Origin of the sequence: Scopulibacillus cellulosilyticus (assembly GCF_042665295.1) — a bacterium.
Lineage (GTDB): Bacteria > Bacillota > Bacilli > Bacillales > Sporolactobacillaceae > Scopulibacillus_A > Scopulibacillus_A cellulosilyticus.
In genome coordinates this window covers 1-57,671 of the sequence record NZ_JBHTCO010000018.1, presented here as the reverse complement: position 1 = coordinate 57,671, position 57,671 = coordinate 1, and the positions used below count along the sequence as shown (strand labels likewise).

General features: G+C 36.9%; 58 protein-coding genes, 1 tRNA gene and 1 pseudogene (1 of these 60 running past the window's edge). 40 read left to right on the top strand and 20 right to left on the bottom strand.

Features of this window, described 5'->3' with window-relative positions; translation table 11 throughout:
* On the top strand, positions 1-238 hold the 3' portion of the coding sequence (locus ACFQRG_RS14290; RefSeq protein WP_380967162.1) for a competence protein CoiA. The gene continues 1,001 nt to the left of window position 1, outside the view; only the last 238 of its 1,239 coding nucleotides appear in the window; its start codon lies beyond the left edge, outside the window; it ends in the stop codon at positions 236-238.
* Between the two features lie 130 nt (positions 239-368).
* Positions 369-2,186, top strand: coding sequence for an oligoendopeptidase F (pepF, locus tag ACFQRG_RS14285; protein WP_380967160.1), 1,818 nt, complete (start codon positions 369-371; stop codon positions 2,184-2,186).
* Between the two features lie 467 nt (positions 2,187-2,653).
* Here pepF and ACFQRG_RS14280 read toward each other — a convergent pair whose 3' ends face one another.
* The 4 genes from ACFQRG_RS14280 to ACFQRG_RS14265 form a co-directional block, all read right to left on the bottom strand.
* A complete protein-coding gene (locus ACFQRG_RS14280) occupies positions 2,654-3,553 on the bottom strand; it encodes a ClpXP adapter SpxH family protein (RefSeq protein ID WP_380967158.1) in 900 nt (299 codons plus the stop codon).
* Positions 3,554-3,571: 18 nt separating this feature from the next.
* Positions 3,572-3,964, bottom strand: coding sequence for a globin domain-containing protein (locus tag ACFQRG_RS14275; protein WP_380967156.1), 393 nt, complete (start codon positions 3,962-3,964; stop codon positions 3,572-3,574).
* A 239-nt stretch (positions 3,965-4,203) separates the two neighbouring features.
* Entirely contained in the window at positions 4,204-4,905 is a 702-nt protein-coding gene (locus ACFQRG_RS14270; RefSeq protein WP_380967154.1) for a lytic transglycosylase domain-containing protein, read from the bottom strand.
* Positions 4,902-5,489, bottom strand: coding sequence for a CYTH domain-containing protein (locus tag ACFQRG_RS14265; RefSeq protein WP_380967152.1), 588 nt, complete (start codon positions 5,487-5,489; stop codon positions 4,902-4,904). The genes ACFQRG_RS14270 and ACFQRG_RS14265 overlap by 4 nt, the downstream gene beginning before the upstream one ends.
* A 162-nt stretch (positions 5,490-5,651) precedes the next feature.
* Here ACFQRG_RS14265 and yjbM point away from each other — a divergent pair, with 162 nt between their 5' ends.
* The 3 genes from yjbM (at position 5,652) to ACFQRG_RS14250 (ending at position 8,206) form a co-directional block, all read left to right on the top strand.
* The gene (gene yjbM, locus ACFQRG_RS14260; RefSeq protein WP_380967150.1) at positions 5,652-6,269 is read left to right on the top strand and encodes a GTP diphosphokinase; all 618 of its coding nucleotides are present in this window, start codon (positions 5,652-5,654) and stop codon (positions 6,267-6,269) included.
* A gap of 158 nt (positions 6,270-6,427) precedes the next feature.
* Entirely contained in the window at positions 6,428-7,225 is a 798-nt protein-coding gene (locus ACFQRG_RS14255; protein WP_380967148.1) for an NAD kinase, read from the top strand.
* Between the two features lie 66 nt (positions 7,226-7,291).
* Positions 7,292-8,206 carry an RluA family pseudouridine synthase gene (locus tag ACFQRG_RS14250; protein WP_380967146.1) on the top strand — a complete coding sequence of 305 codons (915 nt, stop codon included), beginning with the start codon at positions 7,292-7,294 and terminating at the stop codon, positions 8,204-8,206.
* On the opposite strand, the gene prpE is transcribed toward ACFQRG_RS14250, so the two are convergent.
* Entirely contained in the window at positions 8,187-8,927 is a 741-nt protein-coding gene (gene prpE, locus ACFQRG_RS14245) for a bis(5'-nucleosyl)-tetraphosphatase PrpE (protein ID WP_380967144.1), read from the bottom strand. The two genes, ACFQRG_RS14250 and prpE, sit on opposite strands and share 20 nt — an antisense overlap.
* A 310-nt stretch (positions 8,928-9,237) precedes the next feature.
* Between prpE and ACFQRG_RS14240 the strand changes: the two genes are divergently transcribed.
* Together ACFQRG_RS14240 and ACFQRG_RS14235 are read left to right on the top strand one after the other, a co-directional pair.
* The gene (locus ACFQRG_RS14240; RefSeq protein ID WP_380967142.1) at positions 9,238-10,677 is read left to right on the top strand and encodes a LutB/LldF family L-lactate oxidation iron-sulfur protein; all 1,440 of its coding nucleotides are present in this window, start codon (positions 9,238-9,240) and stop codon (positions 10,675-10,677) included.
* Complete coding sequence (locus ACFQRG_RS14235; RefSeq protein ID WP_380967140.1) at positions 10,674-11,369, top strand: LutC/YkgG family protein; 696 nt, start codon at positions 10,674-10,676, stop codon at positions 11,367-11,369. The genes ACFQRG_RS14240 and ACFQRG_RS14235 overlap by 4 nt, the downstream gene beginning before the upstream one ends.
* A gap of 78 nt (positions 11,370-11,447) precedes the next feature.
* Here the strand turns inward: ACFQRG_RS14235 and ACFQRG_RS14230 are convergent, their stop codons facing one another.
* On the bottom strand, positions 11,448-12,623 hold the full coding sequence (locus tag ACFQRG_RS14230) for an FtsW/RodA/SpoVE family cell cycle protein (RefSeq protein WP_380967138.1): 1,176 nt from the start codon (positions 12,621-12,623) through the stop codon (positions 11,448-11,450).
* Positions 12,624-12,939: 316 nt separating this feature from the next.
* Between ACFQRG_RS14230 and ACFQRG_RS14225 the strand changes: the two genes are divergently transcribed.
* Positions 12,940-14,775 (top strand): monovalent cation:proton antiporter family protein, encoded by a 1,836-nt coding sequence (locus tag ACFQRG_RS14225; protein WP_380967136.1) that lies wholly within the window; start codon positions 12,940-12,942, stop codon positions 14,773-14,775.
* A gap of 180 nt (positions 14,776-14,955) precedes the next feature.
* Positions 14,956-15,732: an enoyl-ACP reductase FabI gene (fabI, locus tag ACFQRG_RS14220; protein ID WP_380967134.1), complete on the top strand. Its 777-nt coding sequence runs from the start codon at positions 14,956-14,958 to the stop codon at positions 15,730-15,732.
* 61 nt (positions 15,733-15,793) lie between these two features.
* Here the strand turns inward: fabI and ACFQRG_RS14215 are convergent, their stop codons facing one another.
* Positions 15,794-15,946, bottom strand: a complete 153-nt coding sequence (locus ACFQRG_RS14215) for a hypothetical protein (RefSeq protein WP_380967132.1) — start codon at positions 15,944-15,946, stop codon at positions 15,794-15,796.
* Positions 15,947-16,053: 107 nt separating this feature from the next.
* On the bottom strand, positions 16,054-16,896 hold the full coding sequence (locus ACFQRG_RS14210; protein WP_380967130.1) for a hypothetical protein: 843 nt from the start codon (positions 16,894-16,896) through the stop codon (positions 16,054-16,056).
* Positions 16,897-17,030: 134 nt separating this feature from the next.
* On the opposite strand from ACFQRG_RS14210, the gene ACFQRG_RS14205 reads away from it, so the two are divergent.
* The 3 genes from ACFQRG_RS14205 (at position 17,031) to ACFQRG_RS14195 (ending at position 19,799) form a co-directional block, all read left to right on the top strand.
* Positions 17,031-18,215 carry a BMQ_0737 family morphogenetic spore coat protein gene (locus tag ACFQRG_RS14205; protein ID WP_380967128.1) on the top strand — a complete coding sequence of 395 codons (1,185 nt, stop codon included), beginning with the start codon at positions 17,031-17,033 and terminating at the stop codon, positions 18,213-18,215.
* Between the two features lie 107 nt (positions 18,216-18,322).
* Positions 18,323-19,303, top strand: a complete 981-nt coding sequence (locus ACFQRG_RS14200; protein WP_380967126.1) for a GumC domain-containing protein — start codon at positions 18,323-18,325, stop codon at positions 19,301-19,303.
* 94 nt (positions 19,304-19,397) lie between these two features.
* Positions 19,398-19,799 carry a hypothetical protein gene (locus ACFQRG_RS14195; protein ID WP_380967124.1) on the top strand — a complete coding sequence of 134 codons (402 nt, stop codon included), beginning with the start codon at positions 19,398-19,400 and terminating at the stop codon, positions 19,797-19,799.
* Positions 19,800-20,152: 353 nt separating this feature from the next.
* Here ACFQRG_RS14195 and ACFQRG_RS14190 read toward each other — a convergent pair whose 3' ends face one another.
* From ACFQRG_RS14190 to ACFQRG_RS14175, 4 genes are all read right to left on the bottom strand, one after another.
* Positions 20,153-20,839 (bottom strand): DUF421 domain-containing protein, encoded by a 687-nt coding sequence (locus tag ACFQRG_RS14190; protein WP_380967122.1) that lies wholly within the window; start codon positions 20,837-20,839, stop codon positions 20,153-20,155.
* Between the two features lie 160 nt (positions 20,840-20,999).
* A complete protein-coding gene (locus ACFQRG_RS14185) occupies positions 21,000-21,422 on the bottom strand; it encodes a GNAT family N-acetyltransferase (RefSeq protein WP_380967121.1) in 423 nt (140 codons plus the stop codon).
* Positions 21,422-21,937: a YjcG family protein gene (locus ACFQRG_RS14180; protein ID WP_380967119.1), complete on the bottom strand. Its 516-nt coding sequence runs from the start codon at positions 21,935-21,937 to the stop codon at positions 21,422-21,424. The genes ACFQRG_RS14185 and ACFQRG_RS14180 overlap by 1 nt, the downstream gene beginning before the upstream one ends.
* An 86-nt stretch (positions 21,938-22,023) precedes the next feature.
* Complete coding sequence (locus ACFQRG_RS14175; RefSeq protein ID WP_380967117.1) at positions 22,024-22,761, bottom strand: alpha/beta hydrolase; 738 nt, start codon at positions 22,759-22,761, stop codon at positions 22,024-22,026.
* Between the two features lie 210 nt (positions 22,762-22,971).
* Between ACFQRG_RS14175 and ACFQRG_RS14170 the strand changes: the two genes are divergently transcribed.
* The 3 genes from ACFQRG_RS14170 (at position 22,972) to ACFQRG_RS14160 (ending at position 25,350) form a co-directional block, all read left to right on the top strand.
* Positions 22,972-23,526 (top strand): phosphatidylglycerophosphatase A family protein, encoded by a 555-nt coding sequence (locus ACFQRG_RS14170; RefSeq protein WP_380967115.1) that lies wholly within the window; start codon positions 22,972-22,974, stop codon positions 23,524-23,526.
* Positions 23,527-23,744: 218 nt separating this feature from the next.
* Positions 23,745-24,902, top strand: a complete 1,158-nt coding sequence (locus ACFQRG_RS14165; RefSeq protein WP_380967112.1) for an IS200/IS605 family accessory protein TnpB-related protein — start codon at positions 23,745-23,747, stop codon at positions 24,900-24,902.
* 372 nt (positions 24,903-25,274) lie between these two features.
* A tRNA-Val gene (locus tag ACFQRG_RS14160) sits at positions 25,275-25,350 on the top strand.
* Positions 25,351-25,563: 213 nt separating this feature from the next.
* Here ACFQRG_RS14160 and ACFQRG_RS14155 read toward each other — a convergent pair.
* Positions 25,564-26,277, bottom strand: coding sequence for a tyrosine-type recombinase/integrase (locus ACFQRG_RS14155; RefSeq protein ID WP_380967110.1), 714 nt, complete (start codon positions 26,275-26,277; stop codon positions 25,564-25,566).
* 185 nt (positions 26,278-26,462) lie between these two features.
* On the opposite strand from ACFQRG_RS14155, the gene ACFQRG_RS14150 reads away from it, so the two are divergent.
* From ACFQRG_RS14150 to ACFQRG_RS14130, 5 genes and pseudogenes are all read left to right on the top strand, one after another.
* Positions 26,463-26,621, top strand: a complete 159-nt coding sequence (locus tag ACFQRG_RS14150) for a hypothetical protein (RefSeq protein ID WP_380967108.1) — start codon at positions 26,463-26,465, stop codon at positions 26,619-26,621.
* A 136-nt stretch (positions 26,622-26,757) separates the two neighbouring features.
* On the top strand, positions 26,758-27,387 hold the full coding sequence (locus ACFQRG_RS14145; RefSeq protein WP_380967105.1) for a type II TA system antitoxin MqsA family protein: 630 nt from the start codon (positions 26,758-26,760) through the stop codon (positions 27,385-27,387).
* Positions 27,387-27,773, top strand: a complete 387-nt coding sequence (locus ACFQRG_RS14140; RefSeq protein WP_380967170.1) for a Panacea domain-containing protein — start codon at positions 27,387-27,389, stop codon at positions 27,771-27,773. The genes ACFQRG_RS14145 and ACFQRG_RS14140 overlap by 1 nt, the downstream gene beginning before the upstream one ends.
* A gap of 1,364 nt (positions 27,774-29,137) precedes the next feature.
* Positions 29,138-29,615, top strand: a pseudogene (gene tnpA / locus ACFQRG_RS14135) (IS200/IS605 family transposase).
* Between the two features lie 306 nt (positions 29,616-29,921).
* Entirely contained in the window at positions 29,922-30,032 is a 111-nt protein-coding gene (locus ACFQRG_RS14130; protein ID WP_380967103.1) for a YkyB family protein, read from the top strand.
* A gap of 233 nt (positions 30,033-30,265) precedes the next feature.
* On the opposite strand, the gene ACFQRG_RS14125 is transcribed toward ACFQRG_RS14130, so the two are convergent.
* A complete protein-coding gene (locus ACFQRG_RS14125; protein WP_380967101.1) occupies positions 30,266-31,114 on the bottom strand; it encodes a TrmB family transcriptional regulator in 849 nt (282 codons plus the stop codon).
* Positions 31,115-31,615: 501 nt separating this feature from the next.
* Between ACFQRG_RS14125 and ACFQRG_RS14120 the strand changes: the two genes are divergently transcribed.
* The 10 genes from ACFQRG_RS14120 (at position 31,616) to ACFQRG_RS14075 (ending at position 41,434) form a co-directional block, all read left to right on the top strand.
* On the top strand, positions 31,616-33,106 hold the full coding sequence (locus ACFQRG_RS14120; protein WP_380967098.1) for a hypothetical protein: 1,491 nt from the start codon (positions 31,616-31,618) through the stop codon (positions 33,104-33,106).
* A gap of 18 nt (positions 33,107-33,124) precedes the next feature.
* On the top strand, positions 33,125-34,399 hold the full coding sequence (locus tag ACFQRG_RS14115) for an ATP-grasp domain-containing protein (protein ID WP_380967096.1): 1,275 nt from the start codon (positions 33,125-33,127) through the stop codon (positions 34,397-34,399).
* Positions 34,400-35,203, top strand: coding sequence for a 2OG-Fe(II)-dependent halogenase WelO5 family protein (locus tag ACFQRG_RS14110; RefSeq protein WP_380967093.1), 804 nt, complete (start codon positions 34,400-34,402; stop codon positions 35,201-35,203).
* 31 nt (positions 35,204-35,234) lie between these two features.
* The gene (locus ACFQRG_RS14105; protein WP_380967091.1) at positions 35,235-35,723 is read left to right on the top strand and encodes a YbaK/EbsC family protein; all 489 of its coding nucleotides are present in this window, start codon (positions 35,235-35,237) and stop codon (positions 35,721-35,723) included.
* A gap of 34 nt (positions 35,724-35,757) precedes the next feature.
* Positions 35,758-36,537 (top strand): sulfite exporter TauE/SafE family protein, encoded by a 780-nt coding sequence (locus ACFQRG_RS14100; protein WP_380967089.1) that lies wholly within the window; start codon positions 35,758-35,760, stop codon positions 36,535-36,537.
* Positions 36,538-36,571: 34 nt separating this feature from the next.
* Positions 36,572-37,351 (top strand): class II glutamine amidotransferase, encoded by a 780-nt coding sequence (locus tag ACFQRG_RS14095; protein ID WP_380967087.1) that lies wholly within the window; start codon positions 36,572-36,574, stop codon positions 37,349-37,351.
* A gap of 31 nt (positions 37,352-37,382) precedes the next feature.
* Complete coding sequence (locus tag ACFQRG_RS14090; RefSeq protein WP_380967085.1) at positions 37,383-38,261, top strand: NAD(P)-dependent oxidoreductase; 879 nt, start codon at positions 37,383-37,385, stop codon at positions 38,259-38,261.
* 238 nt (positions 38,262-38,499) lie between these two features.
* Positions 38,500-39,483 carry an aspartate--ammonia ligase gene (gene asnA / locus ACFQRG_RS14085; RefSeq protein ID WP_380967083.1) on the top strand — a complete coding sequence of 328 codons (984 nt, stop codon included), beginning with the start codon at positions 38,500-38,502 and terminating at the stop codon, positions 39,481-39,483.
* A 1,340-nt stretch (positions 39,484-40,823) separates the two neighbouring features.
* A complete protein-coding gene (locus tag ACFQRG_RS14080) occupies positions 40,824-41,252 on the top strand; it encodes a hypothetical protein (protein ID WP_380967081.1) in 429 nt (142 codons plus the stop codon).
* On the top strand, positions 41,210-41,434 hold the full coding sequence (locus tag ACFQRG_RS14075) for a hypothetical protein (protein WP_380967078.1): 225 nt from the start codon (positions 41,210-41,212) through the stop codon (positions 41,432-41,434). Before ACFQRG_RS14080 ends, ACFQRG_RS14075 begins: the two co-directional genes overlap by 43 nt.
* A 564-nt stretch (positions 41,435-41,998) precedes the next feature.
* On the opposite strand, the gene ACFQRG_RS14070 is transcribed toward ACFQRG_RS14075, so the two are convergent.
* The 5 genes from ACFQRG_RS14070 to ACFQRG_RS14050 all read right to left on the bottom strand — a co-directional run bounded on the left by ACFQRG_RS14070 (position 41,999) and on the right by ACFQRG_RS14050 (position 45,160).
* The gene (locus ACFQRG_RS14070) at positions 41,999-42,616 is read right to left on the bottom strand and encodes a 4'-phosphopantetheinyl transferase family protein (RefSeq protein WP_380967168.1); all 618 of its coding nucleotides are present in this window, start codon (positions 42,614-42,616) and stop codon (positions 41,999-42,001) included.
* Positions 42,617-42,703: 87 nt separating this feature from the next.
* The gene (locus ACFQRG_RS14065; RefSeq protein WP_380967076.1) at positions 42,704-43,696 is read right to left on the bottom strand and encodes a S66 family peptidase; all 993 of its coding nucleotides are present in this window, start codon (positions 43,694-43,696) and stop codon (positions 42,704-42,706) included.
* 360 nt (positions 43,697-44,056) lie between these two features.
* Positions 44,057-44,746 (bottom strand): Mu transposase domain-containing protein, encoded by a 690-nt coding sequence (locus ACFQRG_RS14060; RefSeq protein ID WP_380967074.1) that lies wholly within the window; start codon positions 44,744-44,746, stop codon positions 44,057-44,059.
* Entirely contained in the window at positions 44,695-45,033 is a 339-nt protein-coding gene (locus ACFQRG_RS14055; protein WP_380967072.1) for a hypothetical protein, read from the bottom strand. Before ACFQRG_RS14055 ends, ACFQRG_RS14060 begins: the two co-directional genes overlap by 52 nt.
* Positions 45,002-45,160, bottom strand: a complete 159-nt coding sequence (locus ACFQRG_RS14050; protein WP_380967070.1) for a hypothetical protein — start codon at positions 45,158-45,160, stop codon at positions 45,002-45,004. The genes ACFQRG_RS14055 and ACFQRG_RS14050 overlap by 32 nt, the downstream gene beginning before the upstream one ends.
* Before the next feature lie 737 nt (positions 45,161-45,897).
* On the opposite strand from ACFQRG_RS14050, the gene ACFQRG_RS14045 reads away from it, so the two are divergent.
* The 9 genes from ACFQRG_RS14045 to ACFQRG_RS14005 all read left to right on the top strand — a co-directional run bounded on the left by ACFQRG_RS14045 (position 45,898) and on the right by ACFQRG_RS14005 (position 55,432).
* Positions 45,898-46,620, top strand: coding sequence for a GntR family transcriptional regulator (locus tag ACFQRG_RS14045; protein WP_380967067.1), 723 nt, complete (start codon positions 45,898-45,900; stop codon positions 46,618-46,620).
* 217 nt (positions 46,621-46,837) lie between these two features.
* Entirely contained in the window at positions 46,838-47,545 is a 708-nt protein-coding gene (locus tag ACFQRG_RS14040; protein ID WP_380967065.1) for a GntR family transcriptional regulator, read from the top strand.
* A gap of 30 nt (positions 47,546-47,575) precedes the next feature.
* Positions 47,576-48,427 (top strand): sugar phosphate isomerase/epimerase family protein, encoded by an 852-nt coding sequence (locus ACFQRG_RS14035; RefSeq protein WP_380967063.1) that lies wholly within the window; start codon positions 47,576-47,578, stop codon positions 48,425-48,427.
* A 35-nt stretch (positions 48,428-48,462) separates the two neighbouring features.
* Positions 48,463-49,248, top strand: coding sequence for a fructoselysine 6-kinase (frlD, locus tag ACFQRG_RS14030; protein ID WP_380967060.1), 786 nt, complete (start codon positions 48,463-48,465; stop codon positions 49,246-49,248).
* Positions 49,249-49,322: 74 nt separating this feature from the next.
* Positions 49,323-50,186 carry an amidohydrolase family protein gene (locus ACFQRG_RS14025; RefSeq protein ID WP_380967057.1) on the top strand — a complete coding sequence of 288 codons (864 nt, stop codon included), beginning with the start codon at positions 49,323-49,325 and terminating at the stop codon, positions 50,184-50,186.
* Positions 50,187-50,615 (top strand): secondary thiamine-phosphate synthase enzyme YjbQ, encoded by a 429-nt coding sequence (locus tag ACFQRG_RS14020; protein WP_380967056.1) that lies wholly within the window; start codon positions 50,187-50,189, stop codon positions 50,613-50,615.
* 508 nt (positions 50,616-51,123) lie between these two features.
* The gene (locus tag ACFQRG_RS14015; protein WP_380967053.1) at positions 51,124-52,287 is read left to right on the top strand and encodes a saccharopine dehydrogenase family protein; all 1,164 of its coding nucleotides are present in this window, start codon (positions 51,124-51,126) and stop codon (positions 52,285-52,287) included.
* A gap of 272 nt (positions 52,288-52,559) precedes the next feature.
* Positions 52,560-53,948 (top strand): amino acid permease, encoded by a 1,389-nt coding sequence (locus ACFQRG_RS14010; protein WP_380967166.1) that lies wholly within the window; start codon positions 52,560-52,562, stop codon positions 53,946-53,948.
* Between the two features lie 272 nt (positions 53,949-54,220).
* Positions 54,221-55,432 (top strand): MFS transporter, encoded by a 1,212-nt coding sequence (locus ACFQRG_RS14005; RefSeq protein WP_380967050.1) that lies wholly within the window; start codon positions 54,221-54,223, stop codon positions 55,430-55,432.
* Positions 55,433-55,706: 274 nt separating this feature from the next.
* On the opposite strand, the gene ACFQRG_RS14000 is transcribed toward ACFQRG_RS14005, so the two are convergent.
* Positions 55,707-55,952, bottom strand: a complete 246-nt coding sequence (locus ACFQRG_RS14000) for a hypothetical protein (RefSeq protein WP_380967048.1) — start codon at positions 55,950-55,952, stop codon at positions 55,707-55,709.
* Between the two features lie 484 nt (positions 55,953-56,436).
* Here ACFQRG_RS14000 and ACFQRG_RS13995 point away from each other — a divergent pair, with 484 nt between their 5' ends.
* On the top strand, positions 56,437-57,600 hold the full coding sequence (locus tag ACFQRG_RS13995; RefSeq protein WP_380967046.1) for a GerAB/ArcD/ProY family transporter: 1,164 nt from the start codon (positions 56,437-56,439) through the stop codon (positions 57,598-57,600).
* The last annotated feature ends 71 nt before the right edge of the window (positions 57,601-57,671 follow it).

The window sequence follows — 57,671 nt, the reverse complement described above, 5'->3', positions numbered from 1 at the left end:
ATTTTACTGCCGGCCTTTATTAGTGGGACAACCTTCCCTGGAACTTGTTATCGAAACTTATTTGAAACAATTGTCCAAATTAAATGTTATTGAAGTCTGTCACGAAAATACTTATCGGGTTTTATTAGATGAAAGGTGGGATCAGACTTCTTTACAGCTTTTGCTTGACGAGGATCACAAAAAGCTGGATGAATTGGAGTGGCAGTTTAATCAATATGAGATTATGAAAGATTTCTAAAATAAATAATCACCGCCGTAAGACGAAATCATTGTATGAAAATATTCATTTAAAATACAATATAGATTGAAGGAATAATTTAGCTTTCATGGAACTAATTTAAGTACAGATATTTTATGGAGGTGTTTTGATGTCTGATAAAACAAAATCTAAATCTTTACCAACCAGAGAACAAGTTCCCGAGGAAGAAAAATGGGACCTTGAGGCGATATATCCTTCAACCCAAGAGTGGGAAAAGTCATTTGAACATGTGAAGAGCTTGATTCCTGAAGTAGAAGCATTTAAAGGTAAGCTTGGCGAATCGGCGAATACGTTGTTTGAAGCTTTACAAAAGCAAGATGAGCTGACTATGGAGTTAAGCAAGCTTTTTGCCTATGCTCATATGAAGTCTGACGAGAATACGGCAAATTCTACATATCAAGCGCTCAATGACCGGGCAAGCAGCCTGGCAACTCTCGTAGGCGCAAAATTAGCTTTTATAGTTCCGGAAATTCTTGAGATAGATGAGAATAAACTCAAATCATATCTTAATGAAAATGAAGATTTGAAGTTGTATGATCATGCGCTTGAGGAAATTACCCGGATGCGTCCGCATGTTCTTGATGAAGATAAAGAGGCCATGCTTGCTCAAGCAAGTGAAGCCTTAGGAACAGCTTCAAATACGTTTGGCATGTTGAATAATGCAGACTTGACTTTCCCGGAAATTAAAGATGAAGACGGGGAAGAGGTTGAAGTTACGCACGGACGTTATTCTAAGTTCTTAGAAAGTGACGACCGCCGGGTTCGTGAAGACGCTTTTCATGCTATGCATGATACTTATGCTTCATTTAAAAATACATTTGCCAGCACGCTTAGCGGTCAGGTGAAAAAGAATAATTTCTTTGCAAAAATTCGCCATTATGATTCGGCCAGGCAAGCGGCGCTTTCAAACAATAATATCCCTGAAGAGGTCTATGATAATCTGGTCAAGACAGTCAATGACAACTTGCATTTACTTCACCGTTATATAAAATTGAGAAAAAAGGCGCTTAAGCTTGATGAACTTCACATGTATGATCTTTATACACCGCTTGTGAAGAATGTTAAGATGGAAGTTCCTTATGAGGAAGCTAAAGAAATTGTCTTAAAAGGACTGGCTCCTCTTGGTGAAGATTATATCAACACGATTAAAGAAGGGTATAAGAGCCGCTGGATTGACGTCCGTGAAACAAAGAGCAAGCGAAGCGGCGCGTACTCATCGGGTACTTACGGCACACATCCATATGTTTTATTGAACTGGCAGGATAATATTAACAATGTATTCACGCTGGCGCACGAGCTTGGACATTCGATGCACAGTTACTATACTCGCAGCAATCAGCCGTATCCTTATGGCGATTATTCAATCTTTGTAGCTGAAGTTGCTTCAACGTGCAATGAAGCTTTATTAAATCATTATCTTCTTAATGAAACTGATGATAAAAAGAAAAAGCTGTATTTGCTTAATAATCAATTGGAAGGCTTCAGAGGAACTGTCTTCAGGCAAACCATGTTTGCGGAATTTGAACAAACCATTCATGAAAAAGCGGCAAACGGGGAAGCTTTAACACCAGAATTATTGACCAATGTCTACTATGACTTAAATAAAAGGTATTTTGGCGATGATGTCGTTGTTGATAAGGATATTGGCATTGAATGGGCACGTATCCCGCATTTCTATTATAATTTTTATGTTTATCAATATGCGACAGGCTACAGTGCTGCAGCCGCATTGTCGAAGCAAATCCTTGAAGAGGGAGAATCTGCTGTTGAACGCTATAAAAACTACTTAAAAGCGGGAAGCTCCGACTACCCGATTGAAGTATTGAAAAAAGCCGGCGTTGATATGGCAACTCCAGAACCAATCAAACAAGCGATGTCAGTCTTTGAATCGGTTCTTACTGATATGGAAAATTTATTATTTGAATAAAAGGGGATGTTCAAAAAGTCCGGGAAAAATAGCTGTCGAATTTCCGCGTCAGCTGGCTCCTCCGCTCCTCACGTATTAAAAGCATACGCTCCGGTGCTCGGAGGCGGCGCTTCCTTGAACTTCTCGGCTCTTTTTGTCCTCCTTTTTGAACTCTTTTAAAACAAAAAGTCACCTGAAAAAAATTCAGGTGACTTTTTGTCATTCATGCTTTATTTTTGCTGGTGATTAAACGAATGGTTAAAAATAAAGAACCGAAAAAAATAGCACCGGATAATGTTAGAGGTTTCAAGTGCATCAAACCAAGTAAATAAAAACAAAAACAAGCCACTGTCAGTATGCATGAAAGTAAGATCATCCAGCTTTTCAAGACCTTCACCCCGCGTTTAATACATATTTATGGCAGCAGCTTGTTTTTATGTTAAAAAAATAGATTTTCGATTTTCAACTTCTGGACAAAAGGAATCCCTTTAGATGGATTCCTCTGACTGTTGAATATACCGCCAAAACGTTCCCAGTGGAAATGAGACACGTTCGACAATTTGTTTTAATTGAAGTTTCTTCATTTCTCTTTCAATTTCTTTATCGTTCATATCATATACAATCGACAATTCCTTAGTCGCAACCATTTTGAAAATCTGCATGAATTCCTTTATAGGCGGAAGATCATTTGCTTTAGGCTTATCACCCAGCAAATCAGATAAAATTTGCACGTATACGTCATAAGGGTAGACTCCGGGCACTTTAATGCCTTCGGTATCAGCATCCACACTGAAAAAAACGAGCGTCGGCAATGTCTTAACTTCCATTTCACATGTGATTCTCCGGTCACATTGAAGCGCTTTAATCGGTGTTTGTGAACAGATATCCTTTGTAAATTCCTGAATATCCAAGCCTGTTTCAATAGCGCAATCAATAAGAACATTTTTATCATTCGTATTAACTTTTTCCAAGAAAATCTTATCTCTTAATCTCCGCAAAAATCGTCTTCCGGCAGCTTTTCCTTGAAGTTCTGCAGCTTTTACCGCAATAGAAACATTATATAAGGATGGCAAGCTATTCGGTAATTTATCACAATTGACCGGATTATTAATACTTGTTGTTTTCTTGTTATCATTTGCCATCCGATGATATGAATGCCTTTGACGGTCCATAACATTGGAAGAAGAAATGACGTGACGAATGGTTAAATATTGGCGGTATTCAATCATAAGTTTTTTAATGATTGGTTCTATCCCCAAACATTCAGGGCATAGCGGATCAGTAAAAGAATACAATTCAATTGGTTTATATTGGTTTTCGGAATTAGTATGACATATATATTCACCTGATGATCCTTCACACATAGATTTTTTATTGTAGTGTTTCATGATCATCACCTCTCTACTCTAGCTGTTTTCATCCATTTGATTGACCATATTGTGTGCTGTTAGGGCCAACCTTTGGAAAATGGCTTCTCGCCAGTCTTTATTAAATTCAATTTCTTCCATGGCCTCTTTCATGCAGCTTACCCATGCCCGTTCCTGCTTTGGACCGATAGGAAAGCGTAAGTGTCTGGCTCGAAGCCTTGGGTGACCATGCTCCTCAGTATATAAAGGCGGGCCTCCAAGAAATTGAGTTAAAAACTGCGTTTGTTTTCGGGCGGTTTCTGTTAAGTCATCAGGAAAAATAGGTGCTAAATCCGGATGTTTAGCTACTCTAGCATAAAATGATGACACCAATTTTTCAATTGTTTCGGCTCCGCCGACTGCTTCATATGGTGACTGACTTTGATATTTCATCATTGTTCTCCATTACCTGTTATTTTATGAATTCTTAAAGGTTTTTATATACACTTCTAATTAAGTTGGTCAAAAGTATAAATAAAATTAGGTTATACTAATGCCAAAGTTAAGCTTCTATTTTATTTTAGCAAGTCATCATGATATTCGGCAAATATTCAACACCGGAGAATAGTTTTATTCGGTTTTTAGACAAAAATAAAAAAGCCTGTCATATATTAACAGGCTTTTCAAGTACATCATATTTCATGATAATATGTTGCCAGGACATTTTTAACATAATTTTGGGTTTCTTTAAATGGCGGAATGCCGCCGAATTTTTGGACATTTCCAGGTCCGGCATTATAAGCGGCTAAAGCAAGGGAAGGGTCGTTGTTAAATTGGTCAAGCAAATGGCGTAAATATTTGGCACCGCCTTCAATATTTTGTTTAGGATCATAAGGATCACTGACGCCAAGCGCTCTGGCTGTGTCCGGCATTAACTGCATAAGACCTTGTGCGCCCGCCGGACTTGTACAATATGTATTTCCGCCAGACTCATGTTTGATAACAGATTGAAGCAGCTTAGGATCAACATTGTATTTTTTAGCCGCTTCATTTATATAGGCATTTATACCATTGTGTTCTTTTGCAGAGGGGCGAAAGTGTTCATTTGTTGGCTGTATGCGCTTTACGTTTTCTGAATGGTTACTTTGGTTTGTTACTTTAGTTTCCGGCTTTAGAGGTGAAGGTTGGTTCAACTTATGCATTAATAATTCGTTAGGCTGATATGCCGGACTTAAATTTAAATTTTCGGATACAGACGCCATTAAGGCTGCCTCAAGCAACTCGGCAAACATATTTTGGGATGAAAGCTGCATGCAGTCATTTTCATTAGATTGCATACCACTTAATGTGTTAACCTGCATGAAGGGCTGTATCCATTGCAGATCATTGATCATTTTGTATCCTCCATACTTTTTTTAGTCTCAAAGAAACGCCTGATTTTGTTTTTCGTTTCCCGACTAGGAATATGAAATTGTGATAGAAGCTGATTGAAGATTTCCTTGCCTGATTTGGCATCGGTTGCTTCATATTCTAATTCATAGTCATCTTTATCAAAGTAGTAGCTATGATCAAGTACAAGTTCGCCATTTTTAAATGATATTTGTGCACGATCGGTTGTCAGTGAACCAAGGTATTGCAACTTAGTTTCTTTAATGCCTGAATGGGTTAAGATATTTTGAATATCCCCTTTAGGCAGTTGACCGGTTTCGATCATATTATTGGCTTCTGAATGGCTTAAATATTGATGCGTTTCCAATAGTCCTTCTTGATGGGGTTGTTTTAACGTTAAAACCTGTTTTTTGTTTTTCTCGCGGATTCTAAGGGCAGCGCCTTTTGATTTCAAATCAAACTTTTGTGTATCAAAATAATGATTGACTTGGCGAAGAAAAACGTTGTCGAGCTGAAAATGATCGCGAAGCTGCTCAAATTCAGTTTTTGTCAATATATTTTTAAATTCAATTTCGATTTCTTGATTCATCGTTACTATACACCAGCTTCAATTGGTAGTTTTAATAGAATTATGACATAATGGTAATGGAGTCACAACACTTGTTTTAAAAGGTTATTTTTAATTTTTGACTCTGAGTATTGAGTTAGTGATTAAATAAGGAAAGTATTTAATCTTAGGTGGTGGTTGCAAATGGATTGGGATTTATTTTTAACACCTTATAAGCAAGCGGTAGATGAATTGAAAATTAAATTGCGGGGATACCGTGAACAATATGAAAGGGTATCAGAGCATTCACCGATTGAGTTTGTTACGGGACGGGTCAAGCCGATACCGAGTATTTTAGATAAAGCGAGAAGAAAAAATATTCCTTTGAATCAGCTTCAAACACAAATGCAGGATCTTGCGGGTATCAGAGTGACATGCCAATTTGTCGAAGACATAAAAACTGTTATTGAATTAATAAGAAATCGAAGTGATATAACAGTTGTCGAAGAAAGAGATTACATAGCGGATAAAAAAGAAAGCGGCTACAGATCTTATCACCTTGTTGTCAATTATCCTGTTCATACAATCAGCGGTGAACAGATGACTTTAGTTGAAATTCAAGTGCGAACAATGGCTATGAACTTTTGGGCCACAATTGAGCATTCGTTAAATTATAAATATGAAGGACGTATTCCAAAAGAGATCAAGGATCGGCTGCAGCGCGCGGCTGAAGCGGCATTTCATCTGGATGGAGAAATGTCGCAAATCAGGGGAGAAATTCAGGAAGCACATCGGCATTTTATGGAGAAAAAAATTGATTAAAATAATAGAAAGAATAATGGGAAATAAAAAACAGGGTACTCCTTCGCCGACGCTTACTCAAAGAAGTATTGCCACTTCTCGTCGCAGCACGCAGTAAATTCGAGAAGCATTGCTTGTTGCTTTCGTTTTAAATATGAACTAAAAAATGGGATGATGTTATGAAATTTTCAATACGGTCAAAAGGTGATGAAACTTCAAATAAATTAAAGCACCAAATAAAACGTTATTTAAATGGTTTTAATCTTATCTATGATGAAGATGAACCCGATATTGTCATATCCGTCGGCGGTGATGGGACATTGCTGCATGCGTTTCATCAGTATGTTCATCGTTTAAATGATACGGCTTTTGTTGGTGTGCACACAGGCCATTTAGGTTTTTACGCCGACTGGACACCTGATGAAATTGAGAAGCTTGTGATACATCTTGCCAAAACACCCTTTCAAGTTGTTGAATACCCGCTGCTTGAAGTGACAATCAGGTTTAATCACGATGAGGAAGAGAAGCGCTATTTAGCTTTAAATGAATGTACTGTGAAAAATATGGAAGGGTCGTCTCTTGTTATTGACGTCGTTATAAAGGGTGAGAAGTTTGAAACATTTAGAGGCGATGGATTATGTATTTCAACACCATCGGGCAGTACAGCATACAATAAGGCGCTATCTGGAGCGATTATTCACCCCTCACTTTCGGCCATACAATTAGCAGAAATGGCATCGATTAATAACCGCGTATTCCGGACGGTCGGTTCGCCGTTAGTGCTTCCTCAGCACCATACATGTAATTTAAAGCCGGTTAATGATGTCAATTTCGACATTACAATTGACCATTTGTTCCTTATCCATAAAGATGTCAAATCGATACAGTGCCGGGTTGCCGATGAAAAAGTGCGGTTTGCCAGATTTCGCCCATTTCCGTTTTGGAAACGAGTAAAAGAATCGTTTATCATGGATTAAGAAAAACTTGTATTAAATTGAACTCGCCTTTTGGCGAGTTTAAAATTTTGAAAGGATTATTAAAGAATGAAGCAGCCTTTTTCAATTAAAGAAAAAATTGGCCCGGAGCATGATGGTGTATTGCTCAGGGATTACCTTTTAAAAGAGCAGCAATTGTCAAGAAGGGCTTTAAAAGCCATTAAGTTCAACGAAGGTTTTTTGTATGTAAATGACGAACCGAAAACTGTTCGTTATCAGTTGAAAGCAGGGGATATTGTTAAAATCATGTTTCCTCCGGAGGGTATTAGCCCGTCACTCCTTCCAGAGCCGATCCCGCTTAACATCATCTACGAGGACGAGCATGCACTTGTTATTAATAAGCCGCCTGATATCCCTGTCATTCCTTCACAAAAATATTCCACAGGGACAATTGCGAACGGTGTCCTATTTCATTTAGAGCAGCAAAATCTGGCTTATACGGTTCATACAGTGAACCGTTTGGACCGGGATACATCCGGTTTGCTCTTAATTGCTAAACACCGGCATGCCCATGACTTTTTTGTGAAAATGCAAAAAGAGCACCATATTCATCGCCGCTATTTGGCGGTTGTTCATGGCACTTTGGACAAAGATAACGACGTGATTGATGCGCCAATTGGCCGTAAAGAAGGAAGCATTATTGAGCGTTGTGTCCGGCCCGACGGCAAACCGGCCAGGACACATTACAAAATGATTAAAACTTTTTCTGACTTTACTTTAGTTGCAATTAGACTTGAAACGGGGCGGACACATCAAATCCGTGTTCATTTTTCTCATATCGGTCATCCGCTTTTAGGTGATGATTTATACGGCGGATCTACTGACAGAATACAACGGCAAGCTTTGCACAGCTTTGAATTGCGTTTTATTCATCCTTTTACCCATCAAGAACAATGTTTTCATGCCATGCCTCCAACCGATATTAGATCACTTGTTGGAGATATTAATCTCCAAAATCTTTAAATTTATCTTCCATCAAAGGCTGCTCTGATGGAACTGATACAGTCTCCATTTCCGGATAACGCAATGCGGTTAATTTCCCGCCGAAAACGCAGCCGGTGTCAATATTGACGGTATGGTTTTTCCATCTCGGTTCCTTTACCGGCGTGTGTCCATAGACCACCCACGTTTTACCTTTATAATGACGCGCCCAGTCAAGACGGATTGGGCGCCCCTGTTCATCAAAATCTCCTGTTGTGTCCCCATATAAGACGAATGATTTGATACGTTTATTGACATGTCCAATATCTTTTTCTCTAATACCGGCATGGGCAACTACGAGCTTGCCTTCGTCAAGCTGCAAATATAATGGCGCATCGTCATACATTGACATAAAATCATGATAGATTTTCCGTCTTTCCTTTTGATCTAAGGCCTCTAATTCAGCGACGGTCGTTTCCAACCCGTGCTTAACCTGAACAGGTCTTCCGAGCATATAACGATATAATTTATTACAATGGTTCCCAGGGACGTAAAGCGCTAATTGATTTTTGAAAAGCCTGTAGACGATTTCGATCGTTTTAACAGATTCCGGCCCCCTGTCAGTTAAATCCCCGACAAAAACTAATTGGCGATTTTCATCGTGAACATAAAGGCCATTTTCCTCGTAATAACCCAGTTTTTTAAATAATGTTTGCAGTTCACCGCAGCACCCGTGTATATCACCAATGATATCGTAAGCCATTTCATCCATCCTTAAATTTTATTCATTTATATTATAACGTGAGCAATAATTAAATAAACCTATTAAGATTGGAATGTTACTGCGCGTTGGAAAGCCCTAAAGCCAGGAAGCACCTGCCTAAAAATATGCCGCGGCTTTGCAACGGAAATTGGCGTACATCTTGAATAAGCGTCGGCGCAGCTAAGAGACCTAGACCTGAGGATTCATTCGTACAGAGAAGGAGAAGGGATGGAATATACCGAATGTTTAAATAAAAGGCTGTTCAAAAAAGAAATAGTCTCAATTATCATCGCAAAAGGGGACAATAGAAATGCCTATGAAAATTGGAAATCGGCCATTTTTTGAAAGGGTCGATCATGAGATGAAGGATTCGTTTATGCGCCAGGCGGTGTCTAAAGCTCAAGATAATATGCGGGTACAAAGGGATCAGGTAACAGTTCATGATAATGACTTGGGTGATTGGGAAGAATGGCGCAGGGCGGGTGAAGAGATACGGCAGCATACACTGGAAAATCTTGATTTTTATCTTCGCGAATTAAGTGACAATGTGGCAAAGCGGGGTGGACATGTCTTTTTTGCAAAAACTGCTGAAGATGCAAGACAGTATATTCGTGATGTTGCAAAAGAAAAAGAGGCGAAATACATTGTAAAATCAAAATCAATGGTTACGGAAGAAATTAATTTAAATGAGGCGCTTGAAGAGGCAGGATGTCAGGTACTCGAGACTGACTTGGGAGAATATATTTTGCAAATAGATGATAATGACCCGCCTTCTCATATCGTCGCTCCTTCTCTTCATAAGAATAAAGAGCAAATTCGTGATACATTTCGGGATAGAAAGGGATATCAAGGCTCGGAAAATCCGGAAGAAATCACTTCATTTGTCAGAGAGCTCCTAAGAAAAGAATTTCTAAAAGCGGATATAGGCATTACCGGGTGTAACTTTGCTGTTAGCGAATCAGGGACAGTGACGCTTGTTACAAATGAAGGCAATGCCAATATGGTGACGACACTGCCGAAGACGCAAATCAGCGTCATGGGAATGGAAAGAATAGTTCCTACCTGGGAAGATTTAGACGTTATTATTACATTATTGGCACGTGCCGCAACCGGACAGAAAATATCTACCTATTTCACAGCGTTAACACCTGGTGTTGAAAAGGAAAGTGTTGATGGACCAAAGGATTTTCATCTTGTTATTGTGGACGGCGGGCGCTCTAAAGCACTCGGTACTGAATTTCAATCAGCTTTGCATTGTCTCCGTTGTGCGGCCTGTGTGAATGTTTGTCCTGTTTACCGGCATATCGGCGGACATGCTTACGGTTCCATTTATCAAGGACCAATTGGTGCGGTGCTTTCCCCGATTCTGGGAGGGGATGATGAATATAGCGAATTGCCGTTTGCTTCAAGTCTTTGCGCCGCCTGCAGCGAAGTATGCCCTGTCAGAATTCCGCTGCATGAATTGCTAATTAAACACAGACAACGTATTTCAGCAGATCAAAGTAAAACAAAAACAAGTGAAAGGATTGCAATGAAAGGATTTGCGGTTGGCGCTAAATCACCATTTCTTTTCAAAACAATTTCAAAAGGTGCACCAATCGTTGCCAAGCCGCTGATTAAAAACGGTAAAATTTCAAAGGGTCCCGGGCCGATCAGATCTTGGACAGAGATTCGGGATTTTCCAGTGCCAGGTAAAGATAGCTTTCGGAAATGGTTTCGTGAACATAAAAAGAAGGGGAGCAGCCAATGAGCAAAGGAACAATTAAAAATCGTGATTCATTTTTGGAAAATATCGCTGAAAGGCTTGGCCGCAGTACACTGGAAACTGTTGACCGCTCGCCAAGGCAATATCATCCTGAGCGGCGGGTGTACCAAGGCTGCAATCATGATGATTTATTATCTATTTTTAAAAAGGCCAGTGCTTCAGTTCATACAGAAGTTTTTGAAACAGATGTATCTACGCTGAATAAAACGATACAAGATGTTGTTAATCATTTTGGGGGAGGTCCGGTTGTTACATGGGATGATCCCCGTTTTAAGGAATACGGAGTGAATCTGGATTCAAATGATATTCATGTGTGGGATCTGTCTCATGGTAAGGAAAATATTGATAAAGCGGAACAAGCCAATGTCGGGATAACTTTTAGTGATGTAACACTAGCTGAGTCCGGTACCGTCATACTTTTTAATGACAAATATAAAGCACGTGCTGTCAGTCTTTTACCGAGAAATTTTATTGCTATTGTACCAAAAAGCAGCATTGTTCCGCGAATGACTCAGGCGGCTTGCAGCATTCATGAAAGGATCAAAGCCGGGAAAGATATTGCAACATGCATCAACTTTATATCCGGTCCAAGCAACAGCGGCGATATTGAAATGAATTTAGTACAGGGCGTTCATGGACCGGTGAATGCATCTTATATTATTGTGATAGATCGATAGTATAAGATTGAGAGAATAATAAATGGCTGGTAAAAAGTTATCAAAACTTTTTACCAGCCATTTTTCAAGGGTAAGTATTTAATCAAACATATATTGTCTTGTTCTTGCTTGGATACTTAGCACTAATCCAATTGAAGCTAAGCTTGTTAACAGCGAACTTCCCCCGTAGCTAAGAAACGGCAGAGTAATACCGGTAATCGGCATCACTTGTATTGTCATGCCAATATTCTCGAAAACTTGAAAGGTAATCATACCGATAATGCCCGTACAAATGTAGCTGGCAAAAGAATCGTTCGTTGCAATTGCTGCATGTACAATACGGTAAATTAATAAGAAGAGCAATGTAACGACAATTGCCGCGCCTACAAAACCGAATGAACCGGCAATGGTAGCAAATATAAAGTCATTTTCACCTTCTGGCAAATAAATGCCGCTGGATTTTAAACCATGGCCATAAAGCTGCCCGGAGCCAATCGTATTCAAAGAGTTAATTAGTTGGTAACCTTGTTCATTAGAATAATCATACGGCCAAAGCCATCCATAGAAACGGTCAACTTGGTGCGATTCAAGTATAAAATGGATAAGATTTGGTGCATAGATAAAACAAACCGCAATTGCCCCAATACCTAAAATGACAAGTAAGAACAGTCCCAAAATAATTCTCCAGCTGATGCCAGAGACGATAACAACGCCGGCAACAATCGAGATCATAACCAATGCCGTACCTAAGTCGGGCTGTATTAAAATTAATAATAATGGTAGAGCAGAAACTAGGATAATTTTGCCAAGTAAAAGAAAATCCTCTCTTATAGACTTAGAAGTGTAAGTTTCGTTATGTTTCGTAACAACATGACCTAATGAAAGGATTAAAAATATTTTCATAAACTCAGAGGGTTGAATCTGACCAAGACCAGGAAATCTATACCAGCTCCATGCGCCATGTGAAGCGGTGGCAAATGGTACAGGAACGCCATGTGAGGCTGCAGTTAACCCTAATAGAAGGAGTAAGCCAAACCCATAAAGAAACCAGTGAATCAACCGGAGCCGCTCATAATCAAAAAGGGTAATTAAAAAAGCAACAACAGCACTTATTATGTACCAAAACACTTGCTGTTTTGTAAAATCCGTGCCTGGAGAACTTGGATCCGGGGGTGCGGCATGAATAGCTAACACACTGCAGCAAAATAACAAAAAGACAAGAAATATTAATGTATAATCTAGTCTTTGGAAAATCGAGTTATTATTATTATTCATAGTTAATCGATCCTTACTTTTTGTACTCGCACTTTATTTATCATATCTCAAAGTTACTCAGTTGAAAACAGTAGAAATTAAGATGACATATAATTTTTATTTTTAACCTTAAAATCATCCTTTTTATAAACTTGCACCTTTAATTAATTCGTTAAAAAATAATTTTTATGGGGAAGAATTTATTAAAAAGAAAGATAATCATGCATTATAAAAATAACATAAAATATATGCGCTTTTTACTTGAAAGTTTTAAATAAGTCGGTTAGATTATGTAAAAGCGAAAATTTGCTTCATCTAATTTAGAGGGAGGGGAAGCATGCACACTTCATCGATAACTTCTTTAATAGTCGTACTGGTTGCCGCGTTTTTTACACCAATTGTTTTAAATAGATTGAAGCTTAAAGCCATTCCGGTTGTAGTGGCCGAAATTGTTGCAGGACTAATTATCGGGAAAAGCGGATTTAACATTGTTCACCATGGTCCCTGGATTGATATCATGTCATCGTTTGGCTTTATCTTCTTAATGTTTCTCAGCGGTGTTGAGATTGACTTTTCTGTATTTGTTAATAGTAAAAAAAGGATATTGCTGCCAAATGGCAAGAAAGAGCCTAACCGTTTCGGGCTTTCTGTTTTTATTTTTGTTCTGGTCTTAATCCTGTCTTTTATTTTATCAGCTATTTTTGTATGGATGCACTTAACTAAAAATGTTTTCTTTTTAACTTTGGTTATTTCAACGATTTCCCTCGGGGTCGTTATGCCGACGCTGAAAGAAAATCAATTAATGAAATCAGGGATCGGACAAATCATTCTCCTTATTACAGTCATTGCAGATTTGGCAACAATGATTTTGCTTGCTGTGTTTGTTTCCTTTTATGACCCGTCCGGCGGCAGTACCTGGCTGTTGCTCATTCTCTTTGCTGCCGGTGCGATTCTTTATTTTATCGGCATGGGCTTTAAGCATATGTCGTTTCTGGAAACATTATCAAAAGGAACCGTGCAAATTGGTATCAGAGCTGTTTTTGCCTTAATTCTTTTGCTTGTAGGTGTTTCTGAAACGGTCGGGGCACAAAATATTCTTGGCGCATTTATTGCCGGGGTTTTAGTGTCATTGCTCTCACCGAATAAAGAAATGGTTCAGCAGTTGGATTCATTTGGTTACGGGTTTTTCATTCCGATTTTCTTCGTTATGACAGGTGTAGATCTTAACATTTGGGAATTGTTTAGTGATAAGTCTGTTTGGATATTAATACCGCTATTGTTTGTTGGATTGCTAATTTCAAAAATGATCCCGATCTTAATTTTGAGAAAGTGGTATGACTGGAAGACAGTTCTTGGTGCGGGCTTTTTATTAACATCAACATTGTCTTTAGTTGTTGCTGCAGCCAAAGTAGGTGTACAAATTCATGTTATCGATCAACAAATGTCGTCTACTTTGATATTGCTTTCCGTTGTCACCTGCTTAATCACGCCTGTAGCTTTCAAGAAAGTTTTTCCAAAGCGGGTATCCAAGACGCAAAAAAAACTGGTATTTGTTGGTGCTAACGAATTGACATTGCCGCTATCATTGGAAATGGACCCCGAACGTTTTAATACGAAAATGTATCATACAGAGCTTCAAAAACATGATGATAAAGATTCACACTTCGATGTTATTGAGCTTGCGAGCTATGATATAGATGTTTTAAAAGAGACAGATATTTTCAAGGCGGATACGCTTGTCATAACAACTGGCAATGAGGAAATGAATGATAAAATTGCAAGATACGCCAACGAAAATGGCAATATTGACCGTGTCATCGTAAGAATTGAGACACCGGAGCTTGCAGAAGATCTGCGTGAAATGGGCATCGAAGTCTTTTCTTCATACTTTTCGAGAAAAGCGATGCTTAAAGCAATTATTGAGTCGCCAAGCGTTGTTAACTTATTAACAACAAGCGAAAACGGCTTGTATCAAATTGAAGTACAGAATACAGAATACGCCGGCACAACGCTTAGGAAATTTCCTTTCTTTGGTGATACGATTATCGTCAGGATTTTCCGTGACGAAGAATCGATTGTCCCTCATGGAGACACCCGGCTTAGTATCGGCGACAAATTAATTGTCACCGGAGGAAAAGAACATGTTGACCAGCTTCGTGACATTTTAAGTTAAAAAAATCCGCGGCATTGCCCGCGGATTTTTTTTGATCGCTCATAAGAGGAAGAAAAAAAACGGATAAGACCATATAAAAAATTCTTCCATTTATCAATGATGTCCAGGTTTTCTTTATACTTTGTAGTCATGATATAATGAATAGTATCTTTATAAAAGAAGGAATTAGGAGGCCGAGACATGAATTTGTCATTGGAAGGACGTACGTATGTGGTCATGGGCGTTGCTAACAAACGCAGCATTGCCTGGGGAATTGCCCAAGCACTTGATAAGGCGGGTGCCAGATTAATTTTTACATATGCAAGAGAGCGCTCTGGCTCTAATATAAAAAAATTAGCAGAGACATTAGAAAATAAAAATAGTCTATTTTATCAATGTGATGTAGCAAGCGACGAAGACATTGAAAAAACTTTTTCAGCGATTAAAGAAGATGCAGGTGTTATCCATGGTCTTGCTCACTGTATCGCGTTTGCAAAAACTGAAGAATTAGGCGGCGAATTTATAAAAACGACGCGTGATGGTTTCTTACTCGCCCAAAATATCAGTGCTTATTCATTAACGGCAGTTGCTAAAGCGGCACGCGAATCAATGTCTGAAGGCGGCAGTATTATTACATTGACATATCTTGGCGGTGAACGCGTTGTACGGAACTATAACGTCATGGGCGCCGCTAAAGCATCTCTGGAGGCAAGTGTAAAATATTTAGCTAATGATCTTGGCAAAGACGGTATCCGTGTCAATGCTATCTCAGCGGGGCCAATTAAGACTGTATCCGCAAAAGGTATTTCCGACTTTAACAGTGTGATCAAAATGATTGAAGAAAAATCACCGTTGCGCCGACCTGTTGATCAGGAAGACGTCGGGAACACAGCACTGTTCCTAATGAGTGACCTTTCAAAAGGAATCACCGGGGAAAACTTACACGTTGACAGCGGTTATCATATTATAGGTATGTAACAAACACGCAAGATTTTCATCTTGCGTGTTCCTAATTGGAGAAGATAAAAAGTTTTAATACCTAGCTTTGCTTATACGGTTTCCAGGTTACTTTACCGCAAGTTGAGCAGCCGCTTCGGGGTTTTCTAGGTTCGATTAATGACTTTCTCCTTGCTATTCTTCTTTTCCGTTCCTGAATTTCCTCATACCGTCTTTGAATGTCCCGTTTTTTCATGTCCCTCACCTCTTTCTACAATAAAGAGAAAGCTATATAACAAAATCTATGTTTTATAATTATGTTTCATAATAAAGTATATTCGGTGATAAGATAAGCTGTGTTAATTATGGGTGTTTCTTTTTAAACGGGTTTATTTGGTGAGTTTCCCGGCTTTTTTTCTTAACAAAAGGATTAATGGGTTCGGGGTCATCTATATCATGTTCGTTCAGTTTTGGTTTAAATGGTTGAAAGGGATGACTTTCCAAAATTTCCTCCTCATGTATAATTGGTTTTTCTTCCGCAATACCCTCTTTTTCTTGATCAGCAATAGTATTTTGGAATTGATTTTCAACGATATCCGGTTCTGAAGGCACAGATGGCCAAAACTCCTTTAACATCTGACATTCCGCAAATTTTTTATTGATTTGATATAAAACATCCTTCACGAACTCTTGATAATCACTCATAGAAATATGTGAAATTGGTGAAAGAGGTTGGCTATGAGCGTATTGCAGCAAAATATATGCGATCCATTCTGCCGGGCGCTGCATATTGTTGTTACCGAGGATAATTGTTGTGTTCTTAACTTTAACTGGAAGCCAAATCTGTTTGAAAATAAGCCGGGAAACACTTGTTGGGTGATCGGTTAATGGTTTGAAATGATAAGTCTTATTTTCGGCTGCAATAGAAAATTCATGTTGCCCGTCCGAATGATATTGAATGTCAAAATCCAAAGGCTGATCCTTTTTATTAATAAGTGATAAACCCGTATGCTGTACATATTCTTCAATAGAATGAAATAGTGAAGGAGAATCAACATTAATGCGGATCATTTTATCGGAAAATAATGGCGCAACTTGATATTGATCATTTAAAGATAAACCCCAATATGGTAGAACCGATTTGAGCTTATAGATACTTCTATCAGTAAAATGACGTATGTCACCATTGATGTTCAATGGAATCATTGATGGATACCACCTTCTAATAAGGTTTAAAAAGTAAAATGGGCTGTGAGAAGTGTGCCAATATCTCGCTTATATCCATACTATGTAATGAACCAATCAACAATGATAGATGTTGAGGAGAAAGGAAGGTATGTATGGGTAACAGTCATAAACACAGGCATATTCCTAAGGCTTCAAACAGCTTGCAAGATGAATGCATACGTGTACCCAAAGTATACGATTGGGTTACTGATACACTGACAGTGACAAGAAATCTTATGTTTTCAAATAAGCAACTTGAGGAAATTGAAAATGCATTAGAGGATCCGGCAAGACGCCCGCTTCGTGTTGTTTGTAAAACGCCTAAAACACCGCCATTGTTCCCATTGACAAACAGCGATCCAAATTTATGTGAAGAAAAGGGCTTTTATTGTGAACAGGTCGGTGAAAAACGCAATGTAACCGTTCCAATTAACGGAGAATTTGTAGATGCACAACTTGTTGACCTTATATTTACCGCAGATGTCGGTCTTGAAGTTATTGATCGCAACGGACACATTGTCACAAAACTTAATACTGATGTATGCGCACTGGAATCCTTTGTATTATGCTATCCGGATGGCACAGATCTTCTTTGCAGGGTTTCTAAAATATTATGCCGTATGTCTTGCGGATCATTACTGCTAAACCGTCCGGCACCATCGTCTATTAAGGTGGAAGTAACATTCTGTGTGGATGTCCAAGTTGAAGCAGAAGTGAAACTTGAAGTGCTGGCAAAATTCTGCTCGCCAAGAAATAATGATATTGAAGCAACTGAAGATGTTGAGCTATGTCCTCCAATTGAATTTCCGAAACAATGCCCTGATATTTTCCCACGTCCTAACTGTGAATGCTCTGCAAGAGGGGAAGCAAGCGGCAGGACAGGAAGAGATGCAACTGAACAAGGAAGAGCAGGCATTGACGCTGATATTTGCCCAAATTGCAGCTTAGTTGACAGCATATTTGAGTTCACCTTTGACGATACAGACACATCGGACGGATTAAAGGATCTTAACTTCTTTGCCACGAGCTTTGATCAAGAGTCCCTGGAATGCAGCGAATGTGACGGCGGCTTGAAATTGATTGTCAGCGGTGAAGGCCGCACTAATAAAGGACATCGCCTTGATTTCAATTTAGCAATGGTTGACAGCAACTTTGGAAAGCAGTTCCAGGTGCAGTTGATTGAGGAAAGAACCGGAGAGATTGTCTTTGATACCGGCATCGTTGATGTGACTGAAGGCAACTTGAATATCGAGGACTGTGTAACTTTCAAAGACTTAAGAGTTAAGAAAACTGTTTAAAAGAGTGAGAGTTTTTTCTCACTCTTTTTCCTATATAAACAAGCAAGAATACCGTCCCTTATTCATATGATGGTAAAAGACCATTATACCTTTAGGGGGCGTTGTTTTTGGATGAACAAAAAGAGGCTCTAAGCTATGCACAATTAGTTAACCGGAAACAATATTATCAAGAGAAATCCCTAAAGTTAGAAAAGGATTTTATTTTTGCCAATGAAAGAATCAGCTCTTTAGAGAATCAGCTTAAGGAAGTTATATCTAAACGGAAGAAACGGGAAGAAAATGCAAAACAAACAGCTGAACAACTTAAGGAGTTAAAAGTATCTTATAAAAATCTTCAGGAAAAATATCAATCAGAAGTCAAAGAATATGAACATAAATTAGCTGCGTTAGAAGAGGAAGCTGAACAGCTTCGCAAGAATCAAAGAGATGACCGGTCGATTGATTATGAAACATATCAGCAAAGGGTCAGAAGCTATGAACAATTATTATCGGAAGTTCAGGAAGAAATTAATGAAAAAGATAAGGAACTCACGGTTTATAAAAGACGTTTAAACATTTTGGAGAAACGATTAAAGGCAGGTGGAGAACTCCAAGTTTCGATAAAGCCGGATCTAAATAAAAAGGAAACATTAGAAAAACCCCAAATAAAAGTAATGCCTTATATTGACTATGCATTAATTGTCGATAAAAGCCGCTGCCTGATTCGCGGTGATCTCATCATTGAAAATGTGGGTGAACAAACGTTAGGTACGCCAATGATATGTTTCCGATTTTATCCTGGAGATGCCGCAATTATTAAGGGAAGGATTATGAATGCGGCTGATACAGACTATAATAAGGACGATCAGCAATTACAATGGGTTTTTCTTGAAAGTGATTGGGCTGAGGAAGCAAAGGAAAGGGGCGAAATTTGGATTCATCCGTTATCATCCGTCAAGATTAACACGAATGAACTAGTAACTTTAAGTGATTTTCAAATTCCAATAGAAACCAAATATTATGACCATGTCTCTGTAGAGGTCTTTGTTTATTTTCAGGATAGTGATTATAAGGTTAAAAGCGTTAATCAAATATTAATCAATGTTTAAATTATAGGTTAGAAGTTTATTGTAGGCTTTGGTCCATACATTTCTACACTATTATGCATATAGTGTCATGAGACCATTTTCAGGAGGGATAACAATGTCTGAAGAGAAAAAGAAGCAGTCAAAAACGATTCATGTAGATACATTGCATATTAAAGCAAATGAGATAATTTTTCATCAAGAGCCTCAGGAAGGGGCTGGACCAAATGGCGAGGGTCCTATGCAAGGTCAGCAAGGTCCGGGTCAATTCCAACAAGGTCAACCGGGGATGCCTCAGCAATTTATGCCGCGGGACTTTTGGGGATTTCCAATTCGGCAGTTTCCAGGGCAACAACAGTTTCAGCCGCAGCAGCAAGAAGGTCAAAATGAGGAAGGAACGCAAGAAGGAGAAGAAAATCAAAATCAAAATCAAAACCAAAATGAAAACGAAAACCAAAATCCTCAAAATCAAGAAGGCGGCCAAAATCAGCCGCCGCAACAACCGGGGGGATGGTTCTAGAAAAGAGCAGCCTATTGGTTGCTCTTTTTTTAGATTCAAAAAAGTATCCAGGCAGCTTTGAAAAGTGATAGCTTTAGGTGCCAAGATAATGGCGTTTAAAAGTTTAGCTGTCACTAATATCGGGAAAAGTCTATAAAAAAGGAGTAAAAACCATTGGGATATCGTTTGCCTGTTGTGATACAAAATGATCGGATATATGTTCAAAGACCATACATGACTTCACGTCAATTAAAAATTCCGCCTGTTTATCGTGTAAATAATACTTTGAGGTATAAACGTCCCTTTAGTTCCCCAAAGTCTAATAATCTTTATGCAATTTTAACAGGGTGCGGGCAACACTTTGATCAATTCATTTAGTCTTTGCCGCCAATTTGTACAAATAACCCGTCCTCTTCACACCATTCAGCAAGCAGCACATCCCTGATTTTGTTAATGTTTCTGTTCTTCAATTCTGTCCTTAACCATTCTTGTGTTCTTCCTATTTGATCGAGATTTTTCTTAATGACTACGCCATCACTGATGACAACGGATGGAAGTGTTGCAGACTTAACCGGCATGTCAAGATCTTTTCTTTTAACATTATCGTACATTGGTTTTTTAATCACAGAAACCTTGCCGTTTGGTTCAAGAATGGCATATTCAACTTCCCTGAAAGAGAATACATTCTTTTCTCTTAACATCATTTGCAAACGGTTAAAGTCCAGTTTATTTTTCTTCATCTCTTTTCGGTTAATGACACCGTTACCTACTACGAGAGCGGGTTTGCTTTCAATGATACCGCGGCTGACATTAAATTTCAGCGTGATGAATTCAACGATAAATATCAAGATACCCCAAATGATAATGGCAAAAACAATCATTGGTAACTTTGCCTTCGGATCATAAATAGCGCCGCCGACGAAATCCCCTAATACGACAACTGCAACAAAATCAAACGGGGTTGCTTCTGCCATAGACGCTCTCCCCATTAACCTGGTCAGGATAAGCAGCCCCATAAAACCAACAATAAGTTCAATGGTTACAGAAAGATAAATATTCACGTGTCATCCTCCTCATTACCCTTTAATATGGGAAGAATGAACAATTTTTATGCGTAATGGCATTTGCAGTAAGGAAAGGGGGAATAAACAATTTCAAAAAGGGGGGGCTGTAGAGAAGCTGTTGCTGAAATAATAAAAGCAAGCCGCAGCTTGCTTTTAATTAGATTCTCTTTTTCATTTGTACGTGCGGAATGCCGGCATCCATAAATTCACCGGAAGTGACTTGATAGCCAATCCTTTTGTAAAATGGAACAGCATGTGTTTGGGCATTAAGAAGGAATTGATTGAATCCCCGTTCCTTGGAGGTTTCTTCAATTTTCTTCATAATGGCTTGACCGACTTTTTTACCGCGGTAAGCATTTAATACACAAATACGTTCGACTTTTACAGTCTGATCTTGAATTCTTATTCGTCCCGCTCCAGCGGGAGTGCCGCCATCGTAGGCGACAAAATGGATGGCATCTTCTTCGTACTGATCTATTTCTTCCTCTTCAGGAACGTTTTGCTCTTCAACGAAGACCTTATAACGGACAGCTAAGGCATCGTTAGATTGTTCCTTTGTTTCAGCAATCAATATATCCATTAATTTTTTTTACCTAAATGGAATGTTTCATAAACAGTCCATACACCGTTATCTAATTCATAGAGCAGCTGAAACCGGTCAACAAGTTCTTCGTGATTAAAGTCCTGCATTTTTAAAGATCCCAGAACATCATTATGCTCTTCATCAGAGAGCTCTTGTCCAATTGTAATATGCGGAACAAAACTATATTCTTCTGTATCTTCAATATCACATGTTCCAAGACGTTCGTGAAGAGCAGTCAGCTGATCTTTTGGTTCGATTTTTAGATAGACAACATTATTGACAGGGTTAAAAGAGCTAACCTTGTCCACTCTAATTTGAATAGGCTCAGATTCTTCTGCAACAGTCTTAATTTGATTAATAAGATCTGTTATTTTTGAATCATCGATTTCAAAAGGCGTTTTAAGCGTAATGTGCGGTGGAATCAAGGCGTAACGCGGATCATACCGCTTTCTGAGAGAATTTACTTTATCTTGAAGTTTTTTTGATGGGAAAATTGCAATACCGTATTTCATAATAATGATTCCTCCTTATTCAGACCATTTTGAATCTTGTATATAACTATTATAACAGTTTTTGATGCGTTTGTATAATGTATACCCTACTTGTCGGCTTTCTTAAACATTTTTTTCATAGCTGTGACGACATCGGGCTGCCATGACTTCCAGGTATGGCTGCCTTCCAGTTCATGATAATAATAATAAGCAAGAGGCTTAGCTTCAAAAATCTCATTAAGCTTACGGTTAGGTTCAAGGAAATCCTTAATCTCGCCTTTAGTGGTTTTGACGGCGGTTTCCTGTTTTCCTATTACATGATAAATTGAAAAACTTGTCATATCCGCTTCCTGAACGTGCTGAATAATGCGCTCATCAACATATGGGGAGTGCATAATAACATTAGAAAAGGTATGAGGATATTTTAATGCGGTTAATAATGATACTGTACCGCCAAGAGAATCGCCAATGAGTGTACGGCTGCCCGCTAAATCATCAATGGAAAATCTATTCTTCATATATGGTAAAAATTCATAAACAAGAAAATGGATATAGGCATTGTGCAGACTGCCGTCAGGATGATATTTTTCCCAGCGGACTTGAGGGTTTTCATAAGGAATGCCGGCAATAATAACATCCTCAATGTCCCTTTCGCTGATCAGTTTATCCGCAACTTTATTAATGCGGCCTAATTGGAAATAATCACGCCCGTCTTGAGCAATCACAAGCGGATATGTATATAAATCAGAGTAGTTATATGGGAGATACACCATAAAGGTGATGGATTGATTAAGATAGTTACTTTGAATTGTGTATTCTTCAATGGTTCCTCTTTGTTGTGCCATGCTGTTCCTCCATCAAATAATGAAAATAATCACTGTATTTACACTTATTTTAACATAAGTGATATAATAAAGTGAAACTTCCTTTACAATGACGATGATTTACAAAAATCATTGGTTATGGGAAGCGAAATGTGTTTAAAAATAATTCGAACAGGAAAATAAAAATGTATAAAGATCAATACACAAACAGTCAGTCAGAGGGGGAGTTAGATGAGGAAGGATAGAGTTCATAGCAGGGAAGTGGCTCATGCGGCGAGATCCCTCCTAAAAGAGAGAGGCGTTGAAATCAAGGATATTGCCGAAATTGTTTATGATATGCAGTCGCCTTACGCGCCGATGCTTTCACTGGATGCCTGTACAGAAAGTGTTGAAGCGGTCCTTGAAAAACGTGAAATGCAGCATGCACTTCTGGTAGGTGTCGAATTAGATAAATTAGCAGAGAAAGGTCTGCTTTCTGAACCTCTGCAATCGATAGTAGAACAGGATGAAGGATTATTTGGCGTTGACGAAACAATTGCTATCGGTGCGGTATTCGGCTACGGAAGTATAGCTGTGACAACTTACGGCTATCTTGATAAAGCCAAAAACGGCATTATTAAAAAGCTTGATAATAAAACCGGTCAAGGTGTCCATACATTTTTGGATGATCTTGTCGCAAGTATTGCCGCCAACGCGTCAAGCCGGCTTGCCCATCACATTCGTGATGAAGAAGAGAGTAAGACAACCTTGTTATTTGACCCTGAAGATCAAGAAGATATTAGTTAACTTATATCTGTAAATATTAATATATTTAAAAAATCCGGGGGTGTTTCCCCGGATTTTAAAATTTATTATTTAACCGAGAAGTCCCCTTCCTCAAGCTTTGCTAGGGGGGGGATGAATCGGATGCTTTTGGGCTTTTGCCATTTTGTACTTGCCTTTACTTTCTGTATAATCTATAATAATGTCAAGGTTTAGAACATGCGTTCCCTTTGGAGGCAAAAATGAAAAAGGCTTATTTTTCGAGGTTAGTCTTTCGTCTCTACCGTCTGGAAGAAAAGAAACAGAAATATAAAACTCACATACCCAGTTGCGTATTTGGTGGTAAAAAGTTGTTTAAGTCACAATTTACTAAGGAAGAATATCAACAAAACCACGAAAAATGGCAAGAAATCTTTCATCAAGCACGGACGAAACAAATGATGATCTCTGGCCGGAAGGATGCCAAATCTGGAAATTTTGTTTTCCAGTATAATATAGAGAATCGGGCATTGCACTTCACCTCCATGAGAGGTAAAGCTTTTACTATCCCGTTCGTTTTGTTCCCGTATGGACAAGAGATTGTCAACAACGTGATTTTAACCCAACAAACCTGTAAAAACAAAAAAGTCGATGGCAAACCGATCTCTTGGTCAATTGAGGATCACAGAGACTACTATATTATCAAATGTTTAGCAGAGGTTACTCCCAACCCATATGTTAATTTCAGTACCTCTGAAGGCGTTATCGGCGTGGATTGTAATGTTGACCACTTTGCTTGGGCTGACCTCACAAATGACGGCAACTACCTTGAAAGTGGAAAATTAAAGTTTTCTATCGAAGGTAAAACAAGCGGTCAAATAACAAAAATCATAGAAGCCAAAGCCATCGATTTAGTCGATATAGCGGTTCAAAAAAACAAGCCCATTGTTCTCGAAAATCTGGATACAACGCTATCGAAAACGGGTAATAGATATGCCAATAAGAAAGCGAACCGTTTAAAGAGTCTATTTGCCTATAAAAAGATGATCATTGCGGTCACAAGCCGTGCAGAAAAAATGGGTATCGATGTGATTCAAGTTAATCCGAAATATACGTCTGTCGCCGGAAAACTGAAATATATGCGCAAATTTGGTATATCTATTCATCAAGCTGCCGCATTTACTATCGGGAGACGCGGTCTCGGATACAAAGATAAACCGCCAAAGATCCTTCATCAATATATTATTCGTCATAACGTTCATCATTGGTGTCATTGGCACACGTTAAACAAAAAGCTAAACGTTCGAACGCATCTTTTTTACACACTTTTTAATGTCAATACCCCTCATCAAAGTATAAACTTATATAATCAAAGTCTTACAGAAAATGAACGTAAAAAATTATTTAAGGCATTAGCTTAAAAATAACTTATGAATAAATCAATCAAAGCACCATTGTACCAGTCTTTTACTCTAGTCACCGGAGCAGATGGCTATTCTAGGAGCTGGGCGCATTATAATGAGTGCTGTATGAAACCTCTATGCTTATTTGAGGATGGTGAACCTTCTTGTGCTTGCTTAGACAGGAGACTCAAGTTGGTCGTTCGCAAGGAATACGTCCGATAATAGGTATGGTTGAACCCTCTTGTTGAACGGAGGGAGTTCTAGGCGTTTTTAACTAGAATCTCCCACCTCAAGCTGGCCTAGGTGGGTAGTTCAATAATAAAGTGTTAAAAAAGTGTTGACAGTTCGACAAAATTCGTTTATATTTTATACATGGTCATCAACAAACACGATCCGTTAGCTCAGTTGGGAGAGCGCCACCTTGACAGGGTGGAGGTCACTGGTTCGAGCCCAGTACGGGTCACCATACATAAATCTGTTACCAACGCGGTTTCTCGCTATTATCGAGAGGTCGCGTTTTTTAATAGAAAATGCTTTTGGCACCAATTTGGCACCTTTAGTTTATAAAGTGATAATTAGACTTATTAATCCACCTTTCCGAATATGGATTGACTAAGTTGTATCGCGGCATTTTCTTGAAGGCCAGGAGTTACATGTGAGTAAGTATCAAGTGTTTGTCTTACAGAAGAATGGCCAGTCTTTCAGCAACTATTTTAGGATTAACACCTTGGATTAATAGAATAGTTGCATGTGTGTGCCTTAGATCGTAAAATCTTATATGTTTAATGCCATATTCATCGATAGCCTTTTTACGAAGTCGTTCCCAAATCCGATTGAAGTTTCCATAATTAATTGGTGTTCCATAACGTGTACAAATAACCAAATCATGTTCTTTATATTGGGACCTATATTTCATCTTCTCTTTAAGAATTGTTTTATGATGACTTTTTAGAAAACTAAGAAAACTAATAGTATGATCATCCAAAGCAATTGAGCGTTTCCTATTATTAGTTTTTGGTGGAGTGAATTTCTTTTTCCTATTTAGAACCTGTCGAACATGAATTGTTTTCTTATAAAGATCAATATCTTTCCATCTTAAACCTAATAGTCTACTCTGATTCATCCCTGTCATTAAAGCTAAATGGAAAGCGTAATAGAGTCGCTCTCCACGGGCAACACTAAGAAAATTTGAAACCTCTTCTTCAGTCCAGTAGTCCATCTCAGCTGATTCATGTTTTGGAGGTTTAACTTTTTCCGCGACATTCTGTTTTACTATATCCCTTTCATTAGTATATTCGAGTGCTGCTTTAATTATAGTATGTGTTTTTGCGATAGTTGAGTTTTCTAAATTTAATTTATCACTCATTTCGTTATATAATTCTTCAACATGCATTGATGTAAGTTTATCCAGACTAACGTTCCCTAATTTGGGTTTAATGTAATTTCTTCCACCATACGAAGAAATTATTGAACAAATGAAGCAACAAAACGTCCCTCAATCTCAATTTGTTGAGGGTGTTTGGTGGAGAAAATCCGGTTAATCCGGGCTTTTTTTATTTTTTCAAAGGGGGTGAACGGATGAGTACAGTTGGTTCAGCGAATATACAAATTACGGCTGATGATTCCCAGGCGAGAAAGACGGTTAAAGGGTTTTTTGGCTTTCTAAATGGCATAGGGACAGACCACAAGATGGTAAAGTTATTTGGGAATTCAAAAGGGAAATTAATAATGTATTGACCTATATTAAATTGAAAATCGATCACCGTCGTGGATGTGTGTCTTTATCTTTCCACAAAGATTGGTAAAAATACCTTTACATTCTAAAAGTAAACGTTAAACGTAATGGGGGAAAAATACAATGGAGGGCATTAAAATGTTAGAATCAACAAGGACTAAATATTGCGACAATTGCCGGTGTGATGTTGAAGCTAAGATAGTTGAGCGAAATTCAACCTATACTTTTAAAGGTGAAACTTTTGAAATAAACGAAAGGGTTTTAATATGTAGTTGTGGTGAAGAGTTATATGATGAAGTTTTAGATTCAGAGACCATGAAGATTCTTACCAGAATGTATGAAGAAAGAATTGGCCTTTCTCTAAAGGATATTAAAACTATACGTAACCAATATGGTTTATCTATGGAATTATTTGCACGTATTTTGGGATGGAGTAAATCCACTATCGTTCGCTATGAAACAGGAAAGTATATTCCCGATTCCTCCCATATGACTATTTTAAAACGATTAAAAGATCATCCAGAAGTGATAGATGAATATTACAAACTTAATAAACATAAATTTAATGAAAAAGAACAAGAAAAAATTAATAAGAAACTTTCAAATACTGATGAGATAAAAGTGGAAAAGAGTCTGGTTGACACCCTAAATGTAAACTATAAACTAAACGAGAAAACAATTGAATCCGGATATAGTTCATTCAATCTTAATAAATTAATAAATATGGTACTTTTTTTGCCGAAAAGGGTGTTCAAAAAAACAAATTGATGAAATTGCTATTTTATGCAGATTTCTTAAATTATAAACGCAATTTACTTTCTATGAGTGGAATTCCTTATGTTCGCCTTCCATATGGGCCTGTCCCTAAAGATCACGATTTACTTTTATCGACAATAGAGAAAAATAAAATGATTAATATTGATTATGAATTTATAAATGAATACACCATAATAAATATTAAATCTCTACAAAAATTTGACGATTCTTTATTCAGTAATGAAGAAATAAAAATACTACAAAATGTTCATGACTTTTTTAAAGATTATGGTTCTGTTTCTATAAGTGAATTCTCTCATGAAGAAGATGGGTGGAAAAACACTTTAGATAGACAGATTATTTCTTATGATTATGCCGAAACATTAAAAATAAATTAATCAAAAAGGGGGGATACCCCCCTTAAATTCTTTCTATAACCTCTTCAACATCATTTTTTGCCTATTGACTAACGTTGAAACCTCATATGCCTCATCTGATCTTTATGATTTGGAGTATATAAACTTTTCAGGTTTGTCACAATAAGGCGTGGTTTCATATCTGGTTATTCATAAAATAGATCACCCCCCAAGAACTTTTTCACTTTAATTTACCTTACAAAAAAGGCCAAATAACGACTTATTTTATATATAGAAAAGTCTTAGTGAAAGCGCTAGCTTTTATAAAATTTTATAGAGTTACACTAATAGATAAAAATCTCATGATGAATTGGTCAAGTCGCGGAGCGTTAGATTTTGTTAAAATTATCGCTCCTTCTTCTAATATAAAAAGTGACCTTGATCTTATCGCTCTTGGGGTTGATATTATCTCAATCTATCCAATAGTGAATATTGCGGATGAATTGAGCCACTTATGCGTAATTTTGAGCCACCGATTGCGGAAAAAAGAGCCACCATTTGCGGAGCAGAGAGCCACTAATAGTACAACCGCTTTTTATGAAATAGAGTCAGAGCCACAGCGGAGCTGCTTGTCATTGACTGTAACGCCCGATTCTTTGCATTTGCTGGAAAGGGTCGGGGCCCCGCCAGCAAATGCTTAGAACCGGATTGTCCGTGTTATCATACTTGAGCAGGTGTGCCTATTTGGCATTATTTATGACAGACCTGCGATTGTTTGTTCCTCAACACGGACAAAAGTTAAGTCAATGGTGGCGGACAATAGTATTTGCTCTAATTATGGCGAAACATTGGCGGTGGATCGTCTTTCCGCAATTACTGGCTCAGACATCCGCATATGGTGGCTCAAAACTCCGCACTGCTGGCTCAAACTGTCCGCAATACTTCAACAAAATATTGTCTTATTCAATAAAGAATATGGTTAAAGCAAAAGCATAACTTACCACCAATTGGGGCTCTAAGTCAGTCGTTAAATAGTGTAAATTTTATATAACCGAGAAAAAAGCCCAGATGATCCACCAATAGGAGAGATGAAAATTAAACGTAAAAAGGTAGGATCATACGTTAAATTAGATTATAATGAAGGCTTCAAGATCTCAATTTGGCAAAAATTTGCGTTAAAAGTTATGGCAAGTAGTAAATACAATCCATTGATGAATCCCAGCCTGTTAAAAAAGAAAAGTAGTTTACTTTCCCGTATCTTGGATACGGGAAATATTATTATAAAATGAAAACCATACGCTAGGCGTATGGTTCCGGAAAGCTTTCAGCGATGTAACAAAAAAAACCCCTCTAGTGAAAATAAATTTTGGTTCGCCAACCAGATTTATTTTACTAGGAGGGAGCTTATGTCATCTGACATAAACAGTTTAGCACATACTAAGTGGAATTGTAAGTATCACATTGTTTTTGCACCAAAATACAGAAGACAAGTCATATATGGAAAAATAAAAAAAGATGTAGGTATAATTTTAAGACAATTATGTGAAAGAAAAGGTGTAGAAATTATTGAAGCAGAAGCCTGTAAAGATCACATTCATAAGCATACCACCCAAGATAAGTGTGTCCTCCTTTGTGGGATATTTAAAAGGAAAAAGTAGTTTAATGATATTTGATCGCCATGCAAATTTAAAATATCGGTATGGGAACAGGAAATTTTGGTGTAAAGGTTTTTATGTTGATACAGTAGGAAGAAATAAGAAAGTAATTGAAGAATATATACGAAATCAAATACAAGATGATATAGTCGCAGAACAATTAAGTATGTTCGAATATATAGATCCATTTACTGGTGAAGAAGTAAAGCAGAGAAAAAAGAGAAAATAGGGAGACCCTTTTAGGGTTGCCGAAAAGTAGTGCGGTTGGCGAACTTTTCAGTGCCCTTTGAAGGGCTGGCCAGTAACATAGGCTTTCAGCCGCAGAGCAAACCACCCGTTTTCACGGGTGGTTTTGATTATAAGCATGGGAGGGATAATTATTAAACAGAAAGAAGATTTAATAAAAAGATACGCCGATCTATCAAAACTTATCCTAATGAAAAGCCAAGAAAGTGGGCCTTCATCATTCCGAAAATCCACGTTTGTCTCAGCAAATATTTACTGTAATGATCTAATGTAGGGAGTATTTTTTTATATGCCACCAACAAGGCAAGATTTTAAAACATTACATCATTTGAGTATAACAACAGATCGGAAAAATCCAAAAGTAAAGTTATCCTTAAAGTTGGCAAAGACGATTCTTTAAGCGTATACTCGGAAAATCGTAATGTTAATCGTGGAAATTATCAATAAAATGTCTTATCTTATAATTTCTGCTTAAGCATATTATGCGATCTTCATACTTATCTTCAAAACGTAATTTATTAGTGTATCAAAATAATGAGAAATCCTTACACAATAATCCTGAATATCAAGTTTAGGGTTTTTCAATCTTCTTATTGTTCCATTCTAAACAATCTGTTTTATATTCCTACTGACTTATTCAACAAGTTCTTTACTGTATTTACTTTTTTTTAACCAAAATTCATCTGGCAGCATTTTTTGTCCAAAGAAATGTTCCATTTCTGGAAGTATCCAACTATCAAGCATTTGTTGATCCCCTTTTTCTACCAGTCTGTTGACCAAGACATCATGCCAAATATAGTCCTCTAGTAAAAAAAGATGCACTAGATCATTAGTATAGAAAGCTTTTTCATTTTTCTCAGCTGCATGTCCGTATAAAAGTTCCCGACTATCCACGGAAAGAATAAACCACTTATTATTAGATAAGCTATTCATATAATCATTCTTTCGATGGCTATGCAAACCTTTTAAAGGTTTTTCTACATCAAATACTATGCCTCGGATACTACAATTTTGCCGCGCACTTTCTTGAAGAGATGGTAGGAGTTCTGTGTACATTGGATCCCACATTGAAAGTAAGATTTGCTTTGTGGCACTTTGGATTAATGATCTACAAAAAGATAGGATACCTTCTGTTCCCTTAACGGTAGAAATGTAGTTTTCGCGTTCTGGCTGCTGTTTTTCTATAGCCTTCAGTTTAGATTTTGCATTTTGATATGAAGTTTCCCATTTCTGCTTTTGTTGATCTAAAAAAGCATCAACGGGAAGTGCACAATAAGTTTTAGTACCATCTTTACCCTCTTCTGTCATAACCAATCCTTTATCTACAAGGGACTGTAAAATATCATAGATTCGTCCACGGGGAATCCCAGATAGTTTACTGATTTGATATCCAGTAGATGTACCAGAGCTTACTAAGGATGCAAAAGCCTTAGCTTCATACTGAGTAAGTCCGAAGGTTTGTAATATTTTAATTAAATCCATTTACTAATACCTCCTTTTATTGATTGTAAAGCGTTTTCATAACATAAGCGTTTGAAATAAACATGAACTTCAATAGGGTTGTTCGCAAATTTATATTATCATGCCCCTTCTTATAATAGGTCAAAATTCGAGAGGAAGATAGAGGATTTATGCAACTTTGAATAATAAAAGTCATATAAGAATAACCCTAGTTATGTTTATTTAGTATATCAAGTTTAAGATAGTTCTACAAAAAAACTACTCTTATGAAATAAAGGAGTATAGATTTTTTAGAATCATTCGTATTAAAACAAAATTACCCTTGCATTATATTATAGTCACCATTATAATGGTGACGTACCCATTCAAATGGTTACTATGGGAATAAGGGGGTATTGATAATATTTGATAATTTTATATGTGTAAAAATGGTTAGATATTATAACCAATTAAGGAAATTAAATTTATTGAAAAGTTATTTGTTAACTCGCTAAATACTTAAATACGCTTGGAGGAATTTGGATGGAAACAGTAATGTTAAAACAACTTGATATGTTGGATATATTTGAAAAATATATAGGTAAATTAGGTATAGAGGATGCTGAGAGATGTAGTAATCGTTTGTATGCAATGCTTCCTGATAAAAATAATTTAAATAATAATGGAGTTTTTGTAGCTTATGGTGGAGGAAAAGACAGCTCATATATGATTGCCTTTGTTCGTTTAGTACAGATTATTATTTTTAAGAAACACGGTCATACCTTCCGATTACGTGTAGCCACTAATCGCCACACAGGTATGCCGAAAGCAGTTATGGAGAATATTGATTCTGTTTATAAAGCTCTTTCTCTATATGATGATCCGAACGTAGAAACGTTAATAATTGATGGTACTACGGTAAAGGAATTTGACAAAAACTTACCACTTCCCGCGGAAATCATAGAACAAAATAGAACAGATATTTTGATGACGGGTCATCGATGTAATGGTGATGCACGTCCAACGTTTTGTAATGCATGCAATTTGAGTATGGTTAATTCTTTTGGAGTCGCTTTATCGTATGGTGATGTCATAAATATAGTTATAACTGGGGATTCAAAAGAAGAACAAAAGGCATATGGCTTATGGATAAAGCGATTATTAAATAAGTTTGGATTAAAATATCCTAAGTATCGAGGGTTTAAATCATTTCTTAGCGCTGTTAATGAGATTTCAAAGTTTTATTTTAAAGATATTCATGGAAAAGAAAATCAATTAGAGATTGAAAAACGTCAGATTAAATATAAAGGTATTTCACAACCTCCAATGTTCTTTTCAATATATGAAGATACATCCTATAAGGCTGGGGATCATTGGGAACTGTTAGTTGATTATTTGGGATTTAAATTTGATGATTTAGCATTTAGTTTTACCGAATCAGATTGTGTTAATCCTGCCATCATGGCTCATTTAAGAGGATTAAAAGTGGAGTATTTATATGGCAGATCTTATAAAGAGGGGATTGAGGAGTATGTAGAATTTACTACGAAACTTATGAAACAAAAAGAGTTTCCTGAAGATTTAATCCAATTAGCCCAAAGCAGATATGGTAATTCTGAAAAAATAAAACAAATGAGAAAGAAAATTGGTCAATATACAGAAGAGGCTTTGGGGATTCGAGAAGAACAATTAATTTGCATGGTATTTGCTCCATTTGCAGGAGAAGGTGAAAATCTTGAAGTGTATTTACGTAACCGACAACCTTGGTTACTTCCACAAATTTGTGAAATACATAAGTTGTTAGCTAATCCTGAAGTAGAATTCTCTAATAAAAATCTTTTGATTTCGTACTTAGAGGATTTAAGCGGGCTTACTTTTGAACAGCTGCATACTTTGTATAAATTAGAATTGTCAACTTCTAATAGATTATCTCCTATTTCCACAATTTTAGAAGATGATATTCATAAAGAAGTTATTAAAACAAGGACCAAAGAAAATGGGCCGGTGGTAGAGGAGTTAATTTCCGGTCGCTAAAAAGTAGGGAGGAAGTATATGGACCAGCCAGTTTTTATACAAATAGGTGCAACAAGAGATGGACTAGATCCATATTTACAAGCTGCACGAAAAAATAATCTATTTACAGTATTAATTGAAACTCCTGATTATATTCGATTTCGTGAAACAATGGGGTATCCAGAATTTGATTATACAATCGCACTTTCTCATCCCACTAATTCAAATGATGTATTACAAGAACTAAAGCAATTTGGGGACAACATAAAATTAGTTTTAGCAGGTTTTGAACGATATACTCTTACATCTTATCATGTTGCTAAATATCTAAATTTACCTTATGCAATATCAGAGACATTTATGCCCCTTAATAAATTTGAACAGCATGAATTACTAAAAAATACTACTACAATACGGCAACCAATGTTTTTAATTAAATCAGTAAACCATTCGTCACTAATGTTAGATAAATTAACTTATCCATTAGTTGTTAAACCGGTTGATGGAGGGGGAGGTTTAGGAGTATTTTATGTTCAGTCTGCTCAGGAGGCTAAAATAGCTATTGAAGAAATTAGTAAGTTGACTAATTACGATGGGGAACATTTTCAAGGAATTATATTCGAAGAATTTATCCCCGGACAAGAATATTCTGTACAAGGCATGGTTTATGATGGGAATATACAAATCTTAACATGTTGTACTAAATTAAGTAGGCTTGAGAAATATGACCGAAATTCATATATACATGGATTTCGTGAAATTGGTCACATTGCCCAATCAGGGATTTCCGTAGATGGTGATGTTTACAAGTTTGTTAGCGAGGTCATTAAAGGATTTAAATATAAAAATGGGCCCTTTCATATTGACTTTATTCAAAATAGTGATCAATTCTATTTTATTGAGGCTGGATTTCGTCTTTCAGGTGGCCGTGTTGTATCTTTGGTTCAAACCGTAACTGGATTAAATTGGGGTCATTTGGTTGTTGATTTGTATTTAGGAGATTTAAAAATTAAGAATACATTATCAAACGGTGTTTATGGACAAATGAATGCTATGGCAGAAGATGAAATATTGAGAGCTAAAGAATTACAAGAGCAAGGGTACCCAGTAAAAATTGCTCGGCTTCCTAATAGACCATTGGAAGCAGAATCTCAACTAAAACATGCAAAAACATTGATGGCAGACCGTATACGTCATAAAACACCACTTGCTCAAATAAAGAGTTACTCTACATCAGTTACAAAGGTTATGTCTTTATTGATCCAATGTGTTCCTGATGTTTTACAAAATAAACTAATTAAGGAGGAAGTATAAATGGAAAAAACAATGTGGAGTGAAGTTATTTATAATTCAGGAGATACCCCACTGGGGCATCAACATATTTTTGATTTAGTCAACAACAAATGTTCAGGGATAGTTTTGAGAGGAGTTCTTGATTCTCAAAGTTTGTCACAATGTCAAGATGCAATTGATGAGTACCGGAATCGTGCCGAGACAAGTGAATATACAAATGGTAGTTTAACGACAATAGGTCCTTATTTAGCCCGTAATATTGAAACTCCTGATGTGTATTTTGATAGAGCCAACACTACAGATGAGTTATTTCCGAAAAAAGAATTTGATTTAAGAGCTCAGGTAAGAGAGACCCTTCAAAAGGTTTTTGATTTTGATTCAATTCGCGTTGCTAACGATAATGGATACTCTTATGCTCCTTGTGTTGTACGCCTTCATGGTGATGGTGTATCCAATCCGTTACATAATGATATGATTGCTCGTGATTGTAATCACACAACACTGTCTCTAAAAAAACTAGTTGCTCAACTAAGTTGTGTTGTGTGTATTCAAGAATGTGATTTTGGTGGAGAACTTATGCATTATCGAAAAGTTTGGAAACCAGAGGATGAACAATATAAAATCCCACGGGGACTTGGATACAATCATAAAGTAGTTGAGGATGTTGAATGTTGGAAATTTAAACCTGAAACTGGGGATGTATATCTTATTAACCCTACAAATTATCATTCTATCGAAAAAGTGGGTGGAACTGAGAGAAGAACATTAGGATTTTTTATTGGGTTTTATGAAGACAATTTAAAGAATCCTGTCGTATGGGGCTAACACTTATTAAATTTGGAGGGAGAAGCTTGTAATGGAGAAGACAACAAATACCGTATATTATAGGATTACGAGTTTACTCAACAAAAACAATATCCCATATAAGGAAATTAAACATCCTCCAGAGGGAGAAACAGTACGGGTCAGTCAGCTTCGTGGGAATGATTTGTCACAAGCTGCTAAGGCTATGGTAATACAACTTAAACTTAGTAAAAAAGAAAAACTATACTATTTAACTGTTATACCAGGTGATCGTCGATTAGATTTTGAGAAGATTCGAAATTTAAATAAAGCCCAAAAGGTAATGTTAGCTCCTAAAGAGAAAGCAGAAATTTTAACAGAATGTGAGATGGGAACAGTTCCGCCGTTTTCATTTAATAATGAATTACCATTATTAGTTGACCCATCTTTAAAAGAAAATAAAGAAATTATATTTAATGCAGGCCAATTAGACTGTTCTATTAAACTTGAAATAAGGCACTATCTTAATCTTACAAAACCTAAAATTGTAGAGATTACTTAATTCTGTACAAATATATTTAGGAAGGAGTTCGTTAATGACACTTAATTTAATGGATATATGGATTTTGATTGCAGGAGGATTACTAGCTGGTATAGTGGATACGATTATTGGTGGCGGAGGGCTTTTTAGCCTTCCAACACTTCTTCTTGTTGGATTACCACCTCAAGCAGCACTTGGAACTAATCAATTTGCTTTATCATTCGGTTCACTGGTAGGGACATATAAATTTTCTCAGAAAAGGTATATCAAGTGGTGGCCAGAAACTTTCATTTGTTTAATCGGTGCTTTACCAGGGACTATACTTGGTTGCATCACTGCCATTGCAATTCCTCCAGCTATTCTTCAAACGGTTGTAGTTTGCCTCTTAGTTATCATTGGCGTTGTAGTACTTTTGAAAAGAAACTTTGGGGATGAGCAAAGCCAGGATTGTTCATCAATTACTTTGACGAAAATAGTCTTAACTTTCTTCTTAGGAGTATTTATTGGATTTTATGAAGGGTTTTTTGGCCCAGGAACTGGAATTTTAATTACTTTTTCATTTGTTTTATGGCTTGGATTTAGTTTTCTTCAAGCAAGTGGTACAGCTAAAGCAGTTAGTTTGTTAGGTAATGTCACTGCTTTTATTACGTATGCTTTATTTGGGAATGTACACTGGATTTCAGGTCTGATATTAGCAGCTTCCGTAACTGTTGGTGCATATTTTGGAGTATTCTTTGCTCAAAGAGGTGGAAGTAAAGTTATTCGCCCTGTTATGTTAGGGGTGATCATCTTATTAATTGTTAATGTTTTAAAACCACTTTTTATTCACTCATAAAGATTATTAAGAAAAGAGGAGTTTTATGTGTAGATTGTTAGGATTAGTTACTAAAGGTCGGTCTAAAAAAATTGATGTTATAAATGAATCTATTAAGGACTTTAATGATTTATCTCATATACATTCAGATGGATGGGGGGTTGCTTGGTTTGAAGAGGATATGATTAAAAATAAAAAGGCACCTGAATGTGCAGTTAGTAGTCGTTTGTATTGTGATACTTTACACTCTATTAAATCTGATATATTGATGACACATCTTCGTAAGGCTGACCCAGGAATGCCGAACCTTTTACAAAATTCCCACCCTTTTGTTTATAAATCTATGGGGATTGCTTTTATGCATAATGGGTTAATTCATGACAAAGAAGAACTTCGCAGGCTAATTCCTGAATCGATTCAAAATTATATTAAGGGTGATACTGATAGTGAACTCTTTTTTTGGTATATTGTATCGATAGCCAAACTAGAAAAGTCGAATAGTTGGGAAGATATATTAAAAAGTGCGCTTGTTTCCCTTCATAAGCATATTAGTTTTTCTAGTCTTAATTGTTGTCTAATTACTAAGGAAGCATTGTATATGATTTGTGATTTTAATCCCGAATCTTCACAAGCGCTACAGAATCCCGGATATTACGAAATCTATTATTCTATAAGCCCAGAATCGGTAATAGTTTCTTCATCGGGATGGGATATACCAGGGAGAGTTTATCAATTAGGAAATAGAAAAATAATTACTATAAAACGGCACACATTAGAATATCATACCAGCGATTTATTAAATTCATTTTCCAAACATGTACAATACAGCAATTAGAATAACACTTTTAAATTTAGGAGAGGACGTAATGGATAAAAATAAAAAAATTGGTTTTATTGGTACAGGTGTAATGGGTAAAAGTATGGCAAGGAATTTGTTGACATCAGGATATTCGTTACTTATCTACAATCGAACAAAAGATAGTGCAAAAGAGTTAATTTCCCAAGGAGCTATTTGGAAAGATACAATTGTGGATTTAGCAGCACAATCGGATGTTATTATTACGATGGTAGGATTCCCAAAGGACGTTGAAGAGGTTTATTTTGGGGAAAATGGCATTCTTTCCAATGCTAAACCAGATACATATGTGATAGACATGACAACATCTACTCCATCCTTGGCACAACAAATATATGCATTAGCGAAAGAAAAAGATATTCATGCCCTTGATGCTCCGGTATCTGGAGGTGAAACTGGAGCAAAAGAGGCAAGATTAGCAATTATGGTTGGAGGGGATCAGGAAGACTTTGAAGCAATGAAACCTATTTTTGAAATATTGGGAAAAAATATTGTTTTACAAGGAAAACCCGGCGCAGGTCAACATACAAAAATGAGTAATCAAATTGCAATTGCTTCAAACATGATTGGTGTTTGTGAAGCGGTTATATATGCCAAAAAAGCGGGGCTTGACCCTAATAAGGTACTGAAAAGTATTGAGACAGGGGCAGCTGGAAGTTGGTCACTTAGCAATTTAGCACCACGGATGATTTCAGGTGACTTTTATCCAGGATTCTACATTAAACATTTTTTAAAAGATATGAAAATTGCGCTTGAAGAAGCAAAAGTAATTGGGTTAAAAACTCCGGGATTGAAACTCGCCAAGTCTTTATATGATGAATTAGAAGCCAGGGGAGAAGGGAATAATGGCACACAAGCATTGTATAAATTACTTATAGATTATTCTTAATTTCTAATGGGCTAAAGGAAAAATGTTTTATTAATTGATAAATAAAGGTTTAAAATGAAAATATCAAAAATGTTAGATTCTTGAAAATACTATCATCCTTTTAAAGTTAGTATGTCCAGGAAATTACTTAACTATAAAAGTGTTATGGTGTAAAACAGTACAGCCGGGGGATTTTACCTCACTTTTTAAAAGGGATAGTATTTTATTAACAGTTTAATTTTCTCAGGAGGAAAACAGCATGTATCAAACCTTAACACCAGTAAGAGAAACGCAAAGTTTAATTAAAGAAGTAAAAACATTTTTTGAGAATCAATTAGCAAATCGTCTGTCATTATCCTATGTATCTGCTCCATTATTTGTTACAAAAAAATCAGGTTTAAATGATCACTTAAATGGTATAGAACGTCCTATTGAATTCGATATTCTTCATACAGGTGAAGAGTTAGAAATTGTACACTCTCTTGCAAAATGGAAACGCCTTGCACTTCATAAATATGACTTTTCCGTTGGCGAGGGTTTATATACAAACATGAACGCTATTCGTCGTGATGAAAAATTAGACGCAATACATTCCATTTACGTGGATCAATGGGACTGGGAAAAGGTTATTAAAAAAGAATGGCGTTCGATAGATTATCTACAAGAGGAAGTATGTACAATTTATGGAATATTTAAAGATTTAGAACAGTACTTATATGATAAATATCCAATCTTCAACAAAAACTTACCGGAAGATATTTTCTTTATAACTGCACAGGAATTAGAGGATATGTACCCTACTTTAACACAAAAAGAACGTGAGAACACTATTACAAAAGAACATGGAGCGGTTTTTATAATTGGAATTGGTGACGTTTTACGTTCAGGTGAAAAGCACGATGGTCGTGCTTCAGATTATGATGATTGGAAATTAAACGGAGATATATTAGTATGGCATCCTAAACTGCAATCTGCATTTGAACTATCTTCAATGGGTATTCGAGTTGATAGTAAAGCACTTGATGAACAATTAACTAAAGCAAAAGAAAATTACAAGCGTGAATTAGATTTTCATAAAGGTATTTTAGAAGATCGTTTGCCGCTTACAATTGGTGGAGGGATTGGACAATCGAGGTTGTGTATGTATTTTTTACGTAAAAAACATATTGGTGAAGTTCAATCATCTGTATGGTCAGAAGAGATACGTCATCATTATAGTAAACAAAATATACATCTTTTATAAAATATAAAATAACAAAATAAGAATCCTACAATTATTTTTGTTTACGATTATAATGCATTTAACAATTTATGTATGAATTGAAAAAATGGGCATACTTCATTTCCTTATATAAACATAATGGGTGTGCCCTATTTCTTTTACATAGTGTTACACTCATTCCAACCGGTTTAATCCTTTTACAAAAAAGTGCTAATAAATTAGGAGAGTCAAAAGAACTTATATTATTAATCGCTACGCCAAAACATCTTAAGAACCTAGGGGGATTTTTTTCTGTTGTTGGCATAATGATTTTGGAGTAATTATTTTTTTCCTATAAATAGTTCCTTCATATAACAAAGTGAATTATAAATATATGCTTTTAAAAAGATGATGCCATTTTTGGTGCTGAAAAAAATATAAACTGATATTATCCAGTAATATTATTTAAAGTATAAATAGCGGCATTTAAAGATGAATGTGTTGTGAAGCTTATGATTGGAGTAACTAAGCATTTAGAAAAAAGTAATACCATAAGGGATTTATAATTACTTTGGTAGGCTTTTCACTTATTTCGATGTATCCAATAAGTTAATTTCAAATGAACCTATTGACCACATTTTGACCATAAAAGTGAATATACAGTCCATGATTACGGACAATGAAATGTACCAACCTTGACATGTTTTTACCATCAAGTGCCAAAGAATGTACCAATTATATATGACATCCGTTTACCACCTCATACCTTTGTATAATTAATGAGTACACCTACGGGTGTGACATTATTTATATGTAGGTATTTTTTTATGATTCATTATCGAAAGACATTGCGATTATACAGATATTGGAGTTATATGATAAAGGAATCAGTCTTAGGGGTTATTGCCGCAAGCACAGGTAACTCTCGTCAAAAAAGTAACAGAGGTTATCCATTTGGCCGAAAAAAGGGGTTAGCCTGTCCGTTAGAGGAGGAAATGACGGGCCAGTGGACTGAAGAGTTTCTCTTCTCCATCATGAATATGCGGCAGAGTGCCGATCAAAATATAGGATTCCGTATTCTTATCTCAGTTTTTTGCACCACTACAGTTAACACGCCAATAAGTATAAAGCTACCTTACGTATTCGGAGAAAACCGGGCCAAATCATGAAGTTGATTGGGCATGATCCACATCCTTCATCGTTGATAGAGATACCGGAGAGAAAGTAAAGGCATATGTTTTCGTTGCAACATTGCCGTGCAGTCAATCGTATGCGGAAGCAACCTTATCAATGGATTTGCATTCATGGATTATTGCCCACAACCGTGCGTATGAGTATTTTGGTGGCACTACACAAATTTTAGTGCCAGATAACCTTAAAGCATGACAAAGCATACCACACGTGAATTGATCTTAAATCCTACTTATAGGGAAATGGCAGACTATTACAATACTGTAGTTAAGCTAGCACGGGTTCGTACTTCTAAAGATAAGGCAAGTGTTGAAGGCTCTGTTAATATTATCTCTACATGGAACATTGCAGCTTTAAGAAATACACATTGCTTCAGTATCGATGACTTGAATGAAGAAGTTTGGATGAAATTAGCCGAATTCAATAAGCGCCCCTTCACTGGTAAAAAGGGCTGTCGCCTGTTGGCATTTGAGGAAGAGGACAAATTCGCACTTTCCCCTTTCCCAACCACACCTTATAAAATGTCTGATGAAAAACAGCGAAAGTACGTCCTTACTATCACATCTCTATTGAAAGCATGTTTTATTCTGTTCGATATGAATATATCAATCGACAAGTGAAACTTTCAGATGACCTCGTTAAAATCTTTTTCAAACATATGGCTTCTCATAAACGATTATATGGGAAATTTGGTCAGTTATCTACTATTCGTGTCATATGCCAAATAATCATAAATTATTTGTGGATCAAACACCATAAGCTGCGTTTGAATGGGTTGAAAGTATCGGGACATCAACCTTGAACGTCGTTCAATATATTCTAGATACTTCCCAAACAGAAAACAGGCGTTACAGTCCATATTTTCATTAAAAAAATCCGAGCGTCGTTATACAAAATATGAAATTGAACGTGCATCTATAATTTTATCCCGGCATTAGTTTGTTCATTTGTTTAATCACCTCACAAATATTATATGGAAAAATACGTTCATTTTATACTAGAAAGTCAAACAAACGTTCGATACCCAGTCACAGTTTGGTGTTGACATGGAGAGACTGCGGGATGTGATTTTACCGTAAATGTCAGCACTATTGGATTTTACAGGGCGTTCAAGCCTATCACATTCGTCACTCCATATAAAGCAGTGCTTTTATCTATTTACAATTTACAATTGCTTAGATATCAGATGCTACATTTCTTGATTGCCATAAACAGTATTAGAGAATATAACCTAATAAGGATTTTTAATTTTGAAGTTTACTTATAAAAATTCAATGATGATCAAGCTTTTTAAGCTATGAATATAATTTGTATGGAATAGAGTTCAACTTATTAAATGATCAAACAGGACAATATTTAATTTGTTCTATGAAATTAACTTATATAACAGGAAATTGAGTTCAGACGGGGTTATATAGTTAATTTTATTTGGGAATTCCTTTTCGGTGGAACAAACAGCAATTTTATATGAACTTAGAAAATTGTATAATTTGAAGTAATACGTATATGAATCTTTAATAATAAATAGCTTATCTAGGTCGATGGAAAAGGACTTTAGTGGGAGGGTAAGTCCTTTTCCTAAAGCCTTTACAAAACTCTCTTTTAAAGTCCAATAAGAGAATGTTAAATCCAACTGATTTTTAGGGTTTGATAAAGAAGTAATAGAATGATACTCTCTAGGTTGCAAAAAATAATCCAATAATGTTTTTTTTACAGGTTTAACTTTTTCTATATCAACCCCAATTTCTCCTTTTTTACTTAATGCCAAAATTAAATATTCATGACTATGAGATATATTGAATTGAAGACCCCCTTTTACAAGAAACGGTTTCCCATATTCATTTTTACCATAAATTTGTTCTCTATATTTTACTCCGACGTGTTTATAGACCATAGCTCGAGTTAATAAATCAGATACGATACATTGTAAACTTCTTATATTTTTATTTTTATATTGCAATATTTTCTTCTTTTCTTTAGATATAAGGTTAATAAATTTTGTGTCATTAAGGTAATTAAATTTCCTTAAATAAACTATATAAATATAAATAGCAATTCCTCCTTTTCTGTACTAGTTTATAAATTTTATTTTCGAATTCCCCCTAGAGGATATAAGTTTTGCGTTAATGCCATTTGGAATTGTTGCCATTGGATCGGTATGGCCAAAATCAGCATTTATAATGATTGGAAAATTAAAACCTTCCGTTGCTTTTATAATTATTTCACTAAGTGGATAATCATCTGAAAATCCTACGTTAGAGTGGAATCTTCCTATAACTAATCCAGTTATTTTATTATATACTTCTAAATGTCGAAATTGTGTTAGATAACGGTCAATTGATCCAGGAGTTTCTTCTGGATCATCCTCTAAAAATAAAATTTTATCCTTGAAATCAGGGAAATACTGGGTACCAGCTAATGATAACATCGCTCCCATATTTCCCGAAATTACCTTTCCTTCTGCTACACCTTCTTTGATAGTTAAGTAGCCTGGATTAATTTTATATTTTTTAGGTCTAATATCTTCTTTATCCCATAGCAAAAACTCTTCAGTCCATCTGCTACTTGGCAACAATTTACCATTTAAATCACCGGAGCAAATCATTTTATTAAACCAATAAAATGTAAATGGATCTATACCACCATACTCACCAAATTGAGGCAATAAGGATGGTCCCATATATGTAGTTAAACCTGTTTTAGTATTTATAGCTAATAATAAAGACGTGAAGTCACTATAACCTAAAATTATTTTAGGGTTTTCTACTATTTGTTGAAAATCTATATGTTCAATTAATTGGTTTGAATTATAACCTCCAATGGTAGAAATGATCATTTTTACCTTGGGGTCTTTTACCATTTGATTAAAGTCAAATGCTCTTTCTTTTACACTACCAGCTAAGTGACCAAGTTTATTTAATGCATTCTTTCCAATCTTAATATTGAATCCTAATCTTTGTAGTTCTTTAACCGATCTTTTAAACCTAATGGGACAGTATGCAGCAACTGGCGAAGAAGGTGAAATAATCCCAATTGTGTCCCCATGTTCCAATTTATTTGGCAATACTATAATATTCCTCCTTGGCTGAAAATTCGGCATAAATATATAATTTTCACTTCCAATTTTAATCCAATTATAGTATAATCTAAAAATGTCAGAAGTAAAAGACAATAGTAAATTTTATAGGAAGTGCAAATATGGATATTATATATTGTGAAGGTACTTTAAATGATATTGAACATATTTATAATATTAAATTTTTGGTAAATATGAATATGGATTCCCTCCTGAGATAATAAAAAATGAGCTTATTAGTTATAAGCGAAATTTGATCTATGAATAACTTATGATTATCAGGCATATGGTCACGAACAGTGGATAACTGACCAAATTTACCATATAATCGTTTATAGGAAGCCACCCTCATATGATTAAAAAAGATTTCAACGAGGTCATCGAAAGTTTCACTTCGACTTGTCGATTGATATATTCATAGGGAACAGAATAAAACATGCTCTCGACAGAGATGTGATAGTCGGGACGGACTTTCGCTGTTTTCCATTCAGACATTTTGTAAGGTGTGGTTGGGAGAGGGGAAAGTGCGAATTTCTCCTCTTCCTCAAATGCCGACAGGCGATATCCTTTTTTACGAGTGAAGGGGCGCTGATTGAATTCGGCTAATTTCATCCAAACTTCTTTATTCAATTCATCGATACTAAAGCAATGTGTATTTCTTAAGGCGGCAATGATCCATGTAGAGATAACATTAACAGACCCTTCAACACTTGCCTTATCTTTTGGAGTACGGACTCGCGCAGGCATCACAACGGTGTTGTAGTAGTCTGCCATTTCTCGGTAGGTAGGATTTAAGACTAACTCACGTGCGGTATGTTTTGTCACGCTTGTTTTAAGGTTGTCTGGCACTATAATTTGTGTCGTGCCACCGAAATACTCATACGCATGGTTGTGAGCCGTAATCCATGAATGTAAATCCATCGATAAGGTAGCTTCCGCATAAGATAATTGACTACACGGCAGGGTCGCAACGAAGACATACGCCTTTAACTTTTCTCCGGTATCTTTGTCAATGATAGAGGCTGTGGAGCCTGCCAATCGACTTCCATGATTTCGCCAGGTTTTCTGCGAATGCGCAAGGTAGCTTTGTACTTATCTGCGTATCTGCTGTAATGACGCAAAAAGCTACGATACGAGTACGGAATCTTTTGATTCGCTCGGCACTCAGCTTCATATTCATGATGAAGAAGCGAAAGGGTCACATTGGGCTTGGCCAACTCTTCATGAATATAATCAAAGTTTAAGGGTTGTCGTCCGGAAGCTTCCAAAGCCTTCTCGAGGAAGAGAAATTCCTCAATCCATTTGTCCGTCATTTCTTCTTCCAACGGACAGACTAATCCCTTCTTTCCGGCCAAAGCGATGACCTCTGTTACTTTTTGACGATAGTGACCAGTACTTGCGGCAATGCCCCCCCTCATCGTGTAATTCCAATATCTTTCGATAATGAATCATACAAAAAAATACCTCCTACATAAAAATGTCACACCCATAGGTGTGCACATTAATTATATAGAAGGTAAAGTGGTAAATAGCTTGTCATTTACTGGTACATTCTTTGTCATTCGGTGGTAAGAACTATGTCAGGGGTGGTACATTTCATTGGCCGTAATCATGTGGGCGGATAGTTACTCATTTGATCATTTCTCACAGCTAAAAAGTCGAGAATTCTTTGGCACAAAAATGGCACGTACTTTAAAAATAAATATATAAGTATACGAGAAGGCACCATTGGAAAGTCGGTTTTATTGGTTTTTTATATGTCAAATGAATAATAAAAAATAAGGATAAATCTTTTATACGACCTTGACAGGGTGGAGGTCACTGGTTCGAGCCCAGTACGGGTCACCATACATAAATCTGTTACCAACGCGGTTTCTCGCTATTATCGAGAGGTCGCGTTTTTTAATTATGTCGGCTGCCGCCTTCATTCCACACTTTGGTACCAGATATCGATAGTTCATTTACAAACAGATTCACAGAAACAGATCAATATTATCCTAGAGGAATTTATTGAAACCTTAATTCCTTATCTGTTTCATTCCTTGAATTAAAGGATTAATCTTGAAATAAAATGACTGACTATTTTATAAATAAAAACTATTGTGTAAAAATGAACACCTTGGTATAATGAAAAAAACAAGTGGTTTGGGATAAAAGTCTCAAAATGGTTTAGTGTTGGAGGATGGATCGTGAAAAATGTAACGCTTGATATTGTTCTAGCTGAAAAGATTAAAGCATATATAGCAACACATCAATTAAAAGAAAATGAAAGAATTCCATCCAATCGAGATTTGGCAAAGATATTTAATGTACAGCGGATGACGGTGACGATGGCACTTAATCGTCTTGTAAATGAAGGGATTATCTTTTCTGTTCCGAGAAAAGGGTACTTCGTTTCGGAGAAGAAGATTATCCGCGACCTCGTGAAATTTGAATCCTTTTCGGAAATGATGAAAAGTAAAGGATTGAAGGTGGTAACAAAATTGATGAGTATTGAAATTCAGAAAGGGGATAAGATCGCTTCAGCTGCATTGGGTATTTCAGAGGAAACAAACATTTATAAAATTAGGCGATTAAGAATTATTTCTGATCACCCCTTTACGTTGGAAACCTCCTATATACCGGAAAAATATGTGAAGGGTATCGAGAATCACGACCTAGAGGGTCAGTCCTTATATAAATTGCTTGAAAGGATTTATGGAATAGTCCTCTGCGGAGCCACACAAGAGATTTCCATGGTAACACCCGTAAAGGAAGATCGATTGCTTTTGGATGTATCGGAAGGAGAAGAACTCCTTTTGTTAAGAAGTGTAGCAAATGACAAAAATGGCAAAAAAATTGAGTACAGCGAATCTTTAACCCGTGGTGACCGATGCTTATTCAGGAATGTCCTAACAAGGAAAGAAGTTTAGCGGGTTTATTACGACAGGCCGCTACTGTAATGACTTTTACTAGGAAAGTCAGAAGAAATATGAAGGCGGAAGTGCTCAGGGGGAGGTGATCTGTTATTGCAGCTTTATGTAGGGGTTTTCATAGAGGTGGAAAGTGTCAAGCAATCATTGGTAATGGGACAGATCTCGGTGGCAAGACGATCCAATATTCCGGAGCATAGTAAAGTGGGGGAGCTAAATGGAAGACCATATACCTAATTATATTCGACTGATGGAACGAATTAAGCAAAAGATTGAAGATGGGGATTACAATACTGGGGATAAAATTCCCTCAGAGAGAGAAATAGCAGCGAATTACGGTATTAATAGAATGGCTGTAAAAAATGCCGTAGGCAAATTGGCGAAGGAAGGCTATTTGAAGTCGATTCAAGGTAAGGGAACCTTTGTTGTCAAAACGATGAAACGAAACCTCGAAACCCTTACCGGTTTAAGTGTATCTATTAAAGACAATGGTTTGGTTCCTTCTTCTAAGGTAATCACAAAGGGGATTGTTGAAGGTTTTACAGAAATGAACGAAAAGTTAGGGTTGGGCAAAGAAGATAAATTGTACAGGCTTTTACATCTCCGTCTGGCAAACGGCCTTCCGATTGCTTTGGAAGATACTTACATTCCGTTTGATTTATTCCCTGATATTGAACAGCAAAACTTTGAAATTGTTTCGTTGTTTGAATATATGGAAAATCGCGGATTCACGATTACCGATTCCCCTCAATATTTGACCATTGAAAAGCTCAATGAGAGGGAAAGTAAATACTTGGAAGTTAAACCTAATAAATCAGTATTAGTCTTTATATATATACACAAGGATGTAAATGGAAGAACTGTGGAATATACAAAGTCTTATACATTGGGAGAGAACACGAAATTTGAGGTAAGACTTATATAGTTAAATCTTTGAAAATAAGGAGTCAAGAACATGAATTTAACAATGGATCGCATTGCGGTAATGAGTGTTCAATATGTACAGTATTCATTTGAGTACTTCCTGGACTCCATGGAAATGTGCGGGGTTAAGAATATTGAACTTTGGACAGGTGCTCCCCATTTTTGTGACGAAGATTACACAAACTTTATAGAGGCAAGAAAACGCATAAAGATCATGAAAAATCAAATGGACCAAATAGGAATGAAGGTTATTTGCGTAACCCCCGAACAATTGAATTATCCGATTAATCTTGCGGCCCATAACGATGTCCTGCGAAGAAGAAGCATCGACTATTTTATCAGACAAATGGAATATGCTTTAGAATTCGGAACCCGTCAATTATTCATCACTTCCGGGGTAGGGTTAAGAGATAAGCCAAAAGAAGAAAGTTGGAAATATTCCCGTGAATCATTGAAAGTCCTGTCGGAACACGCAGAAAAACTGGGTGTCAGACTCATTATGGAGCAATTGCAACCTTATGAATCAAATTTAATTTCTACTTGCAGTGACATGGTTCGTATGATACAAGAGGTCGATTCACCTTCTTTGCAATGCTGCATTGATGTCGTTGCAATGGCTGTTGTTAACGAAAAACTAGAAGATTTCTTTGATCAGCTTCCCGGACGTATTCAACATATTCATCTGGCAGACGGAACTCCATCAGGTCATTACGTTTTAGGTGATGGGAACTTGCCTTTAACGGAATATATGAAAACGCTTCAAAAAAATCAGTATGAAGGTTATATCACACTGGAAATTAATGATTCTATTTATTTAACCGACCCTCATCCAGCCCTAAAAAGGTCAACAGATTATTTGAAAAAATACTTTCCTCTTTTATGATGCTATTTTCTTTACATATGAAAGGAGGCGAGTAAATGCGCGTTGCAGCGATAGGGGATAATTGTTTTGATATTTATCCGAAAATTGGGAGGAATTATCCGACGGGAAATGCGGTAGACTTTGCCGTACATATGCAAAGACTTGGGATTCCAGCTTCTATAATATCTTATACCGGTAATGACCGGTATGGAAAATTGATGGCGGATAGCTTACGTTTCGAAGGTGTTGATATTAGTCACCTTCACATTGTAAAAGGTCGTACAGCACTAACCTATATGGACATGAATGGAACAGATCGGATTCACGGTGAGTATTTAGAAGGCGTTTTGGAAAATATGATTTTTACTGATGAGGATATTGGTTTTGCCGGCAAACACGATCTGGTGCATACCGCCTTATGGGGAAAAGCAGAGCATTCTCTTAAAAAGATAAAATCGCAAGGAGCGAAGATTTCGTTCGATTACGCAACAAAACTGAACAATACACTTCTTGAAAAAACGTTACCCTATGTGGATTATGCCTTTTTTTCCTGCACAGAATCCCGGTCCGCGCCTATTGAAGAATATTTAATTGATACGGTTCGAGAGGGACCTCAGTTAGCTGTAGCTACCTTTGGTAGTGAAGGCAGTCTTGCATTTGACGGGAGGGAATTCTTTGAGTTTGGGGTTTTTGAAGGGAAAGTTGTGAATACTGTGGGGGCGGGCGATTCCTTTATAGCAGGATTTATGTATGGAATTTTAAATGATTATCCAATAGGAAAATGTTTGGAGAATGGTGCACGAATTGCCTCAAACGTAATCGGTTTATTTGAACCGTGGTAAAGCGGTTAAAGTCTTGAGATTATGAAACTAAGTATGGAAAAAGCTAAGGTTTTACTTTTAAAGGAGGTTTTTTGATGCCTTCAATGACGATAGATATTCATACGCACCCGGTTTTCTTTGAACCCATTTCCGAAAACCAAGAAGAGTTGGAATTCAGAAGGGAAATATTAGGGCTTTACAAGCATGGAAAGGCACCGCTTCAACATATTTTTAATCAGATGAAGTGCGCCGGATTAGATAAAATTATTCTTTTGCCACTAGATTTAACAAGCTTACATGAAGGAGCCGTTGTATCAAACGAACAAATAAGAAAGCTCGTAGATTTATCTCCAGATAAATTTATTGGTTTTGCCAGTATTGATCCATACAGAGAAGACGCACTTGAAGTACTGGAATATGCTTTTACGGAACTAAAATTATCGGGTCTTAAACTGCATCCATCCAGACAACAATTCTATCCTTATGAAGCTTTTCTTAAACCCATATATGAAATGTGTATCAACCATAAAAAGCCAATCATGTTCCATGCAGGAATATCGTGGGGAAGAGAGGCTCTTTCAAAATATGCACGTCCCATTTTATTTGAAGAAGTAGCATCAAGATATCCGAAGCTTAAAATTTGTCTGGCTCATTTTGGCTGGCCGTGGGTGAAAGAAACAGCTGCATTATTATTAAAATACACGAATGTTTATGCGGATACGGCCCTATTGTATTTTGACTCAGCAAAGGAATTCTATAAGCATGTCTTCACAAAGGAATTGGAAATGACATGGATTGATAGAAGTTTGCGGCATCAAGTCATGTTTGGCTCCAATAACCCGCGATTTGAGCAAATTAGAATGCTGGACGCTCTTGGAAAAATAGGATTTCGGGATTCAACCTTGGAACTGATTCGTGGAAAAAATGCACTTGAATTTTTGGGAATGGAGGGAGATTGAATGGTTTCACACCAAAGATTCACCATTCTAACCGATCAATATCTTCAGCAGATCCGAATAACAGAAGAAGTGCGAAAAGCCGTAATTAGTTCAGGTGTTGTAAATGGCACTGTTGCAGTTATCACAATGCATACAACAACGGGCATAACAGTAAATGAAGATCTGGAATGTCTTGAAAGCGACATTGAAAGTGCGTTAGAAAGGCTGGTTCCGGAAGACATTCCTTATTCTCACGCAAGAATGCTCCATTCCTATGGAAGCACAGCAGGAAATCCAACGGGTCACATCAAATCAATGCTTGTTGGAAATCACTGTCTGTTCCCGGTTATGGATGGGAAGGTTGTCCTGGGAGGGGCACAAGATATATTTTTCTGTGAATTTGATGGTCCTTCTCAAAGGACCTACCATATCACGGTAATGGGTGAATAATAGAGTGTAAAAAATTTCAGAGCCCTGACTTTTAGGAGTCTTAACATAAAAAATTATTGATTCCCTAAATAGCGTAGCGTTTTGTTTCGATAAAAAATGAAATGTCGTTTCAATAATTGAAACCATACAATGATGGTTTAATTTGAGAGGGAAAAAGAGTGAAGAAGTGTACGCAACTTTATTAGTGAAGTAGAGTAAAAGGCTGTTATTTTCGTGATTCCTTTTAATTGCAAAATGCCATATGATGGTGACTTTCCGCTTTTTCCGGCATTGGCTTTTTATACAGAATGTTTCAAAGGAGGGGATGGGAAACGCTAACTTTTCCATAGAGGAGGCTTCCCGCCTGCTAGCTTATAGAAAAATGTTCATTCTTATTTATCGAAAATTGCCAACTGCAGTCTAGCATTTACAAGACTAAAAGGAGGTGAAAAATGAGATTTTCATGGAATATTTTTACTAAAAATATTTAATTTTAAAAATTGACAATAATTATAAGGAGGCGTTTTAAATGAAGGTTGCTGTATTGGGTTCCGGATTAATGGGCAAGGAAGTAGCGCGAGATTTAGTGAACAGTCCAAATGTTAACGAAATTGTTTTGGCCGATGTTGATATCAGCAAGGCAGAAAATGTATGCAAACAACTGGACAGTTTTAAATTACGTGCGTCCTATATAGATGCCTCAAATGAAGATCAGTTGGGTCATTTCATGAAAGGTTTTGATATTATTATCAATGCCCTGTATCTCACCTTTAGTGAGTTTGTTGCTAAAACTGCAATAAAGGTCGGTGTAAACCTGGTTGATTTGGGCTGCTCAAATATAGAGAATACATTAGCGCTTGATGCGGAAGCCAAAAAGGCCGGCATTACCTACATCTCTGAACTTGGCGTTGCACCTGGCATGATCAATATTTTGTCAGGCTACGGTGCCGGTAAACTAGATAAGGTGGAATCCATTGAATTAGCTGTTGGAGGGATACCGATTAGGCCTGAGCCTCCTTTTGAATATAATCAGGTTTTTACAATGAGGGGGGTCTTTCAGGAATATACAAAACCTTCTTTAATCATTCGCGATGGTAAGAAACAGCAGGTTCCTTCGCTATCCGGCGTGGAAAAGATTTATTTTGAGCGATTCGGCCCGCTCGAAGCCTTTTATACTCCTGGAACTTCTACATTGTCTTACACCTTTCCGGATGTAAAGTATTTGGGCTATAAAACCATTCGTTATCCAGGGCATGCGGAAAAGTTCAGGTTACTGGTTGATCTGAATTTAACTCGTGAGGACTATGAAATTGAGCTTAAAGGGCAGAAGATTAAGCCGTGTGATGTGCTGTTAAAGGTATTAGAACCCATCGTAGACCTTCGTGACAAGGAAGATGTAGTGTTGGCCAGAGTGCGTGTGGGGGGCGTTTTGAATAATCACGAGGCTGCTTGTGAATATGAAATGGTTACAACCTATGATCGTGAAAATAAGGTGACGGCCATGGCACGCTCAACTGCGTATAGCATTTCAGTTGTTGCCCAAATGATTGGTAGCGGTTTGGTTGATCAAACAGGTGTCTTTGCACCGGAGAAAATAGTGCCTGGTGATATCTATATTAAAGAAATGGGGAAACGTGGCGTTGTCATTAAAGAGAAGGAAACTGGTTTACAAAAAGCTCAAATGAACTATTAATTTAAAAACTTAACAGTACGTGATTCTTTACGATTTTCGAGAATGTTTTTTGTTCGGGCATGACTGTATTGCAAAGTAGAATCGATCGGATTCCTATTAGTCATTCATCATGCCCGTCATTTATGTAAGCTCTGTTAAATTTTGTGCCTGAATAATAAAAAACGATTTATTGAATAAGGGGGATTTGTATTTTGGAGAGGAAATTGCAACCACTTCAATTAAATGAAACTGCTCCCACTGGGCAGTTAAAAAAAGGCCTGAAGTCTCGGCATATGGTGATGATCTCTATTGGAGGGGCAATTGGAACGGGACTGTTTCTTGCAAGCGGTTCCACAATTCATACCGCGGGACCCGGTGGAGCAGTCTTGTCCTACTTGATTATCGGGGTAATGATCTTCTTTGTTATGACATCCTTGGGTGAATTGGCGTCGTTTATGCCGACAAGTGGCTCTTACAGCACGTATGCGACGCGATTTATAGATCCTGCCTTGGGCTTCGGACTAGGGTGGATCGCCTGGTATGGCTCAGCTATTACGCTCCCTGCGGAACTTTCCGCCGCTACGCTAATCATGAAATTTTGGTTTCCCCATAGCCCGTCTTTATTATGGAGCGGATTATTTCTAGTCGTGATTTTTTTAATCAATTATTTGTCCGTTAAAGGATACGGGGAAGGGGAGTATTGGTTTTCTATTATTAAAGTGGGGACGATTATCATCTTTATCGTTATCGGCATTCTGATGATTCTGGGAATTATGGGGGGACAGGCAGTAGGGTTTAAAAATTTTACAATTGGTGATGCGCCGTTTCATGGCGGTTATCTTGCAATCTTCAGCGTTTTCATTGTGGCTGCTTATTCATTCCAGGGAACTGAAATAATTGGAAGTTCCGCAGGGGAAAGTGAGAATCCAAAAAGGGATGTTCCTAGGGCCATCCGAAGTATTTTTTGGCGAATCTTATTGTTTTACGTGCTTGCCATTTTAGTGATTGGATTACTGATTCCTTACACGAACAAAAGTTTACTGAGTGACAACATTATGGTAAGCCCTTTCACTCTTGTGTTCCAAAAAGCCGGTCTAGCAGTTGCGGCATCAGTCATGAACGCTGTCATTTTAACCTCCGTATTGTCAGCTGGGAATTCGTTTCTTTATGCTGCCACCCGGATGCTTTACGCGCTGGCAGAGACAGGTCAAGCACCTCGATTCTTAACAAAGGTTGATCGTCGGGGCGTGCCGATTTGGTCGCTGCTCATCACAACATTTATCGGAGTGTTCGTTTTTTTAGCTTCCATTTTTGGCGATGGAACGGTGTATTATTGGTTGGTAAATGCCTCGGCCATCTCGGGTTTTATCATTTGGGTCGCCATTGCGGTCTGCCACTATCGCTTTCGGAAAGCATACATCGCAAAGGGTTATGCGCTTGATGATCTTCCGTATCGGGCAAGGTGGTTCCCGTTGGGGCCAATTTATACCATTGTCGTATGTGTGTTAGTCATATTAGGACAAGGTTATCAGTCATTTCTAGGTGGGAAAATCGATTGGGCAGGGATGGTTGCTACGTATCTAAGCATTCCATTATTTTTCCTGATCTGGTTCGGTTATAAATTCATCAAGAAAACAAAAGTTATTCCACTTGAAGAATGTGAATTGGATCCTCAAGAATAAATCATGAGAACTTGAATGCCGAAAATGCAGTTGGTAACCGTGACCGAAATGATTCGGATGAAATAAGGTTACGTGAGTCAGGGCCCTATAGTCTTTCAGAAGAGGGAAGCAGTATAGGGACATGCCAAAAAGGCAAACAAAATGAATGTTTGAGAGATAGATATTCTTTACTGATATGGAGTGGAGGAAATTCTTATTTCGATGGCCTGGCCTGTGTACAGTGCTTTCGAATAATGGTTTTATGTGTAAAATAGAAAGTGGAGGAATCCATATTGAAACATTTTACATGGGCATTGTATGCGACCTATTTTCTATGTGGTCACGTCCTTATTGTGTTCGGATCGGTTATGCCGCAAATCATCAAACATTACCATCTTTCATACACAGAAAGCGGTATGCTTGTTTTTAATGGCACCGCCGGGTTTTTGTTAGGGGTCGTTATCGCTGCATACCTTATCAAACGCATAGGTTACAAAAAGATACTTTCCAGTATCTCAATTTTTGTAGCGGCGGTACAGTTTGAAATGTTGCTCACACCGCCTTTTGGCTTGGTTTATTTTTTAAACTTCCTTTCCGGGGTTGCCATGGCTGTTTTACAAATCGTTGTAGCAACCATTATTATGGAAACTTATGTCGGTCGACGGGCTGTTATGATGAGCCGAACAGAGGTAGCGTTCGGATTAGGAGCCTTATGTATGCCGGTTATCTCCAGCATACTAATAACCTTCGATACGTGGCGTCATTCTTTTCTCGTAACAAGTATTTTGGCTGTTTTCGTAGCTGTTATCTGGCAAATGATTTCGGTGCCAGCTAATCATATGGATCAGGATTCTGCGAAGCCTCTTGATGCTGCAAATCCTCCTCCACGTACCATGAATCGAAAAATGAAGAAGATCTTGCTGTCTCTTTTTTTATTTATGATTTTTATCTACGATGGTATCGAAACGAGCTTAAATAACTTTCTTCCGTCCATTTTTATAACGCACGTACGTGTAGTTCCATCCTACGCTTCTTTAAGTGTCAGTGTCTTTTGGATAGCAATGGTCATCGGCAGGGCATTGACGGGCTGGATTGTAAAAAAGGTAACCTACCATCGTTTTTTGCTGTGGAGCATCACCGGGACGATTTGTCTCTTAGCGTGTTTTGCGATTTGGAGAAATGTGATTTTCTGCTATATTCTTCTGTTTTTTCTTGGTTTAACAATGTCAGGTATCTATTCGATTACGATGGTTTTTGCCAATCATACCTTTCCGGGACTGATACGTTTTGTAACAAGTCTTGTTACGGGATTTGCCGGTTTCGGCAGTGCGCTTTTTCCGGCGATACTCGGCTATGCCATGGATCATACGAATACCTTGGTATCCCTTTGGATTATCACGGGTTACTCATGTTTATTTTTATTTGCATTGTTAGTGCTTCTTTTATTATTATTCATCAAAAGGAAAGTAAGATTCTTGGTAACATCGAACACGGAAAAAGGTTAGTGATATTAAGTTTATCGGGAATTACTGTACGAATTAATGTACTTTGATTCTGCCTTGGGAGGGGCAACATTACGAACCAATCTATAAAGTAAAAAAGGAAGGGGGTGATCTTTACGAGCCTCTGCTACAATTAACAAGTAAAAAAACGATGTTAGTGTATATCCTTTCCTCTACACAAAGCCATCATTACAGCCGGCTCCGTACTTAGAAACTTAAATCATAAATTAAGGAAACTGTATTGGAATATAACGCAGAAAATTAATTACTTTTTGTTTTATAATCCTTGACTTTGAACGCTTGGATAACTTCTTGGCGTATTAATTGGATTATCAATGCCATCCATATCATTGGCGTTTCCTATCACTAATTTTGTATGATTAAGCCCAATATAAAAGCCGTTTCCATAATTACTTTTAGCATAATAAGTCCAGCCTGGCATATTAACCTCGCCAACAGAAATCATTGAATTGCGGGATTGCGAACGAACATTAATTTCGCCAAAGTGACCGTTAATAACCATTTTTATACCTCTTATTATCTTATTTGAGAGAGGAATTATGATAGTCCCAACCGTTCAAAAAGCACCCAATATCATTTATATCTTCTAAATAAAAGGGCTGGACTTTTTTAAACTTATTTTCCGAAAATGCTTTGTTTTAATGTATTCACTTTAGTTCAATGGGTGATAGTACCTTTAATTTTATGTTATTTGTGTTGTGCTTTGGAAAGAAAACGAAAAAAGATAAATATTTTCAAAACAAAATCCTCAAGATATAAATGATCTTTTTAATACGAAGACCTATTGATTTAAAGGTTAAAAATATCAAAGTAACTGAGTATCCCTTTTTTAAAACAAATGTACGTTTTGAGTCTGGCTATCCCATAGAAAATTCTTCGTTACGTTTTGAAAAAGATATTTGTTTATAAATTCGAAAACAAAGGATGATTAATAAAAAGATCCTAAAGAAAAGAAATATCGATGAATAAGAAAGGATCCCCCAGTAATGACAACAATAACCAATTTAAAGGTAAGTGAGACTAGTAAGGTTTCCCCATTCCTTACCTTTTTCTTAATAAATTCTATGCAGATCGGAGTAAGCATCCTTGGCTTTGTACGTTATATTGCAAGTTTTGCAGGCTATGATGCCTGGATTGCAATTATAATATCTGGATTAAGCACCCACATTATTTTGTTGTTTATTTACAAAATAATTGAACGGGGAGGCGGCAATGATATTATCTCTATCCATGAAAGTCTTTTTGGAAAATGGCTTGGCGGCCTTTTAACCATCGGTGTTTTGTGTTATTTTTTTATATATGTCGTTACTATCTTAAGAACTTATGTTGAGGTTGTCCAGATATGGATGTTTCCGCAGCTTTCAACATGGGTCCTATCCGTTCTGATTCTTTTATTAGCCTACTCCTTTATTAAAGGGGGATTTCGAACAGTTACTGGAATATGCTTTTTAAGTTTTATTTATGGGAGTGGTTTTTTTCTCACGCTTTATTTCCCTTTACAAGACGCTCATTTTAGTAACTTGCTCCCAATATTCGATCATTCAATACTGTCTATATTCAAAGCATCCAGACAAATGCTATTAGGATTTTTAGGGTTTGAGCTCATTTTTATTTACTATCCCTTTATAAAAAGACAAGATCAATCTAAAAAATGGGCGCATGCCGCGATTATGTTTACCACTTTTGTATATTTAATCACCTCTTTATTTGCGTTTATTTACTTTAATGAGAAACAGCTTAGTCACATGCCTTGGTCTACATTATCATTGTGGAAAGTTGTTAAATTACCCATAATAGAACGGTTTGAATACTTTGGCATTACTATCTGGTTTTTCTCTATATTACCGAATATTTGCTTAGGAATATGGTCAGTTTCCAGAGGAATAAAACGGCAATTTTCCATTAGACAAAAAACAGTCCTGCCGTTTCTGCTATTTCTTGTTTTAATCATAAATTGCCTGTTTAAAAATCGTATTGTCATTGATAATTTGAATAAGTCTGTATCAATGGCCGGTCTGTATCTGATCTATCTTTACATACCATTTTTATTTATTTATCAATGGATTAATCTTAAGGTAAAGAAGAGTGTTAAATATTGGTTCTACGTCAAATGTTGGGGTAGGAGTAATAGCTCCTACTCCTTAACCTAACTGATATCCCATTGATTTATATTGATGATGTAATAAAACACGTAATCGTAAACGATCATAACGCTTAAAAC

Coding starts and splice junctions, on each gene's coding strand:
- ACFQRG_RS14145 (WP_380967105.1), top strand. CDS start 26,758: ATGTTAGAATCAACAAGGACTAAATATTGCGACAATTGCCGGTGTGAT.
- ACFQRG_RS14080 (WP_380967081.1), top strand. CDS start 40,824: ATGACAAAGCATACCACACGTGAATTGATCTTAAATCCTACTTATAGG.
- ACFQRG_RS14270 (WP_380967154.1), bottom strand. CDS start 4,905: ATGATCAATGATCTGCAATGGATACAGCCCTTCATGCAGGTTAACACA.
- prpE (WP_380967144.1), bottom strand. CDS start 8,927: ATGGCTTACGATATCATTGGTGATATACACGGGTGCTGCGGTGAACTG.
- ACFQRG_RS14010 (WP_380967166.1), top strand. CDS start 52,560: ATGGTGATGATCTCTATTGGAGGGGCAATTGGAACGGGACTGTTTCTT.
- ACFQRG_RS14240 (WP_380967142.1), top strand. CDS start 9,238: ATGCCTATGAAAATTGGAAATCGGCCATTTTTTGAAAGGGTCGATCAT.
- pepF (WP_380967160.1), top strand. CDS start 369: ATGTCTGATAAAACAAAATCTAAATCTTTACCAACCAGAGAACAAGTT.
- ACFQRG_RS14125 (WP_380967101.1), bottom strand. CDS start 31,114: ATGGATTTAATTAAAATATTACAAACCTTCGGACTTACTCAGTATGAA.
- ACFQRG_RS14215 (WP_380967132.1), bottom strand. CDS start 15,946: ATGAAAAAACGGGACATTCAAAGACGGTATGAGGAAATTCAGGAACGG.
- ACFQRG_RS14280 (WP_380967158.1), bottom strand. CDS start 3,553: ATGAAACACTACAATAAAAAATCTATGTGTGAAGGATCATCAGGTGAA.
- frlD (WP_380967060.1), top strand. CDS start 48,463: ATGCGCGTTGCAGCGATAGGGGATAATTGTTTTGATATTTATCCGAAA.
- ACFQRG_RS14105 (WP_380967091.1), top strand. CDS start 35,235: ATGGAGAAGACAACAAATACCGTATATTATAGGATTACGAGTTTACTC.
- ACFQRG_RS14110 (WP_380967093.1), top strand. CDS start 34,400: ATGGAAAAAACAATGTGGAGTGAAGTTATTTATAATTCAGGAGATACC.
- ACFQRG_RS14015 (WP_380967053.1), top strand. CDS start 51,124: ATGAAGGTTGCTGTATTGGGTTCCGGATTAATGGGCAAGGAAGTAGCG.
- ACFQRG_RS14075 (WP_380967078.1), top strand. CDS start 41,210: ATGTTTTATTCTGTTCGATATGAATATATCAATCGACAAGTGAAACTT.
- ACFQRG_RS14040 (WP_380967065.1), top strand. CDS start 46,838: ATGGAAGACCATATACCTAATTATATTCGACTGATGGAACGAATTAAG.
- ACFQRG_RS14185 (WP_380967121.1), bottom strand. CDS start 21,422: ATGGATATATTGATTGCTGAAACAAAGGAACAATCTAACGATGCCTTA.
- ACFQRG_RS14275 (WP_380967156.1), bottom strand. CDS start 3,964: ATGAAATATCAAAGTCAGTCACCATATGAAGCAGTCGGCGGAGCCGAA.
- ACFQRG_RS14265 (WP_380967152.1), bottom strand. CDS start 5,489: ATGAATCAAGAAATCGAAATTGAATTTAAAAATATATTGACAAAAACT.
- fabI (WP_380967134.1), top strand. CDS start 14,956: ATGAATTTGTCATTGGAAGGACGTACGTATGTGGTCATGGGCGTTGCT.
- ACFQRG_RS14235 (WP_380967140.1), top strand. CDS start 10,674: ATGAGCAAAGGAACAATTAAAAATCGTGATTCATTTTTGGAAAATATC.
- ACFQRG_RS14250 (WP_380967146.1), top strand. CDS start 7,292: ATGAAGCAGCCTTTTTCAATTAAAGAAAAAATTGGCCCGGAGCATGAT.
- ACFQRG_RS14115 (WP_380967096.1), top strand. CDS start 33,125: ATGGACCAGCCAGTTTTTATACAAATAGGTGCAACAAGAGATGGACTA.
- yjbM (WP_380967150.1), top strand. CDS start 5,652: ATGGATTGGGATTTATTTTTAACACCTTATAAGCAAGCGGTAGATGAA.
- ACFQRG_RS14140 (WP_380967170.1), top strand. CDS start 27,387: ATGAAATTGCTATTTTATGCAGATTTCTTAAATTATAAACGCAATTTA.
- ACFQRG_RS14050 (WP_380967070.1), bottom strand. CDS start 45,160: ATGATTCATTATCGAAAGATATTGGAATTACACGATGAGGGGGGGCAT.
- ACFQRG_RS13995 (WP_380967046.1), top strand. CDS start 56,437: ATGACAACAATAACCAATTTAAAGGTAAGTGAGACTAGTAAGGTTTCC.
- ACFQRG_RS14035 (WP_380967063.1), top strand. CDS start 47,576: ATGAATTTAACAATGGATCGCATTGCGGTAATGAGTGTTCAATATGTA.
- ACFQRG_RS14120 (WP_380967098.1), top strand. CDS start 31,616: ATGGAAACAGTAATGTTAAAACAACTTGATATGTTGGATATATTTGAA.
- ACFQRG_RS14165 (WP_380967112.1), top strand. CDS start 23,745: ATGAAAAAGGCTTATTTTTCGAGGTTAGTCTTTCGTCTCTACCGTCTG.
- ACFQRG_RS14175 (WP_380967117.1), bottom strand. CDS start 22,761: ATGGCACAACAAAGAGGAACCATTGAAGAATACACAATTCAAAGTAAC.
- ACFQRG_RS14225 (WP_380967136.1), top strand. CDS start 12,940: ATGCACACTTCATCGATAACTTCTTTAATAGTCGTACTGGTTGCCGCG.
- ACFQRG_RS14025 (WP_380967057.1), top strand. CDS start 49,323: ATGCCTTCAATGACGATAGATATTCATACGCACCCGGTTTTCTTTGAA.
- ACFQRG_RS14180 (WP_380967119.1), bottom strand. CDS start 21,937: ATGAAATACGGTATTGCAATTTTCCCATCAAAAAAACTTCAAGATAAA.
- ACFQRG_RS14100 (WP_380967089.1), top strand. CDS start 35,758: ATGACACTTAATTTAATGGATATATGGATTTTGATTGCAGGAGGATTA.
- ACFQRG_RS14000 (WP_380967048.1), bottom strand. CDS start 55,952: ATGGTTATTAACGGTCACTTTGGCGAAATTAATGTTCGTTCGCAATCC.
- ACFQRG_RS14020 (WP_380967056.1), top strand. CDS start 50,187: ATGGTTTCACACCAAAGATTCACCATTCTAACCGATCAATATCTTCAG.
- ACFQRG_RS14130 (WP_380967103.1), top strand. CDS start 29,922: ATGCCACCAACAAGGCAAGATTTTAAAACATTACATCATTTGAGTATA.
- ACFQRG_RS14210 (WP_380967130.1), bottom strand. CDS start 16,896: ATGATTCCATTGAACATCAATGGTGACATACGTCATTTTACTGATAGA.
- ACFQRG_RS14170 (WP_380967115.1), top strand. CDS start 22,972: ATGAGGAAGGATAGAGTTCATAGCAGGGAAGTGGCTCATGCGGCGAGA.
- ACFQRG_RS14195 (WP_380967124.1), top strand. CDS start 19,398: ATGTCTGAAGAGAAAAAGAAGCAGTCAAAAACGATTCATGTAGATACA.
- ACFQRG_RS14155 (WP_380967110.1), bottom strand. CDS start 26,277: ATGCATGTTGAAGAATTATATAACGAAATGAGTGATAAATTAAATTTA.
- ACFQRG_RS14255 (WP_380967148.1), top strand. CDS start 6,428: ATGAAATTTTCAATACGGTCAAAAGGTGATGAAACTTCAAATAAATTA.
- ACFQRG_RS14230 (WP_380967138.1), bottom strand. CDS start 12,623: ATGAATAATAATAATAACTCGATTTTCCAAAGACTAGATTATACATTA.
- ACFQRG_RS14205 (WP_380967128.1), top strand. CDS start 17,031: ATGGGTAACAGTCATAAACACAGGCATATTCCTAAGGCTTCAAACAGC.
- ACFQRG_RS14150 (WP_380967108.1), top strand. CDS start 26,463: ATGAGTACAGTTGGTTCAGCGAATATACAAATTACGGCTGATGATTCC.
- asnA (WP_380967083.1), top strand. CDS start 38,500: ATGTATCAAACCTTAACACCAGTAAGAGAAACGCAAAGTTTAATTAAA.
- ACFQRG_RS14090 (WP_380967085.1), top strand. CDS start 37,383: ATGGATAAAAATAAAAAAATTGGTTTTATTGGTACAGGTGTAATGGGT.